This window comes from Cupriavidus sp. 94F1, assembly GCF_057798875.1.
This window is the reverse complement of sequence record NZ_JBYOJT010000010.1, coordinates 113,866-169,581: the sequence shown is the minus strand read 5'-3', so window position 1 is coordinate 169,581 and position 55,716 is coordinate 113,866. Positions and strand designations below refer to the sequence as shown.

At 66.2% G+C, this 55,716-nt stretch carries 51 protein-coding genes (2 of these 51 cut by a window edge); 24 read left to right on the top strand and 27 right to left on the bottom strand.

Annotated features, from left to right (window positions below; genetic code table 11):
* A protein-coding gene (locus AC3FJ6_RS21935; RefSeq protein WP_488773726.1) for an ATP-dependent DNA helicase crosses the window boundary here: on the bottom strand, window positions 1-1,735 show its 5' portion. It extends 599 nt beyond the left edge of the window; the window shows 1,735 of its 2,334 coding nt (coding positions 1-1,735); its start codon is at window positions 1,733-1,735; the stop codon falls past the left edge of the window.
* A 116-nt stretch (window positions 1,736-1,851) separates the two neighbouring features.
* Here AC3FJ6_RS21935 and xth point away from each other — a divergent pair, with 116 nt between their 5' ends.
* Complete coding sequence (gene xth / locus AC3FJ6_RS21930) at window positions 1,852-2,802, top strand: exodeoxyribonuclease III (RefSeq protein WP_488773725.1); 951 nt, start codon at window positions 1,852-1,854, stop codon at window positions 2,800-2,802.
* A 146-nt stretch (window positions 2,803-2,948) separates the two neighbouring features.
* On the opposite strand, the gene AC3FJ6_RS21925 is transcribed toward xth, so the two are convergent.
* From AC3FJ6_RS21925 to AC3FJ6_RS21905, 5 genes are all read right to left on the bottom strand, one after another.
* Complete coding sequence (locus AC3FJ6_RS21925; protein WP_488773724.1) at window positions 2,949-3,554, bottom strand: TetR/AcrR family transcriptional regulator; 606 nt, start codon at window positions 3,552-3,554, stop codon at window positions 2,949-2,951.
* Window positions 3,555-3,613: 59 nt separating this feature from the next.
* Window positions 3,614-3,745, bottom strand: coding sequence for a hypothetical protein (locus tag AC3FJ6_RS21920; protein WP_488773723.1), 132 nt, complete (start codon window positions 3,743-3,745; stop codon window positions 3,614-3,616).
* A gap of 40 nt (window positions 3,746-3,785) precedes the next feature.
* Window positions 3,786-4,235 (bottom strand): copper resistance protein CopQ, encoded by a 450-nt coding sequence (locus tag AC3FJ6_RS21915; RefSeq protein ID WP_488773722.1) that lies wholly within the window; start codon window positions 4,233-4,235, stop codon window positions 3,786-3,788.
* A 399-nt stretch (window positions 4,236-4,634) separates the two neighbouring features.
* Window positions 4,635-5,330: a fumarylacetoacetate hydrolase family protein gene (locus AC3FJ6_RS21910; RefSeq protein WP_488773721.1), complete on the bottom strand. Its 696-nt coding sequence runs from the start codon at window positions 5,328-5,330 to the stop codon at window positions 4,635-4,637.
* A gap of 42 nt (window positions 5,331-5,372) precedes the next feature.
* Window positions 5,373-5,795, bottom strand: coding sequence for a VOC family protein (locus AC3FJ6_RS21905; RefSeq protein ID WP_029050737.1), 423 nt, complete (start codon window positions 5,793-5,795; stop codon window positions 5,373-5,375).
* A gap of 122 nt (window positions 5,796-5,917) precedes the next feature.
* Here AC3FJ6_RS21905 and AC3FJ6_RS21900 point away from each other — a divergent pair, with 122 nt between their 5' ends.
* On the top strand, window positions 5,918-6,784 hold the full coding sequence (locus AC3FJ6_RS21900; RefSeq protein ID WP_488773748.1) for a LysR family transcriptional regulator: 867 nt from the start codon (window positions 5,918-5,920) through the stop codon (window positions 6,782-6,784).
* A gap of 19 nt (window positions 6,785-6,803) precedes the next feature.
* Here the strand turns inward: AC3FJ6_RS21900 and AC3FJ6_RS21895 are convergent, their stop codons facing one another.
* Both AC3FJ6_RS21895 and AC3FJ6_RS21890 read right to left on the bottom strand, forming a co-directional pair.
* Entirely contained in the window at window positions 6,804-8,102 is a 1,299-nt protein-coding gene (locus AC3FJ6_RS21895) for an MFS transporter (RefSeq protein ID WP_488773720.1), read from the bottom strand.
* A gap of 72 nt (window positions 8,103-8,174) precedes the next feature.
* The gene (locus AC3FJ6_RS21890; RefSeq protein WP_488773719.1) at window positions 8,175-8,801 is read right to left on the bottom strand and encodes a TetR/AcrR family transcriptional regulator; all 627 of its coding nucleotides are present in this window, start codon (window positions 8,799-8,801) and stop codon (window positions 8,175-8,177) included.
* A gap of 161 nt (window positions 8,802-8,962) precedes the next feature.
* On the opposite strand from AC3FJ6_RS21890, the gene AC3FJ6_RS21885 reads away from it, so the two are divergent.
* Together AC3FJ6_RS21885 and AC3FJ6_RS21880 are read left to right on the top strand one after the other, a co-directional pair.
* Window positions 8,963-9,727 carry an SDR family NAD(P)-dependent oxidoreductase gene (locus AC3FJ6_RS21885; RefSeq protein ID WP_488773718.1) on the top strand — a complete coding sequence of 255 codons (765 nt, stop codon included), beginning with the start codon at window positions 8,963-8,965 and terminating at the stop codon, window positions 9,725-9,727.
* Window positions 9,728-9,940: 213 nt separating this feature from the next.
* Entirely contained in the window at window positions 9,941-11,887 is a 1,947-nt protein-coding gene (locus tag AC3FJ6_RS21880; RefSeq protein ID WP_488773747.1) for a methyl-accepting chemotaxis protein, read from the top strand.
* 87 nt (window positions 11,888-11,974) lie between these two features.
* On the opposite strand, the gene AC3FJ6_RS21875 is transcribed toward AC3FJ6_RS21880, so the two are convergent.
* The 8 genes from AC3FJ6_RS21875 to scpC all read right to left on the bottom strand — a co-directional run bounded on the left by AC3FJ6_RS21875 (window position 11,975) and on the right by scpC (window position 19,048).
* On the bottom strand, window positions 11,975-13,228 hold the full coding sequence (locus AC3FJ6_RS21875) for a BON domain-containing protein (RefSeq protein ID WP_488773717.1): 1,254 nt from the start codon (window positions 13,226-13,228) through the stop codon (window positions 11,975-11,977).
* A gap of 221 nt (window positions 13,229-13,449) precedes the next feature.
* Complete coding sequence (locus AC3FJ6_RS21870) at window positions 13,450-13,818, bottom strand: hypothetical protein (RefSeq protein WP_488773716.1); 369 nt, start codon at window positions 13,816-13,818, stop codon at window positions 13,450-13,452.
* Window positions 13,819-14,038: 220 nt separating this feature from the next.
* Window positions 14,039-14,437 carry a cupin domain-containing protein gene (locus AC3FJ6_RS21865; protein ID WP_488773715.1) on the bottom strand — a complete coding sequence of 133 codons (399 nt, stop codon included), beginning with the start codon at window positions 14,435-14,437 and terminating at the stop codon, window positions 14,039-14,041.
* Between the two features lie 81 nt (window positions 14,438-14,518).
* On the bottom strand, window positions 14,519-15,358 hold the full coding sequence (locus AC3FJ6_RS21860) for an AraC family transcriptional regulator (RefSeq protein ID WP_488773714.1): 840 nt from the start codon (window positions 15,356-15,358) through the stop codon (window positions 14,519-14,521).
* Window positions 15,342-16,301 (bottom strand): patatin-like phospholipase family protein, encoded by a 960-nt coding sequence (locus AC3FJ6_RS21855; RefSeq protein ID WP_488773713.1) that lies wholly within the window; start codon window positions 16,299-16,301, stop codon window positions 15,342-15,344. Before AC3FJ6_RS21855 ends, AC3FJ6_RS21860 begins: the two co-directional genes overlap by 17 nt.
* Before the next feature lie 112 nt (window positions 16,302-16,413).
* Complete coding sequence (locus tag AC3FJ6_RS21850) at window positions 16,414-16,938, bottom strand: helix-turn-helix transcriptional regulator (RefSeq protein ID WP_487522198.1); 525 nt, start codon at window positions 16,936-16,938, stop codon at window positions 16,414-16,416.
* 9 nt (window positions 16,939-16,947) lie between these two features.
* Window positions 16,948-17,220: a hypothetical protein gene (locus AC3FJ6_RS21845; RefSeq protein ID WP_153948771.1), complete on the bottom strand. Its 273-nt coding sequence runs from the start codon at window positions 17,218-17,220 to the stop codon at window positions 16,948-16,950.
* A 301-nt stretch (window positions 17,221-17,521) separates the two neighbouring features.
* Window positions 17,522-19,048, bottom strand: a complete 1,527-nt coding sequence (scpC, locus tag AC3FJ6_RS21840) for a succinyl-CoA:acetate CoA-transferase ScpC (protein WP_488773711.1) — start codon at window positions 19,046-19,048, stop codon at window positions 17,522-17,524.
* 427 nt (window positions 19,049-19,475) lie between these two features.
* Here scpC and AC3FJ6_RS21835 point away from each other — a divergent pair, with 427 nt between their 5' ends.
* On the top strand, window positions 19,476-21,230 hold the full coding sequence (locus tag AC3FJ6_RS21835) for an FAD-dependent oxidoreductase (RefSeq protein WP_488773710.1): 1,755 nt from the start codon (window positions 19,476-19,478) through the stop codon (window positions 21,228-21,230).
* Between the two features lie 175 nt (window positions 21,231-21,405).
* The gene (locus tag AC3FJ6_RS21830) at window positions 21,406-22,398 is read left to right on the top strand and encodes a tripartite tricarboxylate transporter substrate binding protein (RefSeq protein WP_488773709.1); all 993 of its coding nucleotides are present in this window, start codon (window positions 21,406-21,408) and stop codon (window positions 22,396-22,398) included.
* Window positions 22,399-22,484: 86 nt separating this feature from the next.
* On the opposite strand, the gene AC3FJ6_RS21825 is transcribed toward AC3FJ6_RS21830, so the two are convergent.
* Entirely contained in the window at window positions 22,485-23,462 is a 978-nt protein-coding gene (locus tag AC3FJ6_RS21825) for a hypothetical protein (RefSeq protein WP_488773708.1), read from the bottom strand.
* A 438-nt stretch (window positions 23,463-23,900) separates the two neighbouring features.
* Here AC3FJ6_RS21825 and AC3FJ6_RS21820 point away from each other — a divergent pair, with 438 nt between their 5' ends.
* The 3 genes from AC3FJ6_RS21820 (at window position 23,901) to AC3FJ6_RS21810 (ending at window position 26,198) form a co-directional block, all read left to right on the top strand.
* On the top strand, window positions 23,901-24,203 hold the full coding sequence (locus AC3FJ6_RS21820; RefSeq protein ID WP_488773707.1) for a hypothetical protein: 303 nt from the start codon (window positions 23,901-23,903) through the stop codon (window positions 24,201-24,203).
* A 294-nt stretch (window positions 24,204-24,497) separates the two neighbouring features.
* Window positions 24,498-25,574 carry an alpha/beta fold hydrolase gene (locus AC3FJ6_RS21815; RefSeq protein ID WP_400394844.1) on the top strand — a complete coding sequence of 359 codons (1,077 nt, stop codon included), beginning with the start codon at window positions 24,498-24,500 and terminating at the stop codon, window positions 25,572-25,574.
* 144 nt (window positions 25,575-25,718) lie between these two features.
* On the top strand, window positions 25,719-26,198 hold the full coding sequence (locus AC3FJ6_RS21810; RefSeq protein ID WP_488773706.1) for a nuclear transport factor 2 family protein: 480 nt from the start codon (window positions 25,719-25,721) through the stop codon (window positions 26,196-26,198).
* Between the two features lie 80 nt (window positions 26,199-26,278).
* On the opposite strand, the gene AC3FJ6_RS21805 is transcribed toward AC3FJ6_RS21810, so the two are convergent.
* A complete protein-coding gene (locus tag AC3FJ6_RS21805) occupies window positions 26,279-28,024 on the bottom strand; it encodes a dipeptidase (RefSeq protein ID WP_488773705.1) in 1,746 nt (581 codons plus the stop codon).
* A gap of 236 nt (window positions 28,025-28,260) precedes the next feature.
* Between AC3FJ6_RS21805 and AC3FJ6_RS21800 the strand changes: the two genes are divergently transcribed.
* A complete protein-coding gene (locus tag AC3FJ6_RS21800; RefSeq protein ID WP_400394840.1) occupies window positions 28,261-28,995 on the top strand; it encodes a glutathione peroxidase in 735 nt (244 codons plus the stop codon).
* A gap of 211 nt (window positions 28,996-29,206) precedes the next feature.
* Window positions 29,207-30,613, top strand: coding sequence for a dihydrolipoyl dehydrogenase (locus tag AC3FJ6_RS21795; RefSeq protein WP_488773704.1), 1,407 nt, complete (start codon window positions 29,207-29,209; stop codon window positions 30,611-30,613).
* Between the two features lie 58 nt (window positions 30,614-30,671).
* On the opposite strand, the gene AC3FJ6_RS21790 is transcribed toward AC3FJ6_RS21795, so the two are convergent.
* Together AC3FJ6_RS21790 and clsB are read right to left on the bottom strand one after the other, a co-directional pair.
* The gene (locus AC3FJ6_RS21790) at window positions 30,672-31,649 is read right to left on the bottom strand and encodes a lysylphosphatidylglycerol synthase domain-containing protein (RefSeq protein WP_488773703.1); all 978 of its coding nucleotides are present in this window, start codon (window positions 31,647-31,649) and stop codon (window positions 30,672-30,674) included.
* Window positions 31,646-32,887, bottom strand: coding sequence for a cardiolipin synthase ClsB (clsB, locus tag AC3FJ6_RS21785; protein WP_488773702.1), 1,242 nt, complete (start codon window positions 32,885-32,887; stop codon window positions 31,646-31,648). Before clsB ends, AC3FJ6_RS21790 begins: the two co-directional genes overlap by 4 nt.
* 254 nt (window positions 32,888-33,141) lie before the next feature.
* Between clsB and AC3FJ6_RS21780 the strand changes: the two genes are divergently transcribed.
* Together AC3FJ6_RS21780 and AC3FJ6_RS21775 are read left to right on the top strand one after the other, a co-directional pair.
* Window positions 33,142-33,993 (top strand): class II glutamine amidotransferase, encoded by an 852-nt coding sequence (locus tag AC3FJ6_RS21780; protein WP_488773701.1) that lies wholly within the window; start codon window positions 33,142-33,144, stop codon window positions 33,991-33,993.
* An 83-nt stretch (window positions 33,994-34,076) separates the two neighbouring features.
* The gene (locus AC3FJ6_RS21775; protein WP_488773700.1) at window positions 34,077-34,652 is read left to right on the top strand and encodes a TetR/AcrR family transcriptional regulator; all 576 of its coding nucleotides are present in this window, start codon (window positions 34,077-34,079) and stop codon (window positions 34,650-34,652) included.
* Window positions 34,653-34,684: 32 nt separating this feature from the next.
* Here the strand turns inward: AC3FJ6_RS21775 and AC3FJ6_RS21770 are convergent, their stop codons facing one another.
* Window positions 34,685-35,257 carry an FkbM family methyltransferase gene (locus AC3FJ6_RS21770; RefSeq protein WP_488773699.1) on the bottom strand — a complete coding sequence of 191 codons (573 nt, stop codon included), beginning with the start codon at window positions 35,255-35,257 and terminating at the stop codon, window positions 34,685-34,687.
* A 323-nt stretch (window positions 35,258-35,580) separates the two neighbouring features.
* Here AC3FJ6_RS21770 and AC3FJ6_RS21765 point away from each other — a divergent pair, with 323 nt between their 5' ends.
* Window positions 35,581-36,723, top strand: coding sequence for an OpgC domain-containing protein (locus tag AC3FJ6_RS21765; protein ID WP_488773698.1), 1,143 nt, complete (start codon window positions 35,581-35,583; stop codon window positions 36,721-36,723).
* A 15-nt stretch (window positions 36,724-36,738) separates the two neighbouring features.
* Here AC3FJ6_RS21765 and AC3FJ6_RS21760 read toward each other — a convergent pair whose 3' ends face one another.
* Window positions 36,739-37,620 carry a LysR family transcriptional regulator gene (locus AC3FJ6_RS21760; protein ID WP_488773697.1) on the bottom strand — a complete coding sequence of 294 codons (882 nt, stop codon included), beginning with the start codon at window positions 37,618-37,620 and terminating at the stop codon, window positions 36,739-36,741.
* A 122-nt stretch (window positions 37,621-37,742) separates the two neighbouring features.
* On the opposite strand from AC3FJ6_RS21760, the gene AC3FJ6_RS21755 reads away from it, so the two are divergent.
* Genes AC3FJ6_RS21755 through AC3FJ6_RS21745 form a run of 3 tightly spaced genes read left to right on the top strand, consistent with a single transcriptional unit; the run spans window position 37,743 to window position 40,218 of the window.
* On the top strand, window positions 37,743-38,867 hold the full coding sequence (locus tag AC3FJ6_RS21755; RefSeq protein ID WP_400395310.1) for a muconate/chloromuconate family cycloisomerase: 1,125 nt from the start codon (window positions 37,743-37,745) through the stop codon (window positions 38,865-38,867).
* Window positions 38,868-38,917: 50 nt separating this feature from the next.
* Window positions 38,918-39,196: a muconolactone Delta-isomerase gene (catC, locus tag AC3FJ6_RS21750; RefSeq protein ID WP_488773696.1), complete on the top strand. Its 279-nt coding sequence runs from the start codon at window positions 38,918-38,920 to the stop codon at window positions 39,194-39,196.
* 29 nt (window positions 39,197-39,225) lie between these two features.
* On the top strand, window positions 39,226-40,218 hold the full coding sequence (locus tag AC3FJ6_RS21745) for a tripartite tricarboxylate transporter substrate binding protein (protein WP_488773695.1): 993 nt from the start codon (window positions 39,226-39,228) through the stop codon (window positions 40,216-40,218).
* A gap of 95 nt (window positions 40,219-40,313) precedes the next feature.
* On the opposite strand, the gene AC3FJ6_RS21740 is transcribed toward AC3FJ6_RS21745, so the two are convergent.
* Window positions 40,314-41,396, bottom strand: coding sequence for a calcium:cation antiporter (locus AC3FJ6_RS21740; RefSeq protein ID WP_488773694.1), 1,083 nt, complete (start codon window positions 41,394-41,396; stop codon window positions 40,314-40,316).
* Window positions 41,397-41,509: 113 nt separating this feature from the next.
* Window positions 41,510-41,680, bottom strand: a complete 171-nt coding sequence (locus AC3FJ6_RS21735) for a hypothetical protein (RefSeq protein ID WP_488773693.1) — start codon at window positions 41,678-41,680, stop codon at window positions 41,510-41,512.
* Between the two features lie 313 nt (window positions 41,681-41,993).
* Between AC3FJ6_RS21735 and AC3FJ6_RS21730 the strand changes: the two genes are divergently transcribed.
* Window positions 41,994-44,114: a TonB-dependent receptor family protein gene (locus tag AC3FJ6_RS21730; RefSeq protein WP_488773692.1), complete on the top strand. Its 2,121-nt coding sequence runs from the start codon at window positions 41,994-41,996 to the stop codon at window positions 44,112-44,114.
* 15 nt (window positions 44,115-44,129) lie between these two features.
* On the opposite strand, the gene AC3FJ6_RS21725 is transcribed toward AC3FJ6_RS21730, so the two are convergent.
* Window positions 44,130-44,795, bottom strand: a complete 666-nt coding sequence (locus tag AC3FJ6_RS21725) for an SOS response-associated peptidase (protein ID WP_488773691.1) — start codon at window positions 44,793-44,795, stop codon at window positions 44,130-44,132.
* A gap of 455 nt (window positions 44,796-45,250) precedes the next feature.
* Here AC3FJ6_RS21725 and AC3FJ6_RS21720 point away from each other — a divergent pair, with 455 nt between their 5' ends.
* Complete coding sequence (locus AC3FJ6_RS21720) at window positions 45,251-45,982, top strand: BON domain-containing protein (protein ID WP_400397156.1); 732 nt, start codon at window positions 45,251-45,253, stop codon at window positions 45,980-45,982.
* A 3-nt stretch (window positions 45,983-45,985) separates the two neighbouring features.
* Here the strand turns inward: AC3FJ6_RS21720 and AC3FJ6_RS21715 are convergent, their stop codons facing one another.
* Window positions 45,986-47,062 carry a GlxA family transcriptional regulator gene (locus AC3FJ6_RS21715; protein WP_488773746.1) on the bottom strand — a complete coding sequence of 359 codons (1,077 nt, stop codon included), beginning with the start codon at window positions 47,060-47,062 and terminating at the stop codon, window positions 45,986-45,988.
* 99 nt (window positions 47,063-47,161) lie between these two features.
* Here AC3FJ6_RS21715 and AC3FJ6_RS21710 point away from each other — a divergent pair, with 99 nt between their 5' ends.
* Window positions 47,162-48,439, top strand: a complete 1,278-nt coding sequence (locus AC3FJ6_RS21710; RefSeq protein ID WP_488773690.1) for a M20/M25/M40 family metallo-hydrolase — start codon at window positions 47,162-47,164, stop codon at window positions 48,437-48,439.
* A 55-nt stretch (window positions 48,440-48,494) separates the two neighbouring features.
* Here AC3FJ6_RS21710 and AC3FJ6_RS21705 read toward each other — a convergent pair whose 3' ends face one another.
* On the bottom strand, window positions 48,495-49,421 hold the full coding sequence (locus AC3FJ6_RS21705) for a LysR family transcriptional regulator (protein ID WP_400393538.1): 927 nt from the start codon (window positions 49,419-49,421) through the stop codon (window positions 48,495-48,497).
* 369 nt (window positions 49,422-49,790) lie between these two features.
* Here AC3FJ6_RS21705 and AC3FJ6_RS21700 point away from each other — a divergent pair, with 369 nt between their 5' ends.
* From AC3FJ6_RS21700 to AC3FJ6_RS21685, 4 genes are all read left to right on the top strand, one after another.
* Window positions 49,791-50,666 carry an alpha/beta hydrolase gene (locus AC3FJ6_RS21700; protein WP_153948798.1) on the top strand — a complete coding sequence of 292 codons (876 nt, stop codon included), beginning with the start codon at window positions 49,791-49,793 and terminating at the stop codon, window positions 50,664-50,666.
* 228 nt (window positions 50,667-50,894) lie between these two features.
* Complete coding sequence (locus tag AC3FJ6_RS21695; protein ID WP_400393539.1) at window positions 50,895-52,133, top strand: efflux RND transporter periplasmic adaptor subunit; 1,239 nt, start codon at window positions 50,895-50,897, stop codon at window positions 52,131-52,133.
* Between the two features lie 103 nt (window positions 52,134-52,236).
* Window positions 52,237-55,428, top strand: a complete 3,192-nt coding sequence (locus tag AC3FJ6_RS21690; RefSeq protein ID WP_400393540.1) for an efflux RND transporter permease subunit — start codon at window positions 52,237-52,239, stop codon at window positions 55,426-55,428.
* Between the two features lie 11 nt (window positions 55,429-55,439).
* Window positions 55,440-55,716: the 5' portion of an efflux transporter outer membrane subunit gene (locus AC3FJ6_RS21685; RefSeq protein ID WP_153948801.1), read on the top strand. 1,208 nt of this gene lie beyond the right edge of the window; only the first 277 of its 1,485 coding nucleotides appear in the window; its start codon is at window positions 55,440-55,442; the stop codon falls past the right edge of the window.

Below are 55,716 nucleotides of genomic sequence, written 5' to 3'. Positions count from 1 at the left end.
AAATATGGCGCGCGACGTGTACATCGAGCTGCTCGGCCCGGAACGGCGACGGCACTTCCACGCCTACCGCGCTGGCGGGCAGCCCCAGCAGGTTGCGGTAGTAGTCGGCGGGCTGCAGCGTGGCCGAGAACAGGGTGGTCGAATGCGCGCCCGCGAAGCGCGGGGCCAGGTAGGGAGCGGGCAGCAGGTTGCGGATGCACAGGTCGGCGTCGAAGCCAGTCCGCTTGCGCGGCGTGCGCGTGATGTCGAACAGCGAATGCTTGCCGCCGTATTCGGTCATCTGCTCGGCCAGACGCAGGAAATGCATGGCGTCGAAATAGAAGCGTTCCAGCGCGGCGTCGTGCCGCTGCGGATGGTCGCTCATGTCGTCGATGATGGCCGTGCAAAGCTGCACCAGCGCCTCGACGAACGCGGCGGGCTCCTCGTCGCGCGTTTCGTACGGGGCATCGCCGGACTTGGCCAGCGCATGCCATTGCCGGTAGACGCGGTCCATCGGCCGCTTCAGCGCCGCCGGCGCGGCCAGCCGTACGCCCCGGAACGCCGCATGGTCGAGCGTGGACGTGTACATCGCACGGCCCCGGTCCACGAGGTTGTGCGCTTCGTCCACCAGCACGCTGACGCGCCATTCGTTCATCGCGGTCAGCATGTATAGCAGCGCGCTGCGGTCGAAGTAGTAGTTGTAGTCGCCAACCACCAGATCGCTCCAGCGGATCATCTCCTGGGCCAGGTAATAGGGGCAGACCTGGTGCGCGCGGGCGATGTCGCGCGTGGTGGCGCGGTCCAGCAGCGGTGCGCGACTGGCGGCGTCGCGGGCAGCGGGCAGGCGGTCATAGAAGCCCTGCGCCAGCGGGCACGATTCGCCGTGGCAGGCCAGGTCGGGGTGTTCGCAGGCCTTGTCGCGGGCGGTCAGCTCCAGCACGCGCAGCGGCGTCTCGTCGGCGTTCTGCCTGAGCTGCCGTGTGGCATGCAGCGCCACGGCGCGCCCCGTGGATCGGGCCGACAGGAAGAACACCTTGTCGATGCGCTGCGTCGGCATGGCCTTGAGCGCCGGGAACACCGTCCCGATCGACTTGCCGATGCCCGTCGGCGCCTGCGCCAGCAGCGTGCGCGCCGACGCGTTGGCCTTGTAGACCGATTCCGCCAGCATTCGCTGCCCTTCGCGGAACGTGCCGTGCGGGAAGGCCAGCGCGGCCAGCCCCGCGTCGCGGCCCGTGCGATGCGCGGCCTCGCGTTCGGCCCAGTGCATGAAGCGGCGGCAGCTGTCCTCGAAGAATTCGCGCAGCGCCTGGGCCTCGAACCGTTCCTTGAGCACGCGTTCCTGCTGGCTCACGATGTCGAAATACACGAGCGCCACGTCGATCTGCTTCAGTTCGCGCGACTGGCACAGCAACCAGCCGTAGATCTTGGCCTGGGCCCAGTGCAGCGCCTGGTGATTCTGTGGAGTCTCCACCTTCTGGCCGCGCACCGTCTTGATTTCTTCCACGCGGTTGGTCACCGGGTTGTAGCCGTCGGCACGCCCGCGCACCCGCAGGCCCTCGAAATCGCCCGCCAGGGCGATCTCGGCCTCATAGCCCGGCCCGCGCCGGCTTGTCACCACGCCATGCCCGGCCACGCCTTCCTGCCCGGTGGGCGAGGGCGTGAAGCGCAGATCGAGGTCGCCCGCCTTCGCCGTGAACTCGCACAAGGTGCGCACGGCGACGGTATAGCGGGGCGGGTTGGTAGATGTGGCGGACAAGACGCAAAAGGGGGTAAGGATCGCGGGACTGTATGAATATACAGTGATCGGACACCGACAGGAAATTCCGGCGCGCGAATCTAAGATGGAAACCGGCCTGAAAGGAGAACGTTCCGATGCATCCGCTCAAGATCGCCACCTTCAATATCAATGGGGTACGCACGCGCCTGCAGGCGCTGCTGAACTGGCTGGAACGCGAGGCGCCCGACGTGGCCTGCCTGCAGGAGCTGAAGACGGTAGACGAGGGGTTTCCGATCGACGAGATTCGCGCGGCCGGTTACGGGGCGATCTGGCACGGCCAGAAGTCGTGGAATGGCGTGGCGATCCTGGCCAGGGGCGCCGATCCGGTGGAGGTGCGGCGTGGGCTGCCGGGCGGCGACGAGGATACGCAGAGCCGTTACCTGGAAGCCGCCGTCGAGGGCGTGCTGATCGCGTGCCTGTACCTGCCCAACGGCAATCCGCAGCCGGGCCCGAAGTTCGACTACAAGCTGGCATGGTTCGAACGGCTGATCCGGCATGCGCAGACGCTGCTGGAGAGCGGCCACCCGGTGGTCATCGCCGGCGACTACAACGTGGTGCCCACCGATGACGACATCTACAACACGCGTTCATGGCTCAAGGACGCGCTGCTGCAGCCGGAAAGCCGCGAGTGTTACCGCCGCCTGCTGGCGCAGGGCTGGACCGATGCGCTGCGTGCGCGCTATCCCGACGAGAAGATCTACACGTTCTGGGATTACTTTCGCCAGCACTGGCAGACCAATTCAGGGCTGCGGATCGACCATCTGCTGCTGAGCCCCGGCCTGCGGCTGCGCGATGCCGGCGTCGACAAATGGGTGCGCGGCGAGGAGAAGGCCAGCGATCATGCGCCGGCATGGGTCGTAATCGACGCTGGCGGCGGAGAGCCGGCCGGGAAGGTGACGAAGGGGGCGGCGAAGGCGACGGCGAAGACATCCACTACGACGAAGGCAGCGGCGACGAAGGCGGCGACGACGAAAGCGGCCCCGAAGAAGGCGCCCGCAAAGAGGGCCGCCGCGAAGAAGGCTGCGACCGGGAAAGGCGCCTCGTAAACAAACGAAAAAACGTCGACGAAAAAAATCGCCGGAGGACGATCCCGGCGTCGGAGAAATTGGGTGACGCCCGTCGCGAGAGCGGACGGCGGGCGTCGGGCGCCTGAACCGGGGCGCCCAGAAAACTGTTCAGGCCCGGATGGTCATCAGGCCATCGCCGGTTCGTGCTCGGCCACTGCGCACATCGAACCGCGCACGGCACCCAGCAGCATGTCGGCCGCGGCGTCCAGCCGATCGCTGGAGCCCGACATCCGCGCGGTGATGATGCCGTTCTGGATCGCGCCATACAGCACCTTGGCCAGCAACTGCGGCGGCACCGGGTACGGCTGGCCGCGTTCGGCCTCGGCGCGGCGCAGCAGGTTCGCGATCCAGGTTTCATTTGCCTGGAAATGTGCCTGCAGGTAGCTGCGGATCGCATCGGGCAGTGCCAGCACCTCGGCGGACAACATGCCGGCCAGGCAGATCTGGTTCAGCTCGATGTCGTTGCGCAGCGGGCCCACATATCGCTCGGCCTGCTCGATCAGCGGCAGCGATGTGTCGATGGCCGCCAGCCGGGCCTGCGAGCGTTCACGGTACAGGCGCACCACTTCCAGCACCAGATCGTCCTTGGCCGGGAAGTAGTAGTGGATGCTCGATGTCTTCACGCCTACCAGCTCCGCGAGGTCGCGGTAGCTGAAACCGTTGTAGCCCCGTTGCCGGATCAGCACGGAGGCGTGCTCGAGCAATTGATCGCGTACGGAATGCGTTTTCATGTCAACTGTCCGCGCCTTTTGTGGCGATGGACCCTCCGGTTGTTCGCCCGCCCGGCCTTTCAGATGGACAGGTTCTGCGCAACCAGCGAAAGGACTGCGCCGCTGGTGAGGCAGAGCACCACCCAGCCGCCCAGGATCAGGGCTGTGTCACGCAAGGTCATGATGAAGCTCCAGGTATCTGTTCCGGCCATGTCCCGGGAATCTCCTCCGGGGCATGGCCGTGGCGGGGGCTCAGGCGAGGGCGCCGTCGGTGTACACGTCGAAGCTGCGCGACGGTTCGGAGGAGACACCCGTGCGGTCCAGGCCGGCGACGGTGCGGGCACCATCGGTGTACGGGTCGAACTTGTCGATCTTGGCGCCGTCGGTGAACGGGTCGGCCTTGCCGACGCGCGCACCATCGGTGTAGGCGTCGCGGTTGCCGATGCTGGCCACCAGGCCGTCGCGGTTGGTCACCCGTGCACCGTCGGTGAAGGCGTCGCGGTTACCGATGCGGGCGCCTTCGCTGAAGGCATCGAACTTGCCCTGACGGGCGCCATCGGAAAAGGCGCTGCGTTGGTCTTGCACGCGATAGCTGTAACCGTAGACTTCGCCAGTCTTCTGCGCGGCGGGGGCGGCCTGGACAGCGCCAGTCACAAAAGCGGCGGCGAGGGCGGCGGCGGTAACGATGGTCTTGGCGTTCATGATGCTCTCCTTGGCAAGGCCGGCGATCCGGGTTCGTGTGTGGATCGCTGGCCGATGTCTGTGCTGCGAATCAGGGGTCTTTCTTCTTGCTGCTATCTACTGCTAGATAGATACGGTGCGCTAAAAAAAAGACCGCTTCCGGTACTGACAAACAACCTTGTGATGCTTGGATTCGGCTGCGCGGCTTGTTTCGTTTGCTGCGTTGCGTCGTCCATGGCTCGAATATTATCTACTACTAGATAGATAAGCAAGGAGAATTTGAAGAAATTCCGATGTGCCCGGTGGAGGGTTTGCTCTAGGCGCGATGGCTCACGACGCTAACCTGCTGAATCCAAAAGAAAAAGGCGGTAATGCCGGTCGCGCCGACATCACCGCCTTGGGTCAGCCGTAGGGCCCGGCTTACCGCTTGCCGATCGTGAAAGCGATCTCGCCGACACCTTCGACGCCAGCCGTCACCGCGTCACCGGGGTTCAACGCACCCACGCCTGCCGGGGTGCCCGTAAAGATCAGGTCGCCTGGCTGCAGTGTCATGGCCTCGGAGATATACGCGATGACATCGGCCACGGGCCAGATCAGTTCGGTCAGGTCGCCTTGCTGGCGCGTTTCGCCGTTGACCTTGAGCCAGATGGCGCCCTTGGCCGGATGGCCGATGACCGACGCCGGTTGCAACGGGCCACACGGGCCCGACGCGTCGAACGACTTCGACCAGTCCCACGGGCGGCTCATCTTCTTGGCCACGTCCTGCAGGTCGCGGCGTGTCAGATCCACCCCCACGCCGTAGCCCCACACCAGATCCAGCGCCTGCTCGGGTTTGACGTTGGCGCCGGCCTTGCCAATGGCCACCACCAGTTCGATCTCGTGATGCAGGTTTTCGGTCAGCGGCGGATATGGCACGACGCCTTCGGCCGCCACCACGGCGTCAGCCGGCTTGGTGAAGAAAAACGGCGGCTCGCGGTCGGGGTCCTTGCCCATCTCGCGGGCGTGCGCGGCGTAGTTGCGGCCCACGCAGAACACACGGCGGATCGGAAAACGGGCCTGGCTGCCGGCAACGGCCACGCTGGCCTGCGGCGCGGGTTGGATCACGAAATCGGTCATGTCTCGCTCTGTCTCGCTATCAGTGGGACGGGTTGCCCCGGATTACTTCGCAAACACCTGGCTCAGGTCGCCAAACGCCTTGAATTCGAGGGCGTTGCCCGACGGGTCCAGGAAGAACATCGTGGCCTGCTCGCCAACCTGGCCCTTGAAGCGCACGTGCGGTTCGATCACGAACTTCGTGCCGGCGGCGCGCAGTTTGTCGGCCAGGCGTTCCCATTCGGCCATTGGCAGGATCGCGCCGAAATGGCGCACCGGCACGTCGTCGCCATCCACGGCACTGGTGGCGCGATGGCCGCATTCGTCCGGCGACAGGTGCGCCACGACCTGATGGCCGTAGAAGTTGAAGTCCACCCAGGCGTCGGAACTGCGCCCCTCGGGGCAGCCGAGCAGGTCGCCATAGAACTGGCGCGCGGTGGCGAGATCGTGCACCGGGAAGGCAAGGTGGAACAGGGGAATGGCGCTCATCGCTGTGGCTCTTTGGAGAGGCGGTTGTGGAGTGTGTCGTTGATTGTAATCAGCAGAACTCGTAATATGAAACGAATCATTTTTTGACTGAGTATCGAAAATTTCGATGCTTGAACTGCTCCTTGCTGCGCTACTTCAAGACTTTCCTCGTGGCCGCCGAAACCGGCTCGTTTTCCGCTGCCGGCACGCGGCTGGGCCTGACGCAATCGGCCGTAAGCACCCAGATCCGCCGCCTGGAAGAGGATCTGGGCTGCACGCTGTTCGATCGGTCGGGTAAATCGGTGGCATTGAGTGACGAAGGCCGCCAGATGCTGGACGATGCCGCGAGGATCGTCGGTCTCTACGAATCGATGAAAGGCGCGCGGGCCCAGCGCGACATGGCGCCGCTGGACCTGGGCGCCGTGTCCACCGTGCAATCGAGCCTGCTGCCTCAGGCGATGCAGCGTTTCAGGGTGGCGCACCCGGACACCCACGTGAACATCGTGCCGGGCATGTCGACGCAGTTGCTGACCCAGGTGGATGCCCGTGAACTCGATATCGCCGTGCTGGTGAAGCCACGCCTCGGCATTCCGCCAGAACTGAAATGGGTGCCGCTGATCCGCGAACGGTTCGTGGCCGTGGCGCCGCCCGGCGCGCCGGACAACCTGAAGGACATGCTGGAGACCGTGCCGTTCATCCGCTACAACCGCCATTCCACGGGCGGGCAGCTGGTGGATCGCTACCTGCGGCGGCACCGGCTGTGGGTGCGCGAAGGCATGGAGCTGGACGAGCCCGCCGTGATCCTGCAGATGGTCAGCGAAGGGCTGGGCTGCGCGATCATTCCGTCGGCCCTGGTGCCGCTGCGTCAGACCCCGCATATCAAGGAAGTGCCGATGCCGGGCCAGCCGCTGTATCGCGAGATCGGGGTGCTGGTGCGGCAGTCGGCGCTCAAGCGTGCGTCGGCTGCCGCCCTGATCGACGCGTTCGTGGCGGCCAGCCGCGAACGCTGAGGGGAAGGACGGGGACGCCTCAGGCCCGTGCCGGCTGAGGGGTGGCTTCAGGCGCCTTGCGGCGGACCATCAGCGCCAGCAGCGCGGCCACCAGGCACGCGCTGCCGGCAACGTACAGCGCCGGCGAGTAGGTGAGCCACAGCGTGCGTGACAGCCCGGCGCCAAATGCCGCCGTGGCCGCGCCGATCTGGTGCGCGGCGAAGATCCAGCCAAACACCATCGGGGCGCGCTCGCGGCCAAACGTGCTGCCTGCCAGCTTGATGGTGGGCGGTACCGTGGCGATCCAGTCCAGACCGTAGAACATGGCGAACACGGACAGGCCATAGAGCGTGAATTCCGAGTGCGGCAGCCAGAACAGCGACAGGCCGCGCAGCGCGTAGTACCAGAACAGCAGCTTGCGGCTGTCGTAGCGGTCCGACAGCCAGCCGGACATGATGGTGCCGACGAAGTCGAACGCGCCCATCATCGCCAGCGCCGAGGCAGCCGGTACGGCCGACATGCCAAAGTCTGCGCACAGGGCGATGAAGTGGGTCTGGATCAGCCCGTTGGTGGATAGCCCGCAGATAAAGAACGTACCGGCCAGGATCCAGAACGTCTGCGTGCGGGCCGCCTCGCGCAGCACCACGAACGGACCCGACCATGACAGGGGCGCGGCCGGCGCCGGCGCCGCGGCAACCGCCGCCGGCACTTCGCCATAGGGCGCCAGGCCAACGTCGGCCGGCCGGCCGCGCAGGAAACCCAGCACCACCACCGCCAGCGCGGCACATGCCGCCAGTACTGGCAGCACGGCCACGCGCCAGCCCATATGCTCGATCAGCCATGCCGCGACGGGCAGGAAGGCCAGTTGCCCCGTGGCGGAGCTGGCGGTCAGCACGCCGATCACCAGCCCGCGCCGCGCCGTGAACCAGCGGTTGGCCACCAGCGCGGCCAGCACCAGGGCCGTCAGTCCCGAGCCGATGCCCAGCATCAGGCCCCAGGCGACGAACAGTTGCCAGATCTGCGTGGAGATCGTTGCCAGTGCCATGCCACCGGCAATCAGCGCCAGGGCCGCACAGACCACGTTGCGGACACCAAATCGCTCCATCAGGATGGCCGAGAACGGCGCCATCAGCCCGAACAGCGCAAAGCGGAAGGCCAGGATCGATGACACCTGGTCGGTACTCCAGCCCATCTCGGTGGTTAGCGGTTTCAGGAAGGCGCCGGGCAGGCCGAGCGCGGCGGAAGTGGTCAGCATCACGCAGAACGTGATGGCAGCGACGATCCACGCGTAGTGGATGCCGCGCCGGTCCAGCCGGCGGGATAGGGCTTGCGCAAACATGGGGCTCCGTTGGGGGCGATGGGATGGAAGGAGGAATGGCATCGACGGGTTCTTGCGCGATGCCCAGGGCGATCAGGCGGGCGCGGCCTCGCCGGCGCGCAGCAGCCAGGCGCGCGCGGCATCGAGGATGTCGTCGGAAAGGGCGTCGCCCGCCGTGGCGCGTGCCAGCGTGACGGCACCGACCAGCGTGGCCATTTCCAGCAGGGCAGTGCGGTTCGCGGCGGTGCCGTCGGCACCCGGCTCCCCGGCTGTCGTATCGGGGGCCAGCGTCTTCCAGGCGGCCAGCAACTGCTGGATGCCATCCAGAAAGGCGCCACGTACGGGCTTGCCGGCCGGTTCGCGCGCCACGTCGCCCACCAGTGCCGACGCCGGGCAGCCATGCTCGGGTGCGTCGCGATGCACTTCACTAAGGTACTGCTCCACCAGAAAGCGCCGGGCGGCATGGCGGTCGCCGCCGGCCTGCTGGATCCGCTGCCGCCAGCGCGCCGCCGAATCGGCAAATGCCCGCGCGCAGCCTGCCGCTGCCAGGTCGTCCTTCGACGAAAAATGGCCATAGAAGCCGCCATGGGTCAGCCCGGCATCCGCCATCACCTGCGCAACCGTGACGCCGTGCAGGCCGTGTTGGCGGAACAATCGGGCCGACGCAGCCTCGATGGCTGTCCTATGCTGATCGGCGACTGCCCGTGATGCGCGTGCCATGTCGATCTCCTTGTCGCAAATTCTTGAAAAACGAGCTTGACCGGATTTTAGATGATGTCCATACTTTATTCAATAAATGTTGGTCGTCATGCAAAAACGCATCGGACGGCCGGCAATGAAAGTGTTGCAACCTGTTCCTCATCCCCAAAGGAGAACCTGTCATGTTCAAACTGTTCGATATGTCTGGCCGCGTCGCGGTCGTCACCGGCTCCACCAAGGGCATGGGCCTGGAAATGGCGCGCGCCCTGGGCCAGGCCGGCGCCCGCGTGGTGGTGTCGGGCCGCGACGCCGCGGTGTCCGACAAGGTGGCGGCCGGCTTGCGCGAACAGGGCATCGATGCCACGGGCATTGCCTGCGACATCGTCAGCCTCGACAGCGTGCGCGCCTTTGCAGACCAGGTACTGGCCAGGTTCGGCCGCGTGGATGCGCTGGTCCTGAACGCCGCAGGCAGCACGGCGGTCGGTTCCATGCTGGCGCAGGGGCCGGAGCAGTTCGACGAGGTGATGGCCGGCAACGTGCGCGGCAACCTGGTGCTGGTGAACGCGCTGGCGCCGCAGATGATCGAACGCAAGGACGGTTCGATCATCTTCATGTCCAGCATTGCCGCGCGGCGCGGCTCCGCCATGCTGGCCCTGTACAGCATCTCGAAGGGCGCCACCGATCTGGCCATGCGCAACCTGGCGCAGACGCTGGGCCAGTACAACATCAACGTCAACAGCATCAACCCGGGTCCGGTGCGCACGGACTTTTCGCGCGACGCGCTGTGGGGCGACCCCGAACGCGAAAAGGCGTTGTCGGCCAATATCCCGATGCGCCGCATCGCCGAGGCCAGCGACGTCGCCGGCCTGGCGGTGCTGCTGGCATCGCCGGCGGGCCGTTATATATCGGGTCAGACCATCGGCCTGGACGGCGGCGCCACGGCGTAGCACCGCGTCCTCCGCGCAGCGCACAAGCGCGCGGCCGGCTGCTTGCATGAGCGGCCGGCCCGCGCTTTTTTTGGGCATTCGGCACCCGCGTTGTGCGGCGAACGCACTGGAGTTGTGCGACATCAAAAAGTCAGTGAAATAGCGGTAAAAATGGCTTTATTCCTATGAATTGAAGCCGTTACAGCGGGCTATGAGACCCTTGAAACTAGGACGATCGTGCCCGCATTCCTGACCCCCGCCATCCGGTTGATGTCCCGCCTGACCATCACGCGCAAGCTGGTGCTGCTGTCCGTACTGTTCCTGATTCCGCTGTGCGGGGCGCTGTTCGCGGTGCTGAACCAGTCGGTGCAGTCGATTCGCGATACGCAGGACGAGCAGCGCGGCCTGAAGCTCGTCGGCATCGCGCTGGACTTCATGCGCGAAACGCAAGTGCGCCGGGGCGCCGCCAATGGCGTGCTGCTCGGCAACGCCAGCTTCCGGCCCACCTTCGAGGCTGCCGACGCCAAGGCCGCGCAGTATCTGGCCGGCCTGCTGGGGGAATCGGCCGCCATCGAATCGTTTGGCATCGCGCCCGACGTACAGAAGCTGGGCGAATCCTGGCAGCAGATCCGCAAGCTTGGCCTCGACACACCCGCCGCGCCGCTGTTCGAGCGCCATACCGCGCTGGTCAGGCAGACGCGGTTGTTCATCGGCGACGTGGCCGACCATTCGTCGCTGGCGCTGGATCCCGAGGCTGGCTCCTACTACCTGATCAACCTCACCGTGGGTCCGATGCCCAAGCTGGCCGAAGTCAGCGCGCTGGCGCGTGGGCGGGGCGCCGGCATCATCGCGCAGGGCGGCTATTCCGACGCCGCGCAGCAGGCCGAGCTGGCCGCGCTGGCCGACCAGATCCTGGACGGGCTGGAGGCGGCACGCCGCGACATGGCGCGCGTGGAGCGCGCCGCGCCGCAGTATCAGGCCCGCGTGGGTGCGGCGATGAAGCAGCTGGCGGCCGTGGACAACTTCTATCGCACGCTCAAGGTCAGCATGCTGGGGTCGGCCGGTATCACGATCGACGCCAAGTCGTACTTTGCCGAAGGCACCGCCGCCATCGAAGCCGTATCGGCGGTCAGCCGCGAGTTCACGGCCCTGGCGGACGTCATGCTGGCGCAGCGTGTGGCCGCCGAGCAGCGCAAGCTGGCTGTGCTGGCCGCCATTGCGCTGCTGACCGTGGGCGGCGCGCTCTACCTGTTTGCCGGCTTCAGCCGTGGCATGCGTGACGACGTGCGTGATGTGGCCGACCTGGTGGCACGCATCAACGACGGCGACCTGGGCGTGCAGATCGCGGCGCGCGGCCGGGACGAACTCAGCGACGTCAAGCGGCATCTGATGACGCTGGTGGAGGCATGGCGCGGCATCATCGGCGATACGCGCGACAGCGCGCAGAACGTGCTGGTGGCGGCCGGGCAGATCGCGCAAGGCAATGCGGACCTGTCGCAGCGCACCGAGGCGCAGGCGTCGTCGCTGGAGCAAACGGCGGCCAGCATGGAGGAACTGACGTCGATCGTGCAGCAGAACGCCGGCAACGCCAGCCAGGCCAGCACGCTGGCTGCCGAAGCCGCCGGCATTGCGGTGGCGGGCGGCGAGTCCGTCGGCCGCATGCGCCAGACCATGAGCGAGATCGAGGCCGATTCCCGCCGGATCGTCGATATCATCGCCGTGATCGACGGCATTGCGTTCCAGACCAATATCCTGGCGCTCAATGCGGCCGTCGAGGCTGCCCGCGCCGGCGAGGCTGGGCGAGGCTTCGCGGTGGTGGCGGGCGAGGTACGCACGCTGGCCCAGCGCGCCGCCAATTCGGCGAAGGAAATCCGCACGCTGATTTCGCAGTCGGCAGGCCGTGTTGCCGATGGCACGGCCCTGGCCGTCGATACCGCCGCCACCATGAGCGAAGTGGTGACGGCGGTGCAGCGCGTGACGACGATGATGGACGAGATCAGCCGCGCGTCGCACGAGCAGAGCGGCGGCATTGCGCAGGTCAATCAGGCGGTCACCCAGATGGACCAGGTCACCCAGCAGAACGCGGCGCTGGTGGAAGAGGCCGCGGCGGCAGCCAGGGCCCTGCAGGAACAGGCCGAGCGCATGGAGCAGACGGTGAGCGTGTTCCGGCTCGCGGCATAGATCGCGTAAAACGCATAAAACGGAAGCCCCGGAATCAAAGCGCCCGCTTCGCAGCGGGCGCCTCTTTCCGGGCCGGCTTGGCCGGCTTTACCAGCCGTTGAAACCGCCGGCGCCGGTGACGGCGGCATCCACGTCCTGGCGCTGGACGCGGATGTTGTTTTCCACTTCCGTCACGCCGAACGTGTTGTCGGCCAGATCCTCGATATCGTATTTCTGGCCGCGCGTCTGCACCGTACCGCCAAGCGTGACCTTGCCCTTGTCGACGTCGACCGACACTTCGCGCACGTCGATGCCGGTGGTAAAGGTCAGCCGTTCACAGATCTCGTCGCGGATACGCTCGTCGGTGCGCGTGTAGCCGCGCGGGCCGGTGCGCTTTTCCATGGCGCCGGGGCCGAACCAGTCGCTGACGGCCTGACCGATGCGGTGGCCCAGGTTGTAGAGCGCGCCATGCTCCGCTTCGTGGTCGTCGTCATGGTCCCGCCGCGCATCGCGCCAGCGTCCGCCGGCGTCGCGTCCGGATTGGGAATAACCGCGCTGCTGTGCATCGCTGCCGCCGCCCATGTAGTCGCGCCCGTAGCGTTGTGCGTGGTAGTCGGGACGGCTTTCGCCCCACTCGTCGCGCGGCTCCGTCCAGTAGCGGGTATCGCTGCGCAGGTCGTTGAAGTAGGCGGTGTGGCCGCTGCCCTGACCGCTGTGCTGGCCGCCGCTCTGGCCCCGATATGCCGGGGCGCGCTGCTCTGCCGTGCGCAGCCAGGCCTGGTCGGCATTGCCGAAGCCGCGTTCGTCGCGCCGTTCGCCCGAACCCCGGCCACCTCGGCCGCCCTGGCCCGGCTGGCTGCGCTGCCAGGGGGCACCGCGACCGCGGTCGTCGTCTTCGTCATTGCCATAGTTGCCGCCGGAGCCATACTGGCCAAACTCGCCCTGCCGGCGGTGCACGCCATAGTCGGCGCGCCTGTGCTCATCGCCCAGATCGCCGTAATCGCCATATTCGCTGGCGTACTGGCGGCTGCGGTATTGCTCTCGCTGGCGCCAGTCCTGGTCGTCTTCCGGGGACTCGCCATAACCGCCGTTCAGTCCGTATTGCAGATCGCTGCCGTGATCCTCCCGGCCGCGATAGCCCGAGGGTGCCGGACCGCCTTCGCTTAGCTGCCCCGGCGTCAGCCGCTGGCGGCGCCGCGCGTCGTCCCAGTTGTCACCGAACGATTCGGGCTGCCAGTCCTGATCCTGCCAGCGTGAGCCGCGGCCATCGTCCCAGGGATCGCCCAGGTCGTCGTCGCGATGGTTTTCATCGGCTCGCCAGGGGGTGTTCCGGCGATTGCGCTCGCTGTGGTAGTCGCCCATATTGCGCTCCTGAAGGTTGCGGGATCGCCACGCGTGCAATGCGACGTGCCGCATCGCACCGTTGGCCATTCGTACAATCTGGCAAGTTCCGTACCGTGGCGACGACGCCTTGCATGGACTGGCATGGCGGGCGGCCGGGCGCTCGGGAAACCACCCCGTTCCATGCAACCCTTGCGACGCTGCGTGTAAAGACTGCACGCCCGCGCCGGGTGCTTTTTGGCTCACTGCGGGTTCACGCGGCGGATGTTCGTGGCCGGCGGCGAAACGTTCGTGGCGGGCGAAGCGGGGGCCGGCGGCACAGGCACAGGATCGCCAGGCACCGCATGGGGTTCGCGCACCGGCGCAATGCCTTCCACCGCGTGGAACGGATGGCTGTTCGCGTAGTCCGTGGCCACCGCTTCCAGAAAATTCGTGGGACGCGGCGCGGCGGGCGCGGGTAATGCCTTGTCCGCATGGGCGGCCGTGTGGAAGCAGAGCAGCAGGACACGCAGCAGCAGGATAACGTCGCGGATCCGGTAGCGGATGAAGTGGGCTTGGCGGGGGGGAGGAGGCGCGACGACGCCCGGCCGCAACTGTGGCGGAATCAACATGGCAGTTCTCCGGGAAAGGAGCAATACGCTCCGGATCAGGGTCGAGACGCGGCGCCGCGCTCGATGCGTCTGATTGCAGGGAACATGCCACCGCCAAATGCCGGCCGGGCGCCTGGCGCCCGTCACATTCGGCGGATAAAACTAGGCAAACTGCTATGTCATTCCAACACCTGACATCGCGATGCGTTGGGGAAAGGCCAACTACCAGGCTGCCGGCGCGTCAGATCCAGACGTCGTTCTGCGCCGTGCGGTCGCCGCCCTGGTCGCCAGTGTTGACCACACCGCGCGGCTCGATCAGCAGCATGCGGACTTCCGCCTCCGCGACCGGCCTGTGTTCGACGCCTTTGGGTACTACGTACATTTCGCCCGCATTGACGATCACGTGGCCATCGCGAAAGTCGAGACGCAACTGGCCGTCGAGCACGATGAACGTCTCATCGGTATCGGCATGCTGGTGCCAGATGAACTCACCCTCGATCCTGACGATCTTGAACTGGTAGTCGTTCATTTCGGCAATGACGCGCGGCTGCCAGTGGTCGGTGAACAGGCTCAGCTTCTGGGTGAAATTGACCGCGCTGGCAGCGCGATGGGTAGGGACTGCGACTGGCGATGGCTGCATGACAAGGCTCCTTGCGGCGTATGAGACAGGCGGCCGAGTCTGCGCCAGTGTCGGCGCACGGTCTTATACGATCGTGCAGGCTCAGATCGCGGCGCCCCGCAACGCGCGCAGCCAGCGGCCCGGCGAATGCCCGAAGGCGCGCGTGAAATGGCGGGTCATATGGCTCTGGTCGGTGAACCCCGCGCAGACGGCGGCGTCGGCCAGCGATTGTCCGGCTGCTGCCAGCCGCCTCACCATGTCCAGCCTGCGCATCACCAGATAGCGATGCGGACTGGTGCCATAGAGCACCCGGAAGTCGCGCGACAGGCTCCAGCGGTCGCGGCCAGTGGCCTGCTCCAGTTCGTCGAGTGTCACCGGACGCTCCAGGTTGTCCTGCAGGCATGTCCGGGCCAGTTCGGCGGCGCGGTAGTCCACCGCCTGTCGTCCGCGCGCCGCCCCGGCCGCTGCTGACAGCGCGTGCGCAAGGTCGAAGATCGCGTCGTCCTCTTCCAGCGGGTCCAGGGGGCTGTTCATGGCCTGCAGCAAGGTGCCGGCCGCCGCAAACAGCCGCGGATCGTCGGAACGGCCACCGGCCACGAATGGCAGCGGTCTGCCGCCCAGCACGCGCTGGATCAGCGCAGGCTCGATGTAGAGCATGCGGTAGTGGAATCCCGCGTCGGTGCCGGCATGGCCATCGTGCGGCTCGTCCGGATGCAGCACGATGGTGCCACCCGGCTGGCTATGAACCATGCCCCGTCGATAGGAAAAGCTCTGAACGCCGGCCAGCGTGCAGCCGATGGCATAGGTGTCATGGCGGTGCATGTCATAGCCATGGCCGCCGAAGAATGCCTCGATGCGTTCCATCTGGCGCGCGGACGCGTCGCGTTGCACCCAGTCGCGCTTGCCCGGCAGCGCAATGCTGGCGTCAGTGGACGCCGCCATGCGTGGTCGATTGGTCATGGGTGTGGGGGTGGGCATGCGGAGCGCCGGCCGGGGGCAGGCCGATGTCGGCGCTGCAGCTGGGGTTTTCGGCATCGTGCGCGTGCGGTTCCAGCGCGCCGGGCACCCGGCGGCTCGACAGGCCGTCGGCGCGCAGCCAGGCCAGCGTCGCCGCGGCCGCACGATCGATCAGCTCGCCGCATCGGCTGTAGTCGTACGGCGAGACATCGAGCGGACACAGCGGCGGCACCACGGCAATGTGGGCATGCTCGCCCCAGCGTTCCAGGTCATGCACCAGTTGCCGCGCCACCAGCAGCGACAGCGCATTGAACGCATGTTCGATCGCGCCCTTGGGCGGACGTCGCTCGGCGCATGCAAAGCCCGCTGGCAGCACGATGATGCGCGTGGCGCCAAGCCGGATGGCCGTGGACACGGGCGTATTGTTCGCCACGCCGCCGTCGATCAGCTTCTGGCCGTTGATTTCCACGGGCGGGAAGACGCCCGGGATGGCCGCGCTGGCCAGCACGGCCTGGACGATATTGCCCGACGACAGCAGGACTTCCGCCCCACTATGCATGTCGGTGGCGACGATGTGCAGCGGCAGGGCCGCGTCCTCCACGCGTGCGTCCCCCAGATGGCGCTTGAGCAGGCGCTTCAGTGCCATCGACTCCACCAGATGGCCGCGATTGCCAATGATCATCCCAAGCATGCTGCGCCATGACCACGGCAGCACCTCGGCCCGCGTGATGCTGCGCCACAGGCCTTCCAGCTTCGAAATGCCATCGGGGTGAGGGTTGCTGGCGAAGTAGGCGCCGTTGATGGCACCGGCAGAGGCACCGATGACCAGATCTGGCGCGATGCCCCAGCTCACCAGCTCGCGGAGCATGCCGACTTCGATGGCGCCCAAACTGCCGCCGCCGGCGAACACGAATGCAGTCTTTTCCATGGTCTTCAGGGTCTGGGCAGCCTCGCCCGTCGGGGTTTGAACAGATTGTGGTGTGGAGAGGATAGGCCACTTCCGGTCCGGCAAAAAGGGCCGGCAGGGTGGAAATGACCCGTCAGGCCACCAGTGGCTCGAGTTGCTGCCGGATTTCCGGCACCAGTCGCGTGGCGCTGCGCGCCAGGTTCACCTGCATCGTGACTTCGGCCACATCCACCAGCGCGGGGTCCAGGTCATAGCTGCCGCGCTGCGCCAGCCAGCGCAGCACGTCCGCCAGGTGCCAGACCGACGCGGACCCTTCGTGCACCGGCAGCGGAAACGACGCGGGGTAGCTGGTCATCAGCTTGCGCATGTTCTGCCGCGAGACCCCGACAGCCTCGGCCACATCGGTCAGGCCGACCAGGTCGGGCGTGGCCTCGATCAGCCGCGCATGCGGCGCGGCGCGGCGCACATCGGCCAGGGCGCTGACGATGGCGCCATGGGCCGTGTCAGCCTCGCGCGCGAACATCAGCGCGATGCGTCCCGGCATGCCGATGCCGACCAGCGCATCGTCACAGCCGCTGGCCCCAAGGCGCTCCACCACGTCGTCGTGGTCGTTGTCCGAATCGGGGAGCTGGTATTTCAGCGTGAAGTTGTATTCCATGTTGTCCTGTCAGTGCGAGACACCAGGGGGCGCTTTGCGGTCTTGATGGATGGCGCAGTGGTCCACCACGCGACGCAGGAACCGGGCATGCAGTTCCGGGTTGCGCGGCGTACTCCAGATCGACACGATGCAGAATTCCCCGCAGCGGCAGGCGGCGCAGTGATAGGGGCAGTACAGCTTGCCCCAGGCATGCGATCCGCCCAGCTTGCAACGCCAGAATTCGCCCTCGGCGTACTGGACTGCGGCTTCGATTTCCTTTCTTGGATGTTTATCCCGACCCATCAGGCCTCCCACGATATGCGGCAGCTCGCGAGTTGTCAACTGACAATCTGCGAGGCGGTTGACGAAAAGCAGTGGGAGAGACCCTATCAGGGCGCGCTGGAAAAATGGCGATTTGGACACAAAAGACACAAACTCGCACGAACATGTGTCGGCGAGCGTCCGGGCCACGGACTGGAAATCCAACGGAAGGGTGGCGACGACGCCTTGGAACCGGCCGCCGCGAGCGCGTGGCCTGAAGCGCCATCGGACCCGCAACACATGCTGCGGGTCCGGAGGGGGGCTGCTGGCGCGGAGGAGTTGGTCAGGCCGCCAGCGGTTCGTTTGCCGGCTTGCCCGCGGCCGTCAGCATGGTGCCGTGGTCGCGGTAGTGGGTGTGCCAGGCAAACGCTTCTTCCAGCACATGGGGCGTCTGCCCGCCGCGCAGGCAGGCCCGGCGGTAGTAGTCGAGCAGGCCGTCGCGGTAGGCCGGATCGGTGCAGTTGTTGATGACCTGCAGCGCACGCTCTCGCGGCGCCAGGCCGCGCAAGTCAGCCAGGCCATGCTCGGTGACGAGGACGTCAACGTCGTGCTCGCTGTTGTCCACGTGCGTCACCATCGGCACGATGCTGGAAATCTTGCCGTCCTTGGCCACCGACTTGGTGACGAAGACCGACAAATACGCATTGCGCGCGAAGTCGCCCGAGCCGCCGATGCCGTTCATCATGTGCGTGCCGCCCACGTGCGTGGAGTTGACGTTGCCGTAGATGTCGCATTCCAGCGCCGTGTTGATGGTGATCAGGCCCAGGCGGCGCAGCACCTCGGGATGGTTGCTGATCTCCTGCGGACGCAATACGAGCTTGCTCTTGTAGTGCTCGATGTTGTCCAGCACGCGGCGATACACCGGCGCGGACAGCGTCATCGACGCCGCCGAGGCAACGCGCATCTTGCCGGCGTCGATCAGCGCGATGGTGCTGTCCTGCAGCACCTCGGAATACATCGTCAGATCATGGAATGGCGAATCGGCCAGGCCGTGCAGCACCGCGTTGGCGATGGTGCCGATGCCGGCCTGCAACGGCTGCAGGGTCGGCGACAGGCGGCCCGCGCGCACTTCGCGCTCCAGCAGCGCATTCAGGTGGCCGGCAATCTGGCTCGTCTCGGCATCGGGCGGCAGCGCGTTCGACGGGCTGTCGTCGGCTTGCGTGATGACGATGGCCGCGATGCGCGACGGGTCGACGGGGATGTAGGGCAGGCCGATGCGCTGCTCCACGGCAATCAGCGGGATCGGCTGGCGATACGGCCGCTGCACGGGGAACGCGATGTCGTGCAGGCCTTCCAGCCCGCTCGGCATGCTCAGGTTCAGCTCGATGATGACCTGCTTCGCCATCTTGGCGAAGCTGGCCGAGTTGCCGACTGAGGTGGTAGGCACGATGCCGCCCGATTCCGTAATGGCGGTGGCCTCGATGACCGCGATGTCGACCGGGCCGATCTGGCCGCTGCGCAGCAGTTCCGCGGTCTCGCCCAGATGCTGGTCGATGAACATGACCTCGCCGCCGTTGATCTTGCGGCGCAGCGTGGCGTCGGACTGGAACGGCAGGCGGCGCGCCAGCACGTTGCTGTCGGCCAGGATCTTGTCGGTGTCGTGCCCCAGCGAGGCGCCGGTGATCAGCGTGATCTGGAGCGGATCGGTGGCGGCGCGGCGTGCCAGCGCGACGGGAACGGCCTTGCAGTCGCCGGCGCGCGTGAATCCGCTCATGCCGACGGTCATGCCGTCCCGGATCAGGCCTGCGGCTTCATCGGCCGACATGATCCTGTCCTGGAGGGTGGCCAGGCGAATGCGATCGCGGTACATCTAGTCTCCTTGCTGGGGGCTGTCTGATCTGCCGCCAGGGGCCTCGTGGGTCCATGACGGACGGTGCGTCTTGGAGGCGCGCAGCACAGTGTAGCGACCGCTTAATATTCTCACCATGATTTAAAGCTCTGGAATTCAGTCGGATTTTTCATAGTCATGCAGGTGGCACGCCGCCGGCGTAGCGTGTGGCAAGGAGAGGGCGGCGAGAACCATACATGGAGCCTTGCCGTGGCTTCATGATCCTGCGCAAGAGTGGTGCATGCCGAACCATTTACGGGGGCGCGAACATCGCGGCTGTGTTTCCGCGCTGGCGGGGCTACTATCCATTCCAGCGCGGCCGGCATGCCCGGCCAGGCAGTCTTCGCAGTCTTCGATCGATGCATCACGCGCCGGCGTCGCCGGCCGCTTCACAGCAACGGGGGAAAGCATGGAGATGACCCAGGCGACGTCGGAACTCGACGCCCATCCTGACACCGATGACGCACCGGCTGCGCAACCAACGGTGACCGAGCTCGAGGCGCCGTTCTCGAACCTGGAAACGCGCCGGCACCAGATGTTCCCCACCCTGACGCAAGCCGAGATCGACCGTATCCGGCGCTTTGGCGAGGTCCACACATGGCGGGCCGGCGAACTGATCTTCCAGGTAGGCGATGCGGGTCGCGGCATGCACGTGGTGCTGGCCGGGCGCGTGCGGATCGACCGCCGTGACGGGTTAGGCCACCGTACGCCGATTACGGAGGAAGGCCCGGGCCAGTTCCTGGCCGAAGTCGGACAGTTGACCGGCAAGCCGGCGCTGGTGGATGCGGTGGCGCTGGAGGATGTGACCATCCTGGTGGTCCCGCCGCCCAGCCTGCGGGCGCTGCTGGTGGCCGAGGCCGACCTGGGTGAGCGCATCATGCGCGCGCTGATCCTGCGTCGGGTGGGACTGATCGAGCAGGGGGGCGGGCCGGTGCTGGTCGGCAAGGGCACCGAGCCGTTGCTGCTGGCATTGCAGGCGTTCCTGCGCCGCAACGGCCATCCGCACCGGGTCATCGACATCGAGACCGATACCGATTCCACCTGCCTGCTCGACATCAGCAAGGCGCCCCAGAGCGATTTTCCGATGGTGATCTGCCCCGACGGCAGCGTGCTGCGCGCGCCGGACGAAGGCCAGCTTGCCAGTTGCCTGGGGCTGGTGCCCGAATTCGATCCGGACCATGTCTATGACGTGATCGTGGTCGGGGCCGGTCCGGCCGGGCTGGCGACGGCCGTCTATGCCGCGTCCGAGGGGCTGTCGGTGGCCGTGCTCGATTGCCGGTCGCCCGGCGGCCAGGCCGGCGCCAGTGCCCGCATCGAAAACTATCTGGGCTTTCCGACCGGCATTTCCGGCCAGGCGCTGGCCGGCCGCGCGTTCGTGCAGGCGCTCAAGTTCGGCGCCCACGTCGCCATTCCGCTAGAAGCCAAGGCACTGCATTGTGGTGAAAATCCGATTGAACTCGAGCTGCAGGATGGCCGCCGCATTCCCACGCGCACCGTGGTGATCGCCAGCGGCGCGCAATACCGGCGTGCCCAGATCGACTCGCTGGAACGCTACGAGGGACGCGGCGTGTACTACTGGGCGTCGCCAGTGGAGGCCAAGCTCTGCAAGGACGAACACGCGATGCTGGTGGGCGGCGGCAATTCGGCTGGCCAGGCGGCGGTGTTCCTGGCGTCGCACGCGGCCGAAGTGCACATGCTGGTGCGCGGCGAAGGGCTGGAGGCCACCATGTCGCGCTATCTGATCGACCGGCTCAATGGCCTGCCGAACGTGCATCTGCACACCCATGCGCAAATCACGGCGATGGAGGGCGATGGCTGGCTTTCCACGGTCCGGTACAAGGAGCGCGCCAAAGGGCCGGAATGCGTGGCCGTGCCGATGCGCCACGTGTTCCTGTTCATCGGCGCCGCGCCCAACACCGAGTGGCTGCGGTCGTGCCATGTGGAGACCGACAACAAGGGCTTCATCCTGACCGGCTACGACGCGCATCACTCCTGTACCGAACGGGCCGACTACACGCTCGAAACCAGCGTGCCCGGCGTGTTCGCGATTGGCGATGTCCGGTCGGGCTCCACCAAGCGCGTGGCCGCGGCGGTGGGCGAGGGCGCGGCCGTGGTGGCGCAGATCCACCACTACCTGGCCACGCTGGAACATGCCCGGGTCTGATTGCAACGATGTCCGATTCGTGAGTTGTGGGCATCAATGTCGTTCTGAACACGATAACCCTGCGCTTTGTTTCATGGTTACACTGCCTGCGCCTTGTCCGAAACCGTGCCGGACAGGGCGATTCGGGTATTCGACCGGGCCCAAGCCCGGCGCACCAACCAGGAGACAGATCATCATGGGTATTTCCTTCGCCAGCCTTGCCAGGCGTGCGGGCATTGCCGTTGCGGCGATGGCTGCCACGCTTGCCGCCGTGCCTTCGTTGGCCGCAGACAGCTTTCCCAACCGTCCCATCCGCCTGATCGTGCCGTTCGCGCCCGGCGGCAGCGTGGACATCGCTGGCCGGCTGATCACCGATGCCTGGGGCAAGCAGCTGGGGCAATCGATCGTGGCCGACAATCGTGCCGGCGCTTCGGGCAATATCGGCATGGACCAGCTGGCCAAGTCAAAGCCCGACGGCTACACGCTGGCCATCAACAACGTGGCCCTGGCGGTCAATCCGTCGCTATTCGCCAAATTGCCATTCGATACGGCCAGGGATTTTGCGTCGGTCGGCACCATGGGCACGTCGCAGCACGTGCTGGTGGTCAACAACGCGCTGCCGGTGAAGAACGTCAAGGAACTGGTGGCCTTGGCCCGCGCGCAGCCTGGCAAGCTGAGCTTCGGATCGGCCGGGTCGGGCAGCACGTTCCATATGGCGGCCGAACTGTTCAAGACCGAGTCCGGCACCGACATCCTGCATGTGCCCTACAAAGGCGGTGGCCCTGCCCTGGTCGATACGATTGCCGGCCAGGTGCAGATGAGCTTCCCGGTGCTGTCCGCGGCGCTGCCGCACGTGCAGGCCGGCAAGCTGCGCGCGCTGGCCGTGACCGGGCCCAGGCGTTCGCCGCTGATGCCCGAAGTGCCCACCATGGCCGAAGCCGGCCTGCCGAACTACGCGTTCGAGACGTGGTTCATCGTCAGCGCGCCGGCCGGTACGCCCAAAGACGTGCTGGCAAAGCTGAACCAGACGCTCAATGCGGCATTGGCCCAGCCCGAACTCAAGGCGCGGCTGCTCAAGGAAGGGTTCGAGCCGCTGACGATGAGCCCGGCCCAGGCCGATGCCATGCTGCGCAAGGAAATGGTTCGCTGGGCCGCACAGATCAAGCAGGCCGGCATCACGCCCGAGTAACGCCTGGGTAACGCGCCCGGCGGAGCCCATCGCGGGGTCGCCGGTCCGCCAGATCAAAGCGCCCGATTGGCGGACCGCCGGCTGGCTCAGGCCGCCATCGCCGGCATTGGCGCGCCGTTGGCCGGCATCGCGTACATCAGCGGCGCCGCGCCGGCCTGGATGCGTGCGCGCTGTGCCTCGGTGGTCATCTCCTCCAGCAGCCTGGAGAAGCGCGGTTCGAACATGCCGGTCACGATGTACGTCCAGCGGTACGCCTTGAGGATCACCGCCTCCACGTCCGGCGCATGCGGGGCATCCTGCGCGCCGCGGATCACGCGCATGAAGTAGGCCGCATCGGCGTGGGCCTGTGCCTGCAGGATCGCGTCGAAGCCGCCCACGATCGCCAGCATGTCGTCGATCGCCGCATCGCGCTCGGCGTCGCTGACGCGGGCGTTCTCGCGGATCCACTCCAGTTCGTCCAGGATCGCGTGCTGCGATTCCTCGCGCCAGTGGTACAGGAACACGTCCTTGAACAGCTCGGATACGTCCGGCGCCGTGCCGATGCTGGCGCGATAGTGCGCCTGCGAGAACAGTTCGAGCTGGCAGATCACGGCCAGCACGGCCCAGGTGCGCTTGCCGAGCACGAACGCGGCCACGTCGTTGGGCTGGGCGTCGAAGCGATAGCCTTCGGGCATGTCCTGCGCGGCCAGCCGTTCGATGCGGCGGAACAGTTCCTGGTGCTTCAGTTCCTCGTCGGAAAAGCGGATCAGGGCCTCCAGCGCGACCTGGTCGCCCAGCGCATGTTGCCCGGTCAACTCCAGCACCTTGGCGCTGACAAAGCGCTCCACCAGCCCGAACATGTTGGCGTAGGTGCGGCCTTGCACCTGGCTCAGGAATCGCTGCTCGGCGGCACTCAGGAAGGGCAGTTCGTCGACGAGCGACAGGCCGTCGGGCATGAACTTGTGCGAAAGGTCGAACGTGCGGCCGCGAATCACGTCCTGGTCGATGTCCCAGCGGATGCGGCGTGAAGCGGCGATGCAGCGGGCGTAGCGTTCTGTGTCGGCGGAAAGGGATACAGCTTGCATTGCGAAACTCCTTGATACGTGAAATCCGTCCCATGGAGGACGTGGGGCGGATACTCGGACGTTTTGGGGTGTCGCGCGTGAGGCCGGTGTCCCGACTGCAATCGTTTTCATCGGAATCGGCACCGGAAAGCGGGACGTGCGTCCTTGGCGCGGGTTTACTCGGGGAATTACGATAGGACTACCCGCCATGCCATGCTGGAGGCGGCCTCCAGACCGCCGCTGTGCGTCACCGGCCCGGTCCGTTTGCCTGCACGGGACCGAAGTCCCACGGGCGGGCACCGGGTTTTCCCCCGAAGCGGGCAAAAACCGGGACACCGGTCACGTACACGCTCGCCAGCGATTTCCGACAATGACTCCACGGATCGGCCAATGCCATTCCGGCCCACAGCCCTCCGTGCTGTTCTTCTGATTGGAGTTCGAAAGTTTGGAGTCGTCGAGATGTGTACGAAAGTTGCCAAGACCCTGCTTGCCGTTTCAGCCGTTTCCGCATTGACCATCGGCATTACCCAGACCGCCCACGCCGCGTGGAGCGAAGTTTTCGTTCCGTCGAATGGATCGACGCTGCACGCCAGCAAGTCATCGTGCCTGCGTGGCACGTTCGATCCCTATGCGGATGGCGCGCGAATGGGCCCGCGTGATGCCTTCAGCGATGGCGGCAACCGCATTGGTCCGCGCGACGCGTACACCGACGGCGCGCGCAGCGTCGGCGCCCAGGGAGACTGCGCGATGCGCGCGGCCTGACGTGCGCTAGCGCGCTGCGCCCGGCCGCGGCAGACCACCTGCCGCAGTGCCGGGCCTTTCAACTTCCGTCGCGGGACACCGCCCCTGGTGTACGGCATCCGGCGCACCCTCCATGCACCGCGTCTGGCCTTCCGCACATTGCGGGGCCGGCAGTCGGTCTTGATGTCGGCGCGCTGGAGATCGTTGTCTAAGATAGGTGAGTCGCCCGGCTCGGCCGGACGCGGTAAGCCGTTGCCGGGCGTTGCACGGCGGCGCGCCGCGTCTGCCGTATCCTGCCCCGTGCGCGACCCGCCCATGCCGATGCTCAAGCAGCAGATTCGCCTATGCACCAGCCCGGACCGTGTACGCCTGGCGTACGCCATCACGGGCAGCGGGCCGCCGCTGGTAAAGGCCGCCAACTGGATGAGCCACCTCGAGTTCGACGTTGGCAGCCCGGTGTGGAGCCATATGCTGTGCGCGCTGTCCGAGCAGCACACGCTGATCCGCTATGACGAGCGCGGCTGCGGCCTTTCCGATCGCCACGTGGAAGACCTGTCGTTCGACGCCTGGCTGCGCGACCTGGAAACCATCGTCGATGCCATGGCCGTTGAGCCGTTTGCGTTGCTGGGCATCTCGCAGGGGGCGTCGATCGCCGTGGCCTATGCCGTGGCGCATCCCGAGCGCGTCAGCCATCTGGTGCTGCACGGCGGCTACGCGCGGGGGCGGCTCAAGCGCAACCAGGGCGACGCCATGCGCGAAGAGGCCGATCTGATGATCCGGCTGGCCGAGATCGGCTGGGGTCAGGAAAATCCGGCGTTCCGGCAGTTCTTCACCACACAGTTCATTCCGGGCGGCACCGCCGAGCAGCACCGCTGGTTCAATGAACTGGAGCGTGTGTCCACGTCGCCGGTCAATGCCGCGCGCTTCATGCGCGTCTTTAACGAGATCGATGTAGTGGACCTGCTGCCGCGAGTCAGCTGCCCGACGCTGGTGATGCATGCCGTGCGCGATGCGCGCGTGCCGTTCGACGAAGGGCGGCTGATCGCCAGCATGATTCCCAACGCCCGCTTCGTGCCGCTTGACAGCGGGAACCACCTGCTGCTGGAAACCGAGCCGGCGTGGGACCGCTGGATCGAGGAAGTGCGCGCCTTCCTGCCGGCGCCTGCACCGTCCACCGACCCGGCGTTCGGCGCCCTGACGCGGCGCGAGCGCGACATCGTCGTGTTGATCGCGCAGGGCCGCGACAACGCGCAGATCGCCGCCCACCTGGGGCTGTGCGAAAAAACCGTGCGTAACCACATCACCAGCATTTTCTCGAAACTCGAGGTCGAGAATCGCTCGCAGGCGATTGTCCTGGCGCGCGAATCGGGGTTTGACCGGCAGCGTGTCTAGCGGCCCCCGATCGCGCACGAGCCGGGCGCTGCGACGAATTGCCGCTTGACATACAGGTCTGTCTATTCAACACTATGAGACAGATCTGTCTACATATGGATCCGATTGATTTCCAGGTTTTTCCGATTCCCAAGGAGCCTTCCCATGTCGAGCCAACCCGAAGTTCGTCCACCCCTGCCGCCGTTCACGCTGGAGACCGCCGCCGCCAAGGTGCGCGCGGCCGAAGACGGCTGGAACACGCGTGACCCCGATCGCGTGGCGCTGGCCTATACGGTCGACAGCGCCTGGCGCAACCGTGCCGAATTCGTAAACGGACGCGACGATATCGTGGCTTTCCTGACGCGCAAATGGCAGAAGGAACTCGACTATCGGCTGATCAAGGAGCTCTGGGCGCACGACGGCAACCGCATCGCGGTGCGCTTTGCGTACGAGTGGCACGACGACTCGGGCAACTGGTTCCGGTCGTACGGTAACGAGAACTGGGAATTCGACGAAAACGGCCTGATGCGCCGCCGGTTCGCGTGCATCAACGACGCACCGATCCGCGAGGCGGACCGCAAGTACCACTGGCCGCTGGGCCGCCGGCCCGATGATCATCCGGGCCTGAGCGATCTGGGCTTCTGAGGTGCCGCCGACCGGGAGCGCGCGGTGGTTGCCCTCTCCCGCCAGCGGGAGAGGGCGCCTTGCATCACGGCTTCATTGCATCACTGCATCTTCTGCAGGTTGCCCACGCGCACCAGCATCTCCGTGAACATCTGCATGTCCAGGTTCAGGTCGGAGACTTCCTTGTACTCCTTGGCGTTGTGCGCGGTGTACTTCTTGCCGGGCATGGCCGGGCCGAAGTTGATCGCGTTCGGCATGAGCTTGGCCGTCGTGCTGCCGGCCGTGGGCACCGGCCTGGCTTCGAGCCCGGTGGTGTCGCCGTAGATGTTCAGCAGCGTTGACAGCCACGCGCCCTTGGGGTCGCGGGCCATCCAGTCGCCCTGTTCGTGCTGGATCTCCAGCGCGGTGTGCGTCTGCGCAGCCCAGGCCTGGATGCGCTCGGCGATCTTCGCGCGCAGGGCGTCGGGCGTGGACCCGCGCGGCATGCGCACATTGGCCGTGACCTCGAGCTTGCCGTTGCGCTCGCGGATCAGCGTTGGCGACATCGTCAGCGGGCCCATGAAGTCGTCGCGATAGCCCACATCCATCTTCTCGCCCAGGTAGCCGGTGCCGTACAGGTCCGTCAGGTAGCGCGTGGCGCGTGCGTACTGGTTGTCCGCGAATGGCACGCCCGACGCCTGCAGGAACATCGCCAGGCGCGGTACGGGGTTCACGCCTTCTTCGGGGCGCGAGCCGTGGGCCGACGAGCCAGTGACCTTCACGTCGATGGCGTCGCCGCTGCGTGCGATGTCGATCGTGAACTTGCCCTGCGCGGCCTGCTGGGCGATGAACGCCGCCCGCGCCTGCTCAAGCGTGGCGGCCACGGCGTTCAGGTCGCCGCCGGTAATACGCGCGGTGGCCGTCTGCGGAATCGCGTTTGCCGATGCGGCGCCGGCCATCGCGACGATGGCCGCCTGCTTGCCATCGGCGGGCTGGTCCGGAAAGCGCACGGTCAGCGCGCCAGAGCCCTTTTCGGCCACCACGGCCGGGTACTTGCTGTCGAGCACGATGTTGTACTCGGGCAGGGCGGTCTTGTCGCGGTAGTACTTCATGCCGTCGCCGCCGGTTTCCTCGGTGGTCTCGATCATCAGGCGGATCGTGCGCGCCAGCGGCACGCCGCTTTCGCGCACGGTCTTCATGGCGAAGAGCGCCGCCGCAATCGATCCCTTGTCGTCGATGGTGCCGCGGCCGTAGAGGTAATCGCCCACGCGCGTGACCTGGAACGGATCGAGCTTCGTGCCGTCGTCGAGCACCCATTCGTCCGCCACCACGGGCACCACGTCGGCGTGCGTAAGGATGCCGAACGTCTCCTTGCCCTGGCCCGGCAGCGTCACCTCGAACACGCGGTTGTCCACGTTGCGGAACTGCAGGCCGAAGTCGTTCGCCATGCGCTCGACGAGCTTGCCGAACGCGACGATGGCAGGGTTTTCGTGCTGCGGCACCTTGTCGTCGCGCACGGTGCGCAGCGCCACCATTTCGGTGATGCTGTCCAGCACCGCCTGCTGGTTGTGCACGCGGTTGTAGACGCCCAGCAGGCGCCCGATGTTGACCAGGTCGTCGCCCTTGAGCGGCCGCCTGGCCCGGTAGGCGCGCACCGAAGCAGCGAGCTTCGGATCGGCCTTGACGGCAGTGTCCAGGAACGCGCCGAAGCTGGCGGGCGGGGTGGCCGTGGCGCTGGCCACCAGCTGGTCGAGTTCCGGTTTGGCCAGCGTGGCCGCCGTGGCGCTGGTGGCGCTCGTGGCGCCGAGGGCGAACAGGGTGGCGGCCAGCAGGGTCGCGGCGGGTAGCCGGATGGGCAGGCGAGTCATGGAGCGGTTGTCCCTTCATGGTTTTTGTGTGCCCGCATGATAACGACGCCGCTGTGGGAGCGGAAGCATTCCAAACCGTGCTCGATAGTCAAAAGCAATCGGATTCCTACGATTGATCATAGAAATTCTCAATCGGCTCGGTTGAGACAATGAATTTTACGGATCACATTCAGACCGCGACAATCCACTCCATCGCCACAACACGTGGCGCCTAACTCACCCAAGGAGTGATTTCGATGCTGCAATCCCGTGAAGGCCAACGCGTTCCCAATGTGACGTTTCGTGTGCGTGACAACAACGAGTGGAAGGACGTGACCACGGCCGAACTGTTCAACGGCAAGACCGTTGCCGTGTTCTCGCTGCCGGGTGCCTTCACCCCGACGTGTTCGTCGACCCACCTGCCGCGCTACAACGAGCTGGCCCCGGCGTTCCGCGCTGCCGGCGTGGACGCGATCCTGTGTGTGTCGGTCAACGACACCTTCGTGATGAACGAGTGGGCCAAGGACCAGGAGTCCGAGAACATCGTGATGATCCCCGACGGCAACGGCGAGTTCACCGACGGCATGGGCATGCTGGTGGACAAGGCCGACCTGGGCTTTGGCAAGCGCAGCTGGCGCTATTCGATGGTTGTGAAAGACGGCGTGGTGGACAAGATGTTCATCGAGCCGGAAGAACCGGGCGACCCGTTCAAGGTGTCCGATGCCGACACGATGCTGAACTACATCGCGCCGAACGCGAAGCGTCCCGACCAGGTGGTGGTGTTCTCGAAGGTGGGCTGCTCGCATTGCGCAAAGGCCAAGCAACTGCTGCAGGACAAGGGCTACGAGTACATCGACGTGCCGCTGGACAACAAGATCCGCGGCAAGGTGCTGGGCGCCATGTCCGGCGAGATGACCGCGCCGCAGGTGTTCATCAACGGCAAGCTCGTTGGCGGTGCCGCCGCGCTGGAACAGTACCTGGCGGCCGCCTGATCCTCCCGCCCGGGCCCGGCTCCCCCGGCCGGTGTCCTGGGCACCTTTTGTCGCCCCCCGCAACGCCCCCGCAACCTTCCGCCGGCCAGCCGGCGGCGGTGCGGGCCGGCAGTCGCCGGACCCGATGGCATCGCCCTGGCCGCGCCATGGCAGGACGGTGTCATCCCATCCGCCGATTGATGCAAAGCAGACTCACGAACAGGAAACGCACATGAAAACGATTCAGACCGACGTGGCAGTGATTGGCGCAGGAACCGCCGGGCTGGCAGCGTATCGCGCGGCCATCGCCGCGGGCAAGCGTGCCGTGGTCATCGAGGGCGGCGCCTATGGCACCACCTGCGCCCGTGTGGGCTGCATGCCGTCGAAGTTGCTGATCGCGGCGGCCGAGGCGGCCCACGAGGCCCGCCATACCGCCGCATTCGGGGTGCACGTGGACGGGCAGGTCCGCATCGACGGCCGCCAGGTCATGGACCGCGTACGCAGCGAGCGTGACCGCTTCGTGGGCTTTGTGGTGCGCGGCGTCGACAACATTCCCGAGGAAGACCGCCTGCGCGGCTATGCACAGTTCATCGACAACACGGTGCTGCAGGTGGGCGCCAATACCGTGGTGCGGGCCAGCCGCGTGGTGATCGCCACCGGATCGCGTCCGGCCGTGCCGCCGTCGTTCACGGTGTTCGGTGACCGTCTGATCATCAACGACGACGTATTCTCGTGGCAGGACCTGCCTGCCAGCGTGGCCGTGTTCGGCCCCGGCGTGATCGGGCTGGAACTGGGGCAGGCGCTGTCCCGGCTGGGCGTGCGGGTGCGCGTGTTCGGCGTCGGCGGTGGCGTGGGCCCGTTGTCCGATCCCGAAATCCGGGCTTACGCGGCCAGGACGTTCGATGCGGAATTCCCGCTGCTGCCCGATGCCAACGTGACCGATATGCGCCGCGAGGGCGACGAAGCGGTGATCACGTTCCGGGGCGAGGACGGCAAGCCGGTGACCGAGCGTTTTGCGTACGTGCTGGCTGCCACCGGACGTCGGCCGAACGTCGACAACCTGGCGTTGGAAAACACGGCGCTGGCACTGGATGCCCGCGGCGTGCCGGTGTTCGATCCGGTCACGCTGCAGTGTGGCGATGCGGCGGTGTTCATTGCCGGTGACGCCAACAACGTCCTGCCGCTGCTGCACGAGGCGGCCGATGAGGGCCGGATCGCCGGCGAGAACGCCGCGCACTGGCCGAACCTGCGTCCGCTGGCGCGCCGGGCGCCGATTGCCGTGGTGTTCTCCGATCCGCAAATCGCCATGGTGGGCAAGCGCCATGCGGACCTGATCCAGGGTCGCTTCGTGACCGGTGAAGTCAGCTTCGAGGATCAGGGCCGTAGCCGTGTGATGCTGAAGAACCGGGGGCTGATGCACATTTATGCCGACCGGGCCACGGGCCGCTTCCTGGGTGCCGAATGGATCGGCCCGCGCGCCGAGAATATCGCGCATCTGCTGGCCTGGGCGTACCAGCAGAACCTGACAATCTCGCAGATGCTGGCCATGCCGTTCTATCACCCGGTGGTGGAAGAGGGCCTGCGTACCGCGCTGCGCGATGCGGAGGCCAAGCTGACGCAACTGAAGGTGGCAGCCTGAGGCCTGCAGATTGATGACCGAAGGGCGGGTGGCGCAGGCGCGCTGCCCGCCTTTTTTCCTATCCAGCCTGCGCGCGGCGGGCGGCCCGCGCGCCGCGCAGTTCCATCCAGGCATAGGCCGACGTGGCGAATACCATGGGCAGCAGGTAGTACAGCGCGCGGTAGGCGATCAGGGCGGCCACCACGATGTGCTCCGGCGCAACGGGGCGCAGCAGCACCACGAATACGCTTTCCAGCACGCCGATGCCGGCCGGGATGTGCGCCAGCGCGCCCGCCACCGCACCCACCAGCAGGGCGGCCAGCGCCTGGGGCAGGCTGACCGCCTTGGGCAGCAGCAGATCGATGATGCACGCCAGCACGATCCAGTTGGTGATCGACAGCACGTTCTGCAGCAGCGCAAAGCGGAAACCGGGCAACCGGAACACATGCCGGCCGAACCGCACACTGCGCGTCCTGGCCTTGGCGCAGGCCAGCCAGTACAACAGGCCGCACGCCAGCATGGCCGCGCCCACGGCGCGCAGCATCCATGGCGTGATGCCCCACTCCGCCGGCAGCGGCGGGGGTGCCAGCGTCAGCACCGCGCCGGCCAGCAGCATGTAGCCTGTCCAGTTGGTGATGATGGCGATGGTGTAGATGCCGGCCACCTGGGACCCGCTGACATTGGCGCGCGAGTAGAGCCGCAGCCGCATGCCCAGCCCGCCCACCATCGCCCCGACGTTGAGGTTGAAGACATAGGCGATGAAGGCGATCAGCATGACGCGTGGCGTGGACAGGTGATGCCCGGTATAGCGGCGGCCCAGCAGGTCGAACGAGGCATGCAGCGAGAAGCTGACGCAGGCCAGCCCGAGCACCGGCAGCAGCGTTGCGGCGTCGTACTGCTTCAGCGCCTGCAGGACCTGCGCCCAATCGACGCCACTGAGGCTCCGGTAAATCAGGTAGATCACCACCGCCACGAACACCAGCCCCGCCACGCGCTTGACGATGGACCATCGGACATTGCGCCGCAGGCTTCGGCGCAGGTTGGCGGCGGTTGTCATGGGCCGTCCTGCTGCGTCTGACGCACCATTGGCTCTGGCGATTGGGTGTCCGGTACTGGCACCGGCGACACGATTTTCGGCGTGTGCGCCGGCAACCAACCGGCCCATGCCGGAAACTTGCGCAGGAAATGGAAGATCAGCGGCGTGGCGATGCCATGCCACCACGCGCCGCGCGGCGTCGATGGGGCGCCGACCTCGGAGCAGCGCGCGGCCATCAGGTTGCGCAGGTTGTCCCTCAGCGATGCCACGAACGCGGTGTCGCGGATCACAAGGTTGGCTTCGAGGTTCAGCGACAGGCTCAGCGGGTCGAGGTTGCTCGATCCCACGGTGGCCCAATCGTCGTCCACCACGGCCACCTTGCTGTGGTTGGGCCGCTCGCAGTACTCGAAAATGCGCACGCCCGATTCGCGCAGGTGCGCGTACAGCATGTCCACGGTGCGCTTGACCCATAGCATGTCTGGCCGGCCCTGCAGCACCAGGCGCACATCGACGCCCCGCTGCGCGGCGTTGCAGATCGCCTGCAGCAGCCGGTATCCCGGCAGGAAATAGGCATTGGCGATCACGATCTGGTGTCGCGCCGCGCGAATGGCCGTCAGATATTGCTGCTCGATGTTATTGCGGTGTGCCTGGTTGTCGCGTGTGACAAAGAGTACGGAGCCGGGCGCGGCGCGATCGGTGGGGTGCGGCGGGGGCGCCCGCCGGATGGGCGCGCGAAGCTGCCTGGCGGGCCGGTCGCCGCTGGCTTCGCGCATGAATTCGTGAATGATGCGGGCAGCCGGGCCCTGTACCTCGACGGCATAGTCCTGCTTGGCGGACGGGCTGGCCTGCACCAGGTGCTCGACGGACAAGTTGATGCCGCCCACGAAGGCCAGTTCGCCGTCGATGGCGACCAGTTTGCGATGCAGCCGCCGGAAGAGATTGGTCCGCTTGCCCAGCAGCCGGCGCCCCGGCGCGAACACGCGCACCACGACGCCGGCTTCGGCCAGCCTCGCAAGGTAGTCGGGCGACAGGTCGGCCGAGCCGAAGCCGTCCACGGTCATGCCGACCGCGACGCCACGGCGCGCGGCCGCCGCCAGCGCATCGGCGAGCTGCCTCCCGACATCGTCCTCGAACAGGATGAACGTTTCCAGCAGCACGCTATGGCGCGCCGCCCCGATGGCCGCGATCAGGCGCGGGAAGTATTCGTCGCCGTTTTCCAGCAACTGCAGGCGGTTTCCGGTGGTCCATGCGTGCTCCATTTCGGGCATGTAGCACGAAAGGTGCCCGGCGACGGATCGGGGGCAGGCAGCGCGCCAGTGGCCGCGAAGCGTGATGTATTGGATATATTTGGGGCGCGTGGCATGGCCGAATCGAAACGCGATCCCGGGCAGCCGATGTAGGAATTGCCACAGGCCGCCACAGGACGGCCCCCCAATTGCGCCGTAACAGCATCCTGGCGGACCACTTGCTATGCTGAAGTGGATATCCCGACTGACAGACTGGAGGAGGCATCATGTGCCGCTGGCTGGCCTATTCGGGCCGTTCCGTTCCGATGGAGGCAGTCCTGTTTCAGCCCGAGCATTCGCTGATCGACCAGAGCCTGAATTCCCGCCTCGGCCATACCACGACCAATGGCGACGGCTTCGGGGTCGGCTGGTACGGGCGGCATTCCGAGCTGCCGTTCCGCTATCGGTGCCTGCACCCAGCCTGGAGCGACACCAACCTGCGCGAGGCCGCGCGGGCGGTACGGGCGCCGCTGTTTGTGGCACATATACGGGCCGCCACAGGCACGCCGACCCAGGAAACCAACTGTCACCCGTTCCGGTTTGGGCGCTGGCTGTTTGCCCACAACGGGCTCATCCGCGACTACCCGCTGGTGCGGCGGGACCTGATGATGTCCGTGGCGCCGCATCTGTTCCGGTGGATCGAGGGCTCGACCGATTCCGAGGTGATGTTCTTCCTGGCACTGACATTCGGCCTGGAGCGCGATCCGCAGGGGGCGCTCGAGCAGATGGTGGGGCTGATCGAGTCGGTCGGGCATCGCCACGATATCGAGCACCCCATCAACATGACCGTCTGCGTGACCGACGGGCAGCAGATCGTGGCGGCGCGTTATTCGAGCGAACGCGATTCAAGGTCGCTGTTCCACAGTACGTCGTTTCGCCAGTTGCGGGCGCTCTATCCCGATGACCCGCGCATCATCGCTGCCGGGGACGACGCCTTCCTGGTGCTGTCCGAGCCGCTGATCGACGTGCAGGGCGTGTGGGAAGAAATTCCGGAATCGACCATGCTGGTGGCGCGTCGCGGCGATATCCAGCAGCGTTGTTTCACGCCGCGGTTGCCCGACCGGGACGGGGTGGGGTGACTGGACCGAGGCGAGTACGCTGCCTCGGAGACAGACCTGTCTACTATAATGGCAGTGTTTTTCGCTGAAGCCCGTACCTCGCCATGGCCACCCCTTCCGCTCGCGACCGCATTCTCGACACCGCCGCACGCCTGTTTTATCGCGATGGCTACCGTGCCACCGGCATCGACCGCATCATTGCGGAATCGGGCGTGGCCAAAATGTCGTTATATCGGCACTTTGCGTCGAAGAACGATCTGATCTTCGAATATCTGCAGCGCCGGCACGACGTCTGGATGGCGTGGTTTGAAACGGGTGTGCGACGCCGGCTGGCAGCGCGGCCCAATCTGGACGTGATGGCCGATACGCTGGGCGAGTGGTTCGAGGGTGACGATTTTCGCGGCTGCGCCTTTATCAATATGGTGGCGGAATCGGGCGGCGGTGCCGGCGACGATCCCCGGCTACTGGAGCAGGCGGTGTCGCACAAGGCGTCGTTGCAGGGTTTTGTCCGAGGCATCGCCAGGGAACTGGGACTCGATCAGCCGGAGGCGGTCGCCGAAGAGGCGATTATCTGTATCGAAGGGATGATCGTGCGCGCGCAGACCACCCATGACACAGCCGTGGTGCGCGCGGGGCGGCACACGCTTGCCCGATTGCATGCGGCATTTACCGGGTCATGAGGCATGACGCCAGTCCTCGGGGTCAAAACACGTTAGCCACGCCGGAAATACACTTCGGTACCGACCTCGCGCGAGGTTTCGTCATGCACCAAGTCATAAACGGGGCTGAGCATTCTTCTGATGGTTTCGGCATCGCGCAGGCTGTGATGCTCGAGCATGATGACCTGGGTATTTTCGAGATTCAGATGCGACAGAATCTCGACTTCAGATCCCTCGGTGTCGATTTTCACCAGATCGCAGGATGGCAGGCCGCTGGCCGCCACACATTGGACGCGAATGGTCTGGTTTGTCATGCGCGCGCCTTTTGAAAATCCGCCCGTGACAAACATGTCCCCCACGTGAATATCGTCCTCGCCGGCTGTGGCGCGCACTGCGCTGGGAGAAATATGGCACCAGGCGCCATCGACGTTTTCACGCAGCTTTTCCACGTTGAATGGCATGGGTTCATAGCAGAATACGGTGGCCGATGGCCATTCGCGGTGGGCGCGGAGTGCGAATGCGCCAATATTCGCGCCGATATCGAGCACGGTGTGCGGGGTCGTCCGAATCGGGACAACAAAATAGTCGTTGACCTCGTCATGAAGCCATTGCGGAATCGTGCTCATGGTGTCGCGCCCCTATTCTGGACAAGGATGGGAAAAGCAGCGCGAATTATAGGCAAGATTCCTGTGGAAATCGCCATGCGGCGTTTTGGTGAATCCCGTTTTCGTAAAACTGCTATTTGATAATAGAAAATCTACGAAATAATCATCGAAATATCTGACCGTTTTGCTGAAATCAACGGCTGCCGCGTTTATCACGTATCGTAACTTTGCGAAACACTGTTCTTACAGGTAAACCCTGGGATCACGGTAAGATGCCACCCGTGATTGCCGCGTGGCGCCTCCCGGGCCGCAGGCAAGCCTTGGGATGTACGCCTGTGAACGCAGTGAACAACAATCAGCGGCGCACCGAGATCGACCTCATTCGCGGCATCGCGCTGCTCTTCATCGTGGTCGATCATGTCAACGGCAGTGTGCTGGCCGACTACACGATCCGGAATTTCCAGCTTTTCGACGCCGCCGAGGTGTTCGTCTTCCTGGCCGGCTGCTCGGCCGGCGCCGCCTATCTGGCCATGGAAGCGCGCGACGGTGCCAGCGCGGCGCGCAAGCGGCTGCGCCGCCGCAGCTGGGAGATCTACAAGGCATTCGTGCTGACCGGCGTGCTGATGCTGCTGTTCGGCTTTGTGCTGGCGATGTGCAAGATCCCCGCGCCGGCCGTGCGCGCGACCGAGGCGCTCGATTTCATGGCGCAGCCGCTGGCCACGCTGCTGCAGGTCTTCGCGCTGGCGCGCCAGCCGTTCGTGTCCGATGTGCTGCCGATGTACGCCGTGTTCATCGGCATTGCGCCGCTGGCCATCCGCTGGGCGCGCGCGCAGCCGCTGGCGTTTATCTGCGGCAGCGTGGCGCTCTGGATCATGTCGCCTACGCTGCTGCCGCTCTTGCCCAGCAGCGAGCCGCGCGGCTGGAGCTTCAACCCGTTTGCCTGGCAGCTGATGTTCGCCCTGGGTCTGCTGGCGCGGCTGCGTCCCGACTTCGTCCTGCCACAGCAGACCATCGTGCGCCGTGCCTTTACGGCCGGCGCCGTGGTGGTGGCGCTGCTCTGCATGGGCGCCGCCTACCTGTGGATGCGTCCGCACCTGTATGAGTCCTGGCTACCGGCATGGATCCCTACGATGGCGTTCCCGCTGCCCAAGCAGAGCCTGGCCGCGCTGCGCGTGGTCAGCTTCCTGGGTCTGGCATGGCTGGTGTACCTGGCCGTGCGCGCCGGGTGGATCGCGCGGATGGCCCGCTTCATGGGCCCCGTCGTGCAGATCGGCCGCCACAGCCTGTTCTGCTTCGTGCTGGGCGCCGTGGTGTCGGTGGGCATCGAAGGTCTGACCTATGGCTTCGCGGGTGGGCGCCCGACGCGGCCCGTGGCCCTGACGGGCGACCTTATCGCGGTGGCGGTGCTGCTGCTGGTGGGCGGCTGGTATGGCCGCCGCAAGGAAGCCCGGAAGGTCGCGGCCAGGTCGAAGATGGTGTCGGCCTAGGCCCTGTTTCGCTGGCTACGGGCGGGCCTGGCTGCGCACCCAGGCAATGGCGCGCGCCAGTTGCGGCGAGGTATCGCCGGCCCGGTAGCTCATGATCACGGGCGAGATGAAGCCGGGGGCGTCGATGGGCACGTAGCGCACGTCGTCGCGATGCAGCCGCTGCACCGACGCCGGCACCAGCGTGATGCCCAGGCCCGCCGCCACGAGGCCCAGCGCGGTCTGCAGTTCGTTGGCTTCCTGCACCACGCGTGGTTGCAGGCCCTGCGCGCGGAACAGCGACAGCACGTGATCGGCGTAGCTGGGGCGCGGTCGGGCGGGATAGAGGATCAGCGGCTGGCGCGCCAGATCGGCCGCATCGAACGGCGCGGCCGGGGGCGGGGCGGTGACCGGCATGGCGGCGACCAGTGTCTCGGCCATCACCACCTGCTGGACGATGGCCGTGTCGTTGAAGGTGAGCCGGCCGAACGCCAGGTCGATGCGGCCGGACTTGAGCGCCTCAAGCTGCTGGACCGTGATCATTTCCGTCAGGCCGACTTCCACCTCGCTGTCATCGCCGCGCAACTCGCGGATCAGCTCCGGCAGTACGCCATAAAGCACCGACGGCACAAAGCCGATGCCGAACCAGCGCTTTTCGTTGCGGCCGATGCGGCGCGTGCCTTCCAGCGTTTCTTCCAGCCGCTGCGTCAGTTGCAGCGATTGCTCCAGCAGGAAGCGGCCCGCCTCGGTCAGCTTCAGGCCACGGCCCACGCGGTCGAACAGCGCCACGCCCACTTCTTCCTCGAACTGACGGATCTGCCGCGACAGCGGCGGCTGGGCCATATGCAGCTTTTCTGCCGCACGCGTCACATTCAGTTCCTGGGCGACGGTCTGGAAATAGCGGAGGTGGCGGAGTTCCATGGCGGAGGAGGGGATACGTCGATGCATACCCATCAGGTATGGATCGAGACATCTTCGGTCTTGGACGCCAGTCAGGTCAAGGTCCATACTGGGTGCAACGCGTACATGAGCATGGAAAAGGTATGACTGCGACAATTTCTTCGATCGAGGCCATCCTGGTGGACCTGCCGACCATCCGGGCCCATCAGCTGGCCATGGCCACGATGCAGCAGCAGACGCTGGTCATCGTGCGCCTGCGTTGCAGCGACGGCGTGGAGGGTATCGGCGAGGCCACGACCATCGGCGGCCTGTCGTATGGTGACGAAAGCCCCGAGGGCATCAAGCTGACGATCGACACCTACCTGGGCCCTGCGCTGGCCGGGCAGGACGCCACCAACGTGCATGGCGCGATGGCGCGCCTGAACAAGGTGGCGCGCGGCAACCGGTTCGCCAAGTCGGCGCTGGAGTCGGCCCTGCTCGACGCGCAGGGCAAGCGCCTGGGCGTGCCGCTGGTCACGCTGCTGGGCGGCGCCGTGCGCGACACGCTGCCGGTGCTCTGGACCCTGGCCAGCGGCGACACCGGCCGCGACATCGAGGAAGCCGAGCGTTTTCTGGAAGAACGCCGGCACAACACGTTCAAGCTCAAGATCGGCCGCCGCAGCGTGCGCGACGACGTGGCGCACGTGTCGGCCATCAAGCGTGCGCTGGGCGACCGGGCCCGCGTGACCGTGGACGTCAACCAGGCCTGGAACGAAGCCGATGCCGCGACCGGCATCGCCATGCTGGAAGCCGCCGGCATCGATCTGATCGAGCAGCCCACCCCGCGCGAGCATCGCACCGCGCTGGCCCGGCTGGCGGCGCGCTTCGTGGTGCCGATCATGGCCGACGAAGCCGTGACCGGGCCCGAGGACGCGATGGAACTGGCCCGCCTGGGGGCCGCCGACGTGTTTGCGCTGAAGATCGCCAAGTCGGGCGGCATCTTCGGCATGCTGCGCACGGCTGCCGTGGGCGACGCGGCCGGCATCGCGCTCTATGGCGGCACCATGCTCGAAGGCGCCGTGGGCACCATCGCCGCCGCGCACGGCTTCTGCACGCTGCCGCAACTGGCGTGGGGCACCGAGCTGTTCGGTCCGCTGCTGGTGAAGGACGACATCGTGGTGGACCGCCCGGTGTTCAAGGACTTTGCGCTGCACCTGCCGAAGGGTCCGGGGCTGGGCCTGGCCATCGACGAAGACAAGCTACGCCACTATCGCCGCAAGGCGGGCTGAGACGGTCATTCAGCCATTCCGATTACGCATTCAATCCGGAGACACATCCCATGTTGTTCCTTGTCAGGATGGACGTGCAGATCCCGCACGACCTGCCGGCCGCTACGGCCGACGAGATCAAGGCCCGCGAAAAGGCCTATTCGCAGGACCTGCAGCGCCAGGGCAAGTGGCAGGCGCTGTACCGCGTGGTGGGCGAGTATGCCAACTACAGCGTGTTCGATGTGGAATCGAACGACGAACTGCACACGCTGCTGGCCAGCCTGCCGCTGTTCCCGTTCATGAAGATCCACGTCACCCCGCTGGCAAAACACCCGTCGTCGATCCGCTGATCGGCAACCAGAAAAGAAGGAACGGAGACATGAAGTCCTTGCTGCAACGGTCGGCCCGCGTGCCGGCCGCATTTGCCATTTCCGCATCGCTGCTGTTTGCCGCAGCCGCCCCGGCGCACGCCGCCTATCCCGACCATCCGATCCGCTGGGTGGTGCCGTTCCCAGCGGGCGGTGCGATGGACAACATCGCGCGTACGCTGGGCGAAGACATGGCGAAGTCGCTGGGCCAGGCCATCGTGGTCGAGAACCGCCCCGGCGCCGGCGGCAATATCGGCGCCGAGATGGTGGCGCGCGCGCCGGCCGACGGCTACACGCTGATCATCGTGGCCAACGGCATGGCCGTGAATCCGGCGCTGTACGGCAAGCTCAGCTACGACCCGATCAAGGATTTCGCGCCGGTGTCGCTGCTGGCCGTGGTGCCCAACGTGCTGGTCGCCAACAAGGCGAAGAATCCGCAGAAGACGGTGGCCGAGGTCATCGCCAGCGCCAAGGCCCGGCCCGGCAAATACACCTATGCGTCGGCCGGCAACGGCACGTCGATCCACCTGGCCGGCGAGCTGTTCACGTCGATGGCGCACGTGGACCTGCTGCATATCCCGTACAAGGGATCGGGCCCGGCCATGACCGATCTGCTGGGCGGACAGGTGGACTACATGTTCGACAGCATCACGTCGGCCAAGCCCCATATCGACAGCGGCAAGCTGACGCCGATTGCGGTGACCACCAGCAAGCGGTCGACTGCGCTGCCCAATGTGCCGACGGTGGCCGAGGCGGGCGTGCCGGGCTATGAGCTGTCGCCGTGGTTTGCCGCGTTCGTGCCGGCCAAGACCCCGCAGGCGGTGATCGACACGTTGAACCGCGCCATGCTCGAATCGCTGAAGAAGCCGTCCGTGCAGCAGCGTCTGGCTGGCATCGGCGCGGAGCCGATCGGCAGCACGCCGGCGCAGCTGAAGGACCACCTGGCCAAGGAAACGGTCAAGTGGGGCACGCTGATCCGCGAACGGGGCATCCATGCCGACTGAGCGGACGGCGGCGACCGATTGCCGCCAGCGGCGCTGACCGGATTGTGTTTTTCCCCTCGCCCATGGAAGGGCGAGGCGCGAGTCGGGCCTTGCTGCTACGGCACGATTGTCAGGAACAGGTACGCCGCGAAGATCACCATGTGGACCACGCCCTGGAGGATGGTCGTGCGGCCCATGCCAAGCGTCAGCGACGCGACGATCATCGTCAGGAACAGCAGCACCATTTCCTTGGCGCTCAAGCCCAGTTCCAGCGGCTGCCCGATGGTGATGAACACGATGGCCACCGTCGGAATGGTCAGGCCGATACTGGCCAGGGCCGACCCCAGCGCCAGGTTCAGGCTGGTCTGGATGCGGTCGGACCGCGCGGCGCGCAGCGCGGCAAGCCCTTCGGGCAGCAGCACCAGTGCCGCGATCACCACCCCGACCACCGCTGCCGGCAACCCGGCGTCCGCAACGGCCTTTTCCACCGACGGCGACAGCAGCTTGGCCAATGCCACCACGGCCACCAGGCAGACCACCAGCAGCACGCCGCTGGCCGCCGCCACGCGCCCGGGGGGCGGCGGCGCATGGACGTTTTCGTCGTTGCTGCCGTCCACCAGGAAGTAGTCGCGATGCCGCACGGTCTGCACGAAGACGAAGCAGCCGTAGAGCAGCAGCGACATCACGCCGGAGAACGCCAGCTGGGACGATGACAGGACAGGCCCCGGCGTGGTGCTGGTGAAGTTCGGCAGCACCATCGTCAACCCGAGCAGCGTGACCAGGATGGCCATGGCCGCATTGGCGCCCGGCGCCTGGAAGGCCTGCTCGCGATGGTGCAGCGCGCCCACAAACAGGCAGATGCCGACAATGCCGTTGCAGATGATCATGACCGCCGCGAACACCGTGTCGCGCGCCAGGCCGGCTTTCTCCGGCCCGGACGACAGCATGACCGATACGATCAGCGCCACCTCGATCACGGTCACGGCAACGGCCAGCACCAGCGTGCCGAACGGTTCGCCAACCTTGTGAGCCACCACCTCGGCATGATGGACGGCCGAAAACACCGCACCGGCCAATGCGATCGACATCAGGGCGATCAGCCAGGCCTGCCCCGTCATTGCAACGCCCAGGCCGAAGGCGGCCCAGGCGGCCAGCGGGGACCAGATGGTCCAGGCCGGCAGTTTGTTGGCAGTTGCCATGTCTTGTTCCCTTTGTTCTTGTGGCTCACAGGCGCGAGCGTGCACGCCGCGTGGCGCGGGCGCAAGAGGTTCAGGCAACGACAGGGCGCGGCAGTTCCCGGCGCGTGCGCGGATCAGTCGCGCGACGGGCCGCCGCGCGGCGCGCCGGCGCCATCGTCGCGGCGTGCGGGGGGCGGCGGATCGGTGTCCCGCAGGGCCGGGTGATTTCGATAGATCCAGCGGGCGGCGATGATGATCACCGCCAGAAACGCGAGCGCGTATCCGACAAACGAGACTGCGTGCATGTTCTGACCCAGGTTGGTCCGGCTCTTCTGGCCGGTGGCCGGTCAGTATGGGTGCGGGCCGATATGGCGCCCACCCTCTATCGGTGGGGCGCTGGCATCACCCAAACGCGGGGTGTGCCGTTCCAGGATCGGTGATGCGACAGCGATGTCTTGAGGGCTCAACTCGTGTGGAGTTCGACAAATGTCGTCTATGGGCAACACATTGTCGTGATCGGCATACATTAAGCGCGTCTTTTCCCCGTGGGACTACAAACGAGAACCGTTATCACTTACATTCGTGGCCTTTGTCAGTGTCTTGTTACAAGGGAAGACCATGAATTCGAGCCGTCGCGGACTGCCATTCGCCGCGCCCCACTTTGCCCCGTGCGCCACGGCGCTGGCTGTCTCGATGCTGTGCCTGACGCCGCAATGGGCGGCCGCCCAGGACGCCCCGGGACCGGTGCAGGGCGGTGAGACGGAAAAGATGCTCGAAACGGTGCAGGTTTCCGGAAACTGGCTCGGCACGGGGCTGCAGAACAGCGTGAAGACCTTCCCGGGCGCGCGCACGGTGGTCAGCGAGCAGCAGATCGAACAAAGCGGCGCACAGAGCATTGGCGACGTCATGCGCCGCATCCCCGGCGTGCAGGCGACCGACAACTCCGGCACGGCCGGCAGCGCCGTGTCGCTCAACATCGGCGTACGGGGCCTGTCCGGTCGCTACACGCCGCGCTCCACGGTGCTGCTCGACGGCATCCCGATGGCCGTGGCGCCGTACGGCCAGCCCCAGTTGTCGTTTGCCCCGGTCAGCCTGGGCAACATCGAATCGATCGACGTGGTGCGCAGCGGCGGCGCCGTGCGCTACGGCCCGCAGAACGTGGGCGGCATCATCAATTTCAACACCAGGCCGATTCCGGGCGTGTTCAGCGGCGAGGCGTCGGTACGCGAGAACCTCTACACCGAAGGTGGCGGCAAGAACACCCAGTACAACGCGTTCGTGGGCACCACGCTCGACAGCGGCCTGGGCATCGCGCTGCTCTACTCGGGCATGACGGGGCGCGAATGGCGCCAGGGCAGCGACGACAACGTCAACGACCTGGCCGTGAAGTTCGCCTACGACATCACGCCGACGTCGCAGGTCTACGGCAAGTTGTCGTACTACGACGTCAAGTCGAAGACGCCGGGCGGGCTGAGCGTGGCGCAGTACAACGCCAATCCGTTCCAGAACACGCGCCCCGACGACTACTGGAGCGGCAACCGCTACGGTTTCGACCTGGGCTACGTGAACACGATTTCCGCGAACCAGGAATTCGAGATCCGCACGTTCTTCAACGAAAGCTACCGCCAGAGCACGCTGCAGCAGAGCGCCACCGTGATCGCGCACCAGCCGCGCAACTACACGACGTTCGGCATCGAGCCGCGCTTCACGCAGCGTTTCGGCGTGGGCCCGACCACGCATGACGTGACGGTCGGCTACCGCTACATCCGCGAACGCGGTGACGACAACCAGTTCAGCACGAACCGCCAGACCGGCGTGAACGGTCCGACCACCACGTTCGACAATGCCACCGACGCCCACGCCGTCTACATCGACGACCGCATCGCCTACGGCAACTGGCGCATCGTGCCGGGCGTGCGCTTCGAGCATATCGACACGTCCCGCCAGCAGCGCAACACCGCGACGCAGTGGGAAAGCCTGAACAACAAGGCGCTGCCGTCGGTCAACGTGTCGTACCTGGTGAACAGCGCCTGGACGGTGTTTGCCGACTACAGCACGTCGTTCGGCCCGGTGCAGAACACGCAGCTCAATTCGCAGACGCCGAACAATCCGCTGCAGCCTGAAGTGGCCAAGACGTTCGAAGTGGGTACCCGCTGGACGGACAGCCGCATCAAGGGCGAGCTGACCGCGTTCAAGATCAAGTTCGACAACCAGATCCTGCAGGTGCCGGGCCTGTTCCCGGCCACGTTCCAGAACATCGGTGCGACCGATCACGACGGCGTGGAAGCGGCCATCGACTACACGTTCGACCGTGCCAGCGTGCTGGGCGGCCTGAACCTGTACGCCAACTACACGTACACGCGCGCGATCCAGAAATCGGGCACCACGGCCGGCCTGGACGTGCCGTTCTACTCACGCACCACGGACACGATCGGCGCACGCTACGACTGGCGCAGCTGGACGTTCAACGTCTCCACCACGCACCAGAGCAAGCAATACGCGGATCTGGCCAACACCGTGGCCGAGAGCGCGGACGGCAGCAACGGCCTGATCCCGGGCTTCCGTACGTGGAATATCCAGGCCATGTTCAAGCTGCCGCAGCGCAAGAACACCGACATCACGGTCGGCATCAACAACCTGTTCGACAAGCGGTTCTATACGCGTACCACCGACAGCAATGCCGGCCGCCTGGTGGGCGCGCCGCGCATGGTCTACATCCAGGCCCGCGCCGCGTTCTGAGCGTAGCCGGAACGGCTAGTCCGAAGGTGGCGGCGGCCCCTTTGTCGTCCCGCGCGGCGGCAACGGGGCCGGCTCCGCCACCAGTTTCTCGGCTGGCAGCAGGCGCAGCAGCGTTCTGGCCACCTCGGGATCGCGGCAGTTCAGCCATTCGTCCCAGTCTTCGCGTGGCAGGATCACCACGCCGCGCTTCTCGTCTCCGGGTTTGTGAAACCGCTGCATCAGCGGATGCTGGTCGGCATTGACCGTCGGCATCGTGAACGACACGGCGCCACCGGGCCATGCCCGCCAGAGCCCGGCAATCGCAAACGGCTCGCCGCCCGGCAAGCCGATCTTCCACCGCACCGCCTTGCCGCTTTCGTAGTTCGGCTCGTAGAACGCCGCGGCCGGCACCAGCGCCAGCTGGCAGGACTTCCAGAACCTGGCGAAGGACGACAGCTTCCCGATGGTCTCCACACGCGCATTGGCGGTGGGGTAGTAGCGCGTGCCGGGCGGGATGGTCGCCTTGGGCACCATGCTGAACGATGCCAGCACGCTTTCCCAGGCCGCGTCGCCCGTATTCTGGCGCACGATGGGCGCGGCATAGTCGGGCCATGTCTCCTCGGGATACAGGCCCGGCGGGGGCTCGACGCCAAAGATCTCGCGCAGGATGCGTTTCTGGACGGGGGCATAGTTGACGCACATGGGGGCTCCGGGGGCGCGGTTCTGCCGCCTATGGTCGGCACCGCGGCGCGGGCCGTCAATACGCGATCATCGGCGGCGCGTTCGTGCCTCCGGACGTTATGCCGGTCTTTGTGCCGGACTTTGCGCCGGACTGAAGCGCCGCGGACGCCGTCCGGCTGAACGGCTGGACGGTGTCGGGCTGCGCACTTGTCCGGGATTGCCGCCAGCCGGCTCAAACGCCCACCGTGACGCCGGGCGATGCGGCATGTGACGCCAATGCCGCTACGGGCGGGCAACGGACGTTTGAAACACCGGCGCAGGGGCGGCCCCACGGACGGCGACTTTGCCGGGGCGCTTCCTATAATGCCTGTGTGGCGCGGCACCACGTGGGCAAAACGGCCGCACCGCGCCACGCGTGCTTGCAGGCAGGGGCGCGCTTCCCACCCATCTCCACGTCAAATGGGGAGACACATATCATGCTGAGTAGCGAAGCGGTGCTGACGCAGGCGCGAGCCGCGTTGGCGCATGTGCCATATCAGGGCCACCAGATCCATCCCACCATTCACCTGCGACTTTCCGACGGAGCCCTGATTCTGGAAGGCGAAGTGGCCGACGTCATGGACAAGACGCGCGCCACGGCCCGGCTGCGCCGTCTGGACGGCGTTTCCACCGTGATCGATCACCTGCGCATCGCCCATGCCGGCCCGATAGTGGGCGATGGCGATCTGCGCGCGGCCGTTTGCGATCGGCTGCTCAATGCGATCGACTTCCGTAACTGCAAGATCTGCGCGAAGGTGAAGGGGCAAGTCGAGCCGGTGCGCGAAGCCGTGGGCGAGCGCAGCGGCTGGATGGAGGTGGCGGTCCATGACGGCGCGGTCATGCTGAGCGGCCAGGTGATCAGCCTGTCGCACATGCGCCTGGCCGGCGTGCTGGCGTGGTGGTCGCGCGGCTGCCGCAACGTGATCAACGACATCGTGGTGGCGCCGGCCGAGGCCGACAGCGACGAGGAACTGAGCGAGGCGTTGCAACTGGTGCTGGAAACCGACCCGTTCGTGGATGCCGCGCGCATCCGCGTGCGTACCGAGGGCCGGGTCGTGACGCTCGACGGCTACGCGTCCAGCGACGGCGCGCGCAAGCAGGTGGAGCGCGATGCATGGTACGTGCAAGGCGTGGAGGACGTCATCAACCATATCGCCCTGAGTAGCTGACATCTAGTCGACGATGCCGGCATCGACGCGCGCTGCCTGGTCTTCCACGCGCCAGTAGCGGCGCCGCGTGCGCAACGCAAAGCGCGAGCGGTATTCCGACATCGACATCTGCATGGTTCGCTGGAACAGGCGCCGGAAGGCGGCGGCATCGCTGTAGCCGCAGGCCTCGGCAATCGCCTGCGTGCCGTGCAGCGTGACTTCCAGCAGCATGCGTGCGCGCTCCACGCGCAGGCGGTGCAGGTAATCCAATGGGGTGCGCCCGGTCACCTGGCGGAAATGGCGTAGCAGCGTCCGTTCGCTGACGGCTGCGGCGCGCGCCACGGCCGCCAGCCGGTAAGGCTCGCCAACATGCGCCTGCAGCCAGCCGATGGCGCGATAGACCGGGCTATCGGCCGTCTTGCCAAGCCAACGCTGCGAAACCAGCTCGGGTGCCCACTGCTGGCGTTCGGGCTGGTAGAGCAGCAGGCGCGCCACTGCCTGCGCCAGGTCGGGATCGTGCAGATGGCCCAGCACGCGCAGCATGAATTCGGTCTGCAGGGCCGGCGCCACGCAATGGAAGACCTGCCCGTGCAGTCCCATCGGTTCATCCGATGACAGGTCGCACGCGGGAAAGCGTTGCGCGAACCAGCTCTGGAACATCCACGGCGCGCCGCAGCGCGCGCCATCGAGCTGCCCCAGCAACAGTGGATAAGCCATCCCGGTGTAGATCGACGCCACCCAGCCCCCGGCATCCATATGCCGGGCCAGCAGGCGTTGCGTGGCGGTATCGGCGGCGGCCAGTTCGCCGAGATGGGGCGCGCTGGCCGCCATCAGTCCCGGCACCACGATCAGCACCTGGGCCTGGCGCGGAGCGCCCCGGCGCGATGTGGACAGGCCGGGCAGCGGGTCGGGCAGGGCGCGTCCGCTGGCGCCGATGATCTCCCACGTCAACCGGGCCGGCGCGCCCGGCTGCTGCAACCGCGCCACGCCCGCGGCGGTACGCAGGACATCGAGCGCGCCGAACAGCGTGCCAGGCATGGCATCGGGCAACCAGAGCAGCTTGACATGCAGGGGCGCGGCGGGCGGGGGCGTGGGGCGCATGGCGGGATTGGCATCGGGATTGGCGATATTGAACCTCCCCTCCGGATAGCGCAAGCGATACATTGGAGCTCCAACGACAACAGAGAACAGGAGACCCGCATGCCGCTTTCCCTTCGCCGCCTTGCCCGCGCCACGGCTGGTGCCACCGCCATCGCCCTGGCCGCCGCAATGGCCTGCGGTGCCGCGCTGGCCGCCGGACCCGACCAGGCGCTGCTCGATGCCGCGCGCGCCGCGCAGCCCGCCGTGGTGCAGTCGCTCAAGGACATGGTGACGATCGAATCGGGCAGCGCCGACATGCAGGGGCTGACGCGCATGGCCGACTACACGTCGCAGAGGCTGCAGGCGCTGGGCGCGAAGGTGGAGCGGCTGCCCATGACCACCAGCGCCGCGCCGATGGTCAAGGCCACGCTGACCGGCACCGGCAAGCGCCGCATCATGCTGATCGGCCATATGGACACGGTGTATCCGGCAGGCATCCTGGCGTCGCAGCCGATCCGCGAGGACGGCAACCGGCTCTATGGCCCCGGCATCGCCGACGACAAGGGCGGCCTGGCCGTGATCCTGCATTCGCTGGAAATCCTCAAGGCGCAGGGCTGGAAGGACTACGCGCAGATCACGGTGCTGCTGAACCCGGACGAGGAAATCGGCTCGCTGGGCTCGGGCGAGACCATTGCCACGCTGGCCGCGCAGCACGACGTGGTGCTGTCGTGCGAGCCCAACGTGGCGAAGTCGGTGGCGAAATCGGAATCGCTGCTGCTGGCCGCCGCCGGCACCGCCACGGCGACGATGCAGGTCAAGGGCCGGTCATCGCATGCCGGCGCGGCGCCCGAACTGGGCCGCAACGCGCTGCTGGAACTGGCCTACCAGATGCAGGAAACGCGCGACCTGGCCAAGACGATACCGGGCGCGCAGATGAACTGGACGCAGGCCAGGACCACCGGCCCGCTGAACCAGATTCCGGAGACAGCCACCGCCGTGGGCGATGTGCGCGTGACCGCCGGCGGCGCCGCGCAGAAGCTGCAGGCGGCGTTGCAGCAGAAGGTCGATGCGGGCCATCTGATTCCCGACACGAAGACCACGATTGCGATGGAAGAAGGGCGCCCGGCCTTCGTGGCCGATGCGCGCTCGAAGGAACTGGCCGCGCGGGCCCAGCAGATCTATGCGGAGATGGACGGCCGGTCGCTGATCCTGATGCCGGGCACCGGAGGCGGCACCGATGCGGGCTTTGCAGGGCGTTCGGGCAAGGCGGTGGTGCTGGAAAGCTTCGGCCTGTCAGGCTTCGGCTATCACGCACGCGACGAATACGTGGAGCTGGATTCGATCGTGCCGCGCCTGTACCTGATGACGCGGATGCTGCAGGAGATCGGGAAGCACTGAGGTTAGGGGGATGCCTCTCCCGCGCGCGGGACGTACGCGGGAGAGGGGCAGGACATCAGGCCGCCAGCTGCTGCGGCGCGGCGCCGAAGTGCGGATGCCGCGAGAAGATCTCCGCCGCCCAGTTCACGAACACGCGGACCTTGGCCGACAGGTGCCGGTTCTGCGGATACATCGCAGAGATCGGCAGTTCGTCGGTCTGCCAGTCGGTCATGACCTCGACGAGCCGGCCGCTCTGGATATACGGCTCGGCCATGGCGCGCGAGATGCGTGCAATGCCATGGCCTTCCACCGCGCAGCCCAGGTACACGTCGGCATCGTTGGTCGAGATCACCGAGGGCAGCAGCACTTCGGTGCTCTCGCCGCCACGGATCAGCGTCCACGGCGTTTCGCGTCCAGTACGGTTGGACAGGAAGTTGATGGCCTTGTGCTGCGACAGCTCGGTCAGGTCGTGCGGTGTGCCAAAACGCCGCAGGTAGATCGGCGACGCATAGAACGCCAGCTTCACCTGTCCGATGCGCCGTGCCACCATGGCCTCGTCGAGCGCACCCACGCGCAGCACCACATCCACGCCTTCCTTGAGCAGGTCGATGGGCTTGCCGTTGATGGTCAGTTCCAGCTTCAGTTCGGGATAGGCATTGAAGAAGTCGTGCAGTTGAGGCATCAACACCAGCTGCGCGAGCCCGCTGGTGGTATCCACGGCCAGCGTGCCTCGCGGCGAGTTGTTGTGGCGCGTCAGCGACTGCTCCGCTTCCTCCACATCCGCCAGGATGCGCACGCAGCGTTCGTAGTAGGCAGCGCCATCGGTGGTCACGCTGATCCGGCGCGTGGTCCGGTGCAGCAGCTTGACGCCAAGGTGGGTTTCCAGGTTTTGTATCAGGCGGGTGAGGGTGGCCTTGGGCAGGTCCAGCGACTCCGCCGCGCGCGCAAAGCTGCCGACATCCACCACCCGAGTGAATGCCTGCATTGAGACAAGACGATCCATGATGTTGCTTTCGAAAGGAGTAAGACCGGGCTACGTTCCGAAGGATGTCTGGCGGTATGGGTCCGCTGCATGTCAAGTGCGCGGCCTGGATTTGCTGCCGGCGGTCCGCCAGTGGCGGCCGGAGCGGGGACGGGTGGAGGGTGGGGCGCCGGCGTTTGCGCTGTTTCCCCAAGTGCGCAGATGCCGAAGGACCGGAGTGAATCACATTTCAGGTATCCATTTCAAGCCGTGTGGGTTCACTTCGATGATTATTCCAACGCAGAAACAGTGCATTGGCAATAGGTCGCTTTATCCCATCGTTGTCAATCACCATAATTCGCTGCATCGCAATACAGTAATCGACGGTCTTTGCCGGCCGCCGTGCCAACCATGACCAAGACCACGACTCCCCGTAGTTCCGCCGTACAACCGGCCGCAGAACAGGGCGAGGCAATCGTGATCCAGCACGTGGTGGCCAGCGGCGAGCGCGAAATGAAGGTCTGCGTGGGTTACCCCGCAGGTTATTGGCCTGTGAGCGCCGGTGCGCCATTGTTGCCGTGGATGCTCTACCTGCATGCCGGCGGCTTTGTCGACGGCGGTGTCGAAGCCGCGAAGGAACTGGTGCGGGATCTGGCGGAGTCGGTCCCGGCCGTGGTGGTGACGCCGGATTACTCGCTGGCGCCTGAAAATCCGTTCCCGGCAGCGCCCGAGGACGCCGTGAACACGGTGTCGTGGGTGCTCAAGCAGGCCCGCAAGCTCAAGGTCGACAAGCTGCGCTTTGCGCTGGTGGGCGAGGAAGCCGGTGGCAACCTGGCCATCGCCACGGCGCAGATGCTGCGTGACCGTGGCCTGCCACAGCCGGCGGGCCAGTGGCTGATCCGGCCGGTGACCGATCCGTGCCTGCAGCACGCGTCGTCCGGCGGGCAGGTGCCGATGGAAATGCTGCGCAAGCTGGCGTGCAACTATCGCGACTACCTGCCCACGCCGGCCGCCAGCGTGCACCCGTATGCGGCCCCGGCGCTGGCCTCGCGGCTGGCGGGACTGCCGCCCACGCTGGTGCAGGTGGCGGAAAAAGACGCCCTGCGCGCGGAAGGCGAGGCCTTCGCCGCCAAATTGTCCAAGGCCGGCATCCCGGCCAGGGCCCTGATCATGCCCGGCGCCTGTGGCGACGGGGTGGAACAGTCCCATGAGATGTGTCAGGCATGGGTCAAAGAAGGTGCGCGGTTCCTGCGCGAAAGTTTCGCCAAGGCCGACGACGCCTCGTAATCCGGTCCGAACGCCGGCCGGCGCCGTGAATGCTGTGACGGTGCCGGATTCTCCCGCCAGCGCCCTTTGAGGCTGGCACCCCTGTAGTGGCTTGCTTCTGTCCGATCCGGGACGGAGGACCCCTTGTTGTTCCCGTTTTTCCGGCCCCCTGGGCGGGCGGGCAGCGTTCGGCCTGATTTTTTGCTTTTCCAGTTGAAGAAACCCGACGAAAACACGGAGTGAAGAAAGATGAATGACAAGTCTCGACGCACGCTGATCGCCTTTGCCATCGTGGCAATTCTTGGGGCGGGCGTGGCAACCTCGGTACTGCAACCCTGGCACGGCGGGGAAGCACAGGCCAATACGCCGCCCCCGGCGCCGGCCGTGGAAGTGTCGGCCGCGGTGGGCCAGACCATCACCGAATGGGATGAGTTCTCGGGCCGCATCGAAGCCGTGGACCGCGTGGAAATCCGTCCGCGTGTTTCCGGCACCATCGAAACGGTGCATTTCCGGGAAGGCTCCATCGTGAAGAAGGGCGACCCCCTGTTCACGATCGATCCGCGCCCGTACGCCGCCGAAGTGGCACGCGCCGAAGCGGCGCTGGCCGCTGCGCAGGTTCGTGCATCGCATGCGCAGACCGAGAAGGCCCGTGCGCAGCGCCTGCTGGACGACAACGCGATCTCGCGCCGCGAGTTCGACGAGCGCATCAACGCCGCCAGCGAGATGTCGGCGGACGTGCGCGGCGCGCAGGCGGCGCTGGAAGTGGCGAAGCTGAACCTGAGCTACACGCGCATCGTTGCACCGGTCTCGGGCAAGGTGTCGCGGGCGGAAATCACCGTGGGCAACCTGGTGGCCGCGGGCGCCGCGTCGCCGCCGCTGACTTCGGTCGTGTCGGTCTCGCCGGTGTATGCCAGCTTCGATGTCGACGAGCAGAGCTACCTGCGCTACACGGCGCCGGGCGCCAGCGGCGGCAAGAACGACCTGCCGGTGTTCCTGGGCCTGGCCAACGAGGACGGCAATCCGCACAAGGGCAAGATCCATTCGATCGACAACCGGCTCGATACGCGTAGCGGCACCATCCGCGTGCGCGCCGTGTTCGACAACGAGGATGGCCGTCTGCTGCCGGGCCTGTACGCCAAGGTCAAGCTCGGCGGCGGCTCGCCGCATCCGGCCGTGCTGGTCAACGATCGCGCCATCGGTACCGACCAGGGCAAGAAGTTCGTGCTCGTGGTCGACAAGGCCAACAAGCTCGTGTATCGCGAAGTCGAGCTTGGACCGACGTACGAAGGGCTGCGCGTGATCCGCAAGGGGCTGCAACCGGGCGAGAACATCGTCGTGAACGGCCTGATGCGCGTGCGCCCTGGCGACACCGTGGCACCGAAGGCCGTGGCCATGGCCTATCGCAGCGAGCTTGAGCCGCGCGGCACCACCCCCGACCGCAAGCAGGCCGCGGAAGAGGGCAAGGCCGGCAAGGCCAAGGTGAGCTGAGCGCCCGCCCGAAGCCACACCGAACTGAAATTCCCCCTGCAGCAGTACATGGCGTCCGCTCGACGAGCGGACGGCCAGGGGGACTGCTTTCGCCGAGACCAAGATGAATCTCTCGAAATTCTTTATCGATCGCCCCATTTTCGCGGGCGTGCTGTCGGTGCTGATCTTCCTGATCGGCGCCATCTCGATGTTCAAGTTACCGATCTCGGAGTACCCGGAAGTGGTACCGCCCTCGGTGGTGGTGCGCGCGCAGTTCCCGGGCGCCAACCCGAAGGTGATCGCCGAGACCGTGGCCACGCCGCTGGAGGAACAGATCAACGGCGTCGAGGACATGCTCTACATGAACTCGCAGGCCAACAGCGACGGCAACCTGACGCTGACGGTGACCTTCAAGCTGGGCACCGACCCGGACAAGGCCCAGCAGCTGGTGCAGAACCGTGTCTCGCAGGCCGAGCCGCGCCTGCCCGAGGACGTGCGCCGGCTGGGCATCACCACGGTCAAGAGCTCGCCTGACCTGACCATGGTGGTCCACCTGGTGTCGCCGAACGACCGCTACGACATGACGTACCTGCGCAACTATGCGCTGATCAACGTGAAGGACCGCCTGGCGCGGATCCAGGGCGTGGGTCAGGTGCAGATGTTCGGCTCGGGCGACTACTCGATGCGTGTCTGGGTGAACCCCGAGAAGATCGCCGAGCGCGGCCTGGCCGCGTCCGACGTGGTGCGCGCCATCCGCGAGCAGAACGTGCAGGTGGCGGCCGGCGTGATCGGCCAGTCGCCGTCGCTGCCGGGCACCGACCTGCAGCTGTCGGTGAACGCCCAGGGCCGTCTGCAGACCGTGGAGGAGTTTGGCGACATCATCGTCAAGACTTCGCCCGACGGCGTGGTGACGTACCTGAAGGACATCGCGCGCATCGAACTGGGTGCGTCGGAATACGCGCTGCGCTCGCTGCTGGACAACAAGTCCGCCGTGGCGCTGCCGATCTTCCAGTCGCCGGGCTCCAACGCGATCCAGATCTCGAACGACGTGCGCAAGACCATGGCCGAGCTGAAGGCCAACATGCCGGAAGGCGTGGACTACAGCATCGTCTATGACCCGACGCAGTTCGTGCGCCATTCGATCGAGGCCGTGGTCCACACGCTGTTCGAGGCCATCGCGCTGGTGGTGCTGGTGGTGATCCTGTTCCTGCAGACGTGGCGCGCATCGATCATCCCGCTGCTGGCGGTGCCGGTGTCCATCGTCGGTACGTTCGGCCTGATGCATGCGTTCGGCTTCTCGATCAACGCGCTGAGCCTGTTCGGCCTGGTGCTGGCGATCGGTATCGTGGTGGACGATGCGATCGTGGTGGTGGAAAACGTCGAGCGGAACATCGAGGAAGGGCTGTCGCCGAAGGAAGCCACCTACAAGGCCATGCGCGAAGTGTCCGGCCCGATCATCGCCATCGCCCTGACGCTGATCGCCGTGTTCGTGCCGCTGGCGTTCATGACGGGCCTGACCGGCCAGTTCTACAAGCAGTTCGCGCTGACGATCTCGATCTCGACGATCATCTCGGCGTTCAACTCGCTGACGCTGTCCCCGGCCCTGTCAGCACTGCTGCTCAAGGGCCACGACGCGCCCAAGGACTGGCTGACGCGTGGCATGGACCGAGTCTTCGGTGGCTTCTTCGCCCGCTTCAACCGCTTCTTCGGTCGCAGCTCGGACAACTATGGCCGCGGCGTGAAGGGCGTGATCCGCCGCAAGGGTTCGGTGTTCGGCGTCTACGCCGTGATGCTGGTGGCCACCTGGGGCGTGTTCCAGATGGTGCCGAAGGGCTTCGTGCCGGCGCAGGACAAGCAGTACCTGGTGAGCTTCGCAAAGCTGCCTGACGGCGCCACGCTGGACCGTACCGAGGACGTGATCCGCCGCATGTCGGATATCGCGCTCAAGCATCCGGGCGTGGAATCGGCCGTGGCCTTCCCGGGCCTGTCGATCAACGGCTTCACCAACAGCCCGAGCGCCGGCATCGTGTTCGTCACGCTCGACCCGTTCGACAAGCGCAAGAGCAAGGAGCTGTCCGGCAATGCGATTGCCGCCGACCTGAACAAGCAGTACGGGTCGATCCAGGACGCGTTCATCGCCGTGTTCCCGCCGCCGCCGGTACAGGGCCTGGGCACGATCGGCGGGTTCAAGATGATGATCGAGGACCGTGCCGCGCTGGGTTACGACGAATTGTTCAGCGCCACCAACGCGTTCATGACCAAGGCGCGCGCGACCCCGGAACTGGCTGGCATCTTCAGCAACTACCAGGTGAACGTGCCGCAGCTGGACGTGCAGCTTGACCGTACCAAGGCCAAGCAGCTAGGCGTGCCGGTGACCGACGTGTTCGAGACGCTGCAGACCTATCTTGGCTCGTCGTACGTGAACGACTTCAACAAGTTCGGTCGTACGTATCAGGTCAAGGTGCAGGCCGATGCGCAGTTCCGCCAGCATGCCGAGGACATCCTGCAGCTCAAGGCGCGCAGCAGTTCCGGCGAAATGGTGCCGCTGTCGTCGCTGGTGAAGGTCAAGCAGGGCTTCGGTCCGGATAGCGTCACGCGCTACAACGGCTTTACCGCCGCCGACATGAACGGTGGTCCGGCCCCGGGCTTCTCGTCGGGCCAGGCCCAGGCCGCCGCCGAGCGCATTGCCGCCGAAACGCTGCCCAAGGGCATCGGCTTCGAGTGGACCGAGCTGACGTACCAGGACATCCTGGCCGGTAACGCCGGGGTGTGGATCTTCCCGCTGTGCGTGCTGCTGGTGTTCCTGGTGCTGGCCGCCCAGTACGAAAGCCTGACGCTGCCGCTGGCGGTGATCCTGATCGTGCCGATGAGCCTGCTGGCCGCCATGACCGGTGTCTGGCTGACGCGTGGCGACAACAACATCTTCACGCAGATCGGTTTCATCGTGCTGGTGGGGCTGTCCGCGAAGAACGCGATCCTGATCGTTGAGTTTGCCCGGGAACTGGAACACCAGGGCCGCACCGTGGTGCAGGCCGCGATCGAAGCCAGCCGCCTGCGTCTGCGCCCGATCCTGATGACGTCGTTCGCGTTCATCATGGGCGTGGTGCCGCTGGTGGTCTCGACTGGCGCCGGTGCGGAAATGCGCCATGCCATGGGCGTGGCGGTGTTCGCGGGGATGCTGGGCGTGACGTTCTTCGGCCTGTTCCTGACGCCGGTGTTCTACGTGGCACTGCGCCTGCTGGCCACCCGCAAGCAGCGTCGTGAAGCGGTTGCGACGGATGTGCCGGCTTCGCACGCCGTGCCGTCCGCAGAGTGATGGTGAAAGACATGAACAACATCGTGATGAAGCAGTACCTGCCCAGGCTTGGTGCCCTGGCCGCCGCGCTGGTGCTGGCGGGCTGCTCGCTGGCACCGACCTACAAGGTGCCCGAGACGCCAACCGCCGCCACCTTCAAGGAGGCCGATGCAGCCGCCACCGAAGGCGCGCAGTGGAAGACCGCCACGCCGGCCGAAGGCCAGCAGCGCGGCGACTGGTGGCGCGTGTTCGGCGACGCCGAACTGGACCGGCTGATCGACGCCGCCAACGCGCATAACCAGGACCTGG

Excerpts from the sequence above, each read along its gene's own strand:
- xth (WP_488773725.1), top strand. The coding sequence starts at position 1,852 with ATGCATCCGCTCAAGATCGCCACCTTCAATATCAATGGGGTACGCACG.
- AC3FJ6_RS21925 (WP_488773724.1), bottom strand. The coding sequence starts at position 3,554 with ATGAAAACGCATTCCGTACGCGATCAATTGCTCGAGCACGCCTCCGTG.
- AC3FJ6_RS21920 (WP_488773723.1), bottom strand. The coding sequence starts at position 3,745 with ATGGCCGGAACAGATACCTGGAGCTTCATCATGACCTTGCGTGACACA.
- AC3FJ6_RS21915 (WP_488773722.1), bottom strand. The coding sequence starts at position 4,235 with ATGAACGCCAAGACCATCGTTACCGCCGCCGCCCTCGCCGCCGCTTTT.
- AC3FJ6_RS21910 (WP_488773721.1), bottom strand. The coding sequence starts at position 5,330 with ATGACCGATTTCGTGATCCAACCCGCGCCGCAGGCCAGCGTGGCCGTT.
- AC3FJ6_RS21905 (WP_029050737.1), bottom strand. The coding sequence starts at position 5,795 with ATGAGCGCCATTCCCCTGTTCCACCTTGCCTTCCCGGTGCACGATCTC.
- AC3FJ6_RS21895 (WP_488773720.1), bottom strand. The coding sequence starts at position 8,102 with ATGTTTGCGCAAGCCCTATCCCGCCGGCTGGACCGGCGCGGCATCCAC.
- AC3FJ6_RS21890 (WP_488773719.1), bottom strand. The coding sequence starts at position 8,801 with ATGGCACGCGCATCACGGGCAGTCGCCGATCAGCATAGGACAGCCATC.
- AC3FJ6_RS21885 (WP_488773718.1), top strand. The coding sequence starts at position 8,963 with ATGTTCAAACTGTTCGATATGTCTGGCCGCGTCGCGGTCGTCACCGGC.
- AC3FJ6_RS21875 (WP_488773717.1), bottom strand. The coding sequence starts at position 13,228 with ATGGGCGACTACCACAGCGAGCGCAATCGCCGGAACACCCCCTGGCGA.
- AC3FJ6_RS21870 (WP_488773716.1), bottom strand. The coding sequence starts at position 13,818 with ATGTTGATTCCGCCACAGTTGCGGCCGGGCGTCGTCGCGCCTCCTCCC.
- AC3FJ6_RS21865 (WP_488773715.1), bottom strand. The coding sequence starts at position 14,437 with ATGCAGCCATCGCCAGTCGCAGTCCCTACCCATCGCGCTGCCAGCGCG.
- AC3FJ6_RS21860 (WP_488773714.1), bottom strand. The coding sequence starts at position 15,358 with ATGGCGGCGTCCACTGACGCCAGCATTGCGCTGCCGGGCAAGCGCGAC.
- AC3FJ6_RS21855 (WP_488773713.1), bottom strand. The coding sequence starts at position 16,301 with ATGGAAAAGACTGCATTCGTGTTCGCCGGCGGCGGCAGTTTGGGCGCC.
- AC3FJ6_RS21850 (WP_487522198.1), bottom strand. The coding sequence starts at position 16,938 with ATGGAATACAACTTCACGCTGAAATACCAGCTCCCCGATTCGGACAAC.
- AC3FJ6_RS21845 (WP_153948771.1), bottom strand. The coding sequence starts at position 17,220 with ATGGGTCGGGATAAACATCCAAGAAAGGAAATCGAAGCCGCAGTCCAG.
- scpC (WP_488773711.1), bottom strand. The coding sequence starts at position 19,048 with ATGTACCGCGATCGCATTCGCCTGGCCACCCTCCAGGACAGGATCATG.
- AC3FJ6_RS21835 (WP_488773710.1), top strand. The coding sequence starts at position 19,476 with ATGGAGATGACCCAGGCGACGTCGGAACTCGACGCCCATCCTGACACC.
- AC3FJ6_RS21830 (WP_488773709.1), top strand. The coding sequence starts at position 21,406 with ATGGGTATTTCCTTCGCCAGCCTTGCCAGGCGTGCGGGCATTGCCGTT.
- AC3FJ6_RS21825 (WP_488773708.1), bottom strand. The coding sequence starts at position 23,462 with ATGCAAGCTGTATCCCTTTCCGCCGACACAGAACGCTACGCCCGCTGC.
- AC3FJ6_RS21820 (WP_488773707.1), top strand. The coding sequence starts at position 23,901 with ATGTGTACGAAAGTTGCCAAGACCCTGCTTGCCGTTTCAGCCGTTTCC.
- AC3FJ6_RS21815 (WP_400394844.1), top strand. The coding sequence starts at position 24,498 with ATGCCGATGCTCAAGCAGCAGATTCGCCTATGCACCAGCCCGGACCGT.
- AC3FJ6_RS21810 (WP_488773706.1), top strand. The coding sequence starts at position 25,719 with ATGTCGAGCCAACCCGAAGTTCGTCCACCCCTGCCGCCGTTCACGCTG.
- AC3FJ6_RS21805 (WP_488773705.1), bottom strand. The coding sequence starts at position 28,024 with ATGACTCGCCTGCCCATCCGGCTACCCGCCGCGACCCTGCTGGCCGCC.
- AC3FJ6_RS21800 (WP_400394840.1), top strand. The coding sequence starts at position 28,261 with ATGCTGCAATCCCGTGAAGGCCAACGCGTTCCCAATGTGACGTTTCGT.
- AC3FJ6_RS21795 (WP_488773704.1), top strand. The coding sequence starts at position 29,207 with ATGAAAACGATTCAGACCGACGTGGCAGTGATTGGCGCAGGAACCGCC.
- AC3FJ6_RS21790 (WP_488773703.1), bottom strand. The coding sequence starts at position 31,649 with ATGACAACCGCCGCCAACCTGCGCCGAAGCCTGCGGCGCAATGTCCGA.
- clsB (WP_488773702.1), bottom strand. The coding sequence starts at position 32,887 with ATGGAGCACGCATGGACCACCGGAAACCGCCTGCAGTTGCTGGAAAAC.
- AC3FJ6_RS21780 (WP_488773701.1), top strand. The coding sequence starts at position 33,142 with ATGTGCCGCTGGCTGGCCTATTCGGGCCGTTCCGTTCCGATGGAGGCA.
- AC3FJ6_RS21775 (WP_488773700.1), top strand. The coding sequence starts at position 34,077 with ATGGCCACCCCTTCCGCTCGCGACCGCATTCTCGACACCGCCGCACGC.
- AC3FJ6_RS21770 (WP_488773699.1), bottom strand. The coding sequence starts at position 35,257 with ATGAGCACGATTCCGCAATGGCTTCATGACGAGGTCAACGACTATTTT.
- AC3FJ6_RS21760 (WP_488773697.1), bottom strand. The coding sequence starts at position 37,620 with ATGGAACTCCGCCACCTCCGCTATTTCCAGACCGTCGCCCAGGAACTG.
- AC3FJ6_RS21755 (WP_400395310.1), top strand. The coding sequence starts at position 37,743 with ATGACTGCGACAATTTCTTCGATCGAGGCCATCCTGGTGGACCTGCCG.
- catC (WP_488773696.1), top strand. The coding sequence starts at position 38,918 with ATGTTGTTCCTTGTCAGGATGGACGTGCAGATCCCGCACGACCTGCCG.
- AC3FJ6_RS21745 (WP_488773695.1), top strand. The coding sequence starts at position 39,226 with ATGAAGTCCTTGCTGCAACGGTCGGCCCGCGTGCCGGCCGCATTTGCC.
- AC3FJ6_RS21740 (WP_488773694.1), bottom strand. The coding sequence starts at position 41,396 with ATGGCAACTGCCAACAAACTGCCGGCCTGGACCATCTGGTCCCCGCTG.
- AC3FJ6_RS21735 (WP_488773693.1), bottom strand. The coding sequence starts at position 41,680 with ATGCACGCAGTCTCGTTTGTCGGATACGCGCTCGCGTTTCTGGCGGTG.
- AC3FJ6_RS21730 (WP_488773692.1), top strand. The coding sequence starts at position 41,994 with ATGAATTCGAGCCGTCGCGGACTGCCATTCGCCGCGCCCCACTTTGCC.
- AC3FJ6_RS21725 (WP_488773691.1), bottom strand. The coding sequence starts at position 44,795 with ATGTGCGTCAACTATGCCCCCGTCCAGAAACGCATCCTGCGCGAGATC.
- AC3FJ6_RS21720 (WP_400397156.1), top strand. The coding sequence starts at position 45,251 with ATGCTGAGTAGCGAAGCGGTGCTGACGCAGGCGCGAGCCGCGTTGGCG.
- AC3FJ6_RS21715 (WP_488773746.1), bottom strand. The coding sequence starts at position 47,062 with ATGCGCCCCACGCCCCCGCCCGCCGCGCCCCTGCATGTCAAGCTGCTC.
- AC3FJ6_RS21710 (WP_488773690.1), top strand. The coding sequence starts at position 47,162 with ATGCCGCTTTCCCTTCGCCGCCTTGCCCGCGCCACGGCTGGTGCCACC.
- AC3FJ6_RS21705 (WP_400393538.1), bottom strand. The coding sequence starts at position 49,421 with ATGGATCGTCTTGTCTCAATGCAGGCATTCACTCGGGTGGTGGATGTC.
- AC3FJ6_RS21700 (WP_153948798.1), top strand. The coding sequence starts at position 49,791 with ATGACCAAGACCACGACTCCCCGTAGTTCCGCCGTACAACCGGCCGCA.
- AC3FJ6_RS21695 (WP_400393539.1), top strand. The coding sequence starts at position 50,895 with ATGAATGACAAGTCTCGACGCACGCTGATCGCCTTTGCCATCGTGGCA.
- AC3FJ6_RS21690 (WP_400393540.1), top strand. The coding sequence starts at position 52,237 with ATGAATCTCTCGAAATTCTTTATCGATCGCCCCATTTTCGCGGGCGTG.